Consider the following 57,671-nt stretch of genomic DNA (forward strand, 5'->3'; position numbering starts at 1 on the left):
CCTTTCATTGAAGACATATCATGATCCATACCTTTCATTGAAGACATATCATGGTCCATTCCCATATCTTCCATCGTCAGTAAAGCACGGGGACGAGGTGTCGGCATCGTAGTACTTTTTACAAGTGAAGTATTTTCATCATGTAATGTACCAATAGAAAAACCACTTCGATCAATAGATTCAGCTTCAATCTGATAATTTGCTTGTTTCGGTTCTACAATAACATCATAAGTCTCAGCTGTTCCTATCCGGAATTCATCCACTGGCACGGGTTTTACTGGTTGTCCATCTGCGCTGACTACTGTCATTTTCAGATTAGGAATTCTTACATCGAACAAAGACATTGCCGAGGCATTAATAAACCGAAGACGTACTTTTTCTCCAGCTTTAAAATTTCCAGTCCAATTTTGTTCTGGAGTCTTACCATTCATTAAAAACGTATAGTTTGTTACATCAGACATATCTGTCTTAAGCATTCGCATCTGATTCCACATGGAACGATCTTTCCATGTTGCCTTTAAACCGTCTCTTTTAATCTGCCTAAAAACATCAAAAACTGTTTCTCTTCGATTCTGGTAGTAATCAGCTTCTTTCTTGAGATTACTCATAATCTGACCACTAGTAGAGTTGTGAAAATCAGAGAGTAAGACTACGTAATCTCTATCAGCTTTTTCTCCGGCCGTTAAAGGTACTTTATTTTTGGGATAAATGACTAAAGGGCCATACAGACCATCTTGCTCTTGACCTTTACTATGCGAGTGATACCAATAGGTTCCATTCTGACGAACCTTGAATTTATATTCATAGGTTTTATTTGGTGCAATACCATCAAACTGGTTGAACCCAGGTACTCCATCCATGATGCCAGGTAAAATTAAACCATGCCAATGAATTGAAGAATCTTGGTTTTTCAACTTGTTGTGTACACGAATAACGGCATCATCGCCTTCCTCAAACTCAAGAAGAGGCGCAACAAACTTACCATTTACAGTAATTCGTTTTAGAGGCTTTCCTGTAATATTCACCGTCTGTTCAGCAATTGTTAAATCATATTCTTTAACCGCTGCCATAACCCAAGTCGACGAAAACAATCCGACTCCTATTAAAAGGACATGACTTAATTTTCTAGACATTTATTTTCACCTATCTATAGTTAATTGAGGGCTAAGCAGGTGGATAAAATACTTTTCCCTCAATATCTTATTTCGCGTATTAATTATTTATTTGGCATATTCATTTGAGAATGGTCCATCTCACCCATTTTAGAATGATCCATATTCATCATCTTAGAATGGTCCATATTCATCATCTTAGAATGGTCCATTTGGGACATATCAGACATTTGGCTGTGATCATGCTGACTATGATTCTGTTGATTTTCCTTATCTTCTTTCATATCACAAGGTTTTTTGCATTTCTCTTGCGCTTTTGAATTTACTTTAACTTCTGTACTTAAAGTATTTTTCTGTTGAGCATCAGCAGCCCAAGATTGGCTTCCAGCAATTAAAGTCCCAACACACATAAAAGCAGTTAAGCCACGACGGAATAGAGTTTTCATTGATTGCTCCAAAAATAAATTTTATATAACTAACTTATAGGTTGGAACCGGACATCTATGTGACTTGAAAATGACATTTTTGTAATCTACATCGCATCCTGTATTTATAACGTTATTATGGTCTTAATATGCGATACGGGGCTTAATAAATGAGAATCTTACTAGTTGAAGATGAACAAAAAACTGGTGATTATCTAAAGCAAGGTCTTTCTGAAGCAGGATATATTACAGACTGGGTTACAGATGGCTTATCAGGTAAACATCAAGCTCTTTCAGAAGAATACGATCTAATTATACTAGATGTAATGTTACCGAAGTTAGATGGCTGGAATATCATTAATGATATTCGCAAAAGTGGCAAAACTATGCCTATCCTTTTTCTCTCAGCTCGTGATCAAATTGAAGATAGAGTTAAAGGCCTGGAACTAGGAGCTGATGATTATCTCGTTAAGCCTTTTGCTTTTGCAGAACTTCTTGCCCGAATTAAAACCTTACTTCGTCGCGGTCAACAAAAGGAAGATAGCAATATTATTACAATTGCTGATCTTGAACTTGATCTTCGTAAACGTCGCGTCACACGTGCTGGACAAAGAATTGACCTTACAGCTAAAGAGTTCGCATTGATGGAATTATTTATGCGTAGACGTGGAGAGATTCTACCTCGTGCTCTTATTGCTTCTCAAATATGGGATATGAATTTTGATAGTGATACCAATGTTGTAGAAGTCGCTATTAAACGTCTAAGAAATAAAATAGATAGTAATTTCAGTCCTAAGTTGATCCAAAACATCCGCGGAATGGGGTATGTCTTAGAGGTAGAAGATGACTCATAAACTGTTTAATGCGATCAGTTTCCGTATTGCGATCATTTTTTCATTATCTACCATTATTATCTTAATGATTATGGGGCTGGTCATTCATCAGCTTGTTATGCATCATTTTGAAACTCAGGACCGCACTCAGCTAGAAGGGAAAATTCAGCTTTTAGAAAATTTACTGGAACAGAATCCGAAAAACACCGATGAACTAAAGATATATTTAAAAGATGCTTTAGTTGGTCATCATGATCTAATTGTCCAGATTGAACGCCCAACTGGCCAAATCATTTTTAGTTCAGCACCTGCCGTTATAAAGGCTCAAACATTAGTAAAGTCTAAACATATCCCTTGGATAGAGTGGGAAATTCAAAATAAAACATACCGTGGCTTAGTTTATAAAAAATCGTTTGATAAAAATATGAGTGTTCCAACTGCTCAAATTATTGTTGGAATCGATACCTCCGAACATCAACATTTTTTAAACGACTTTAGACGACAATTGTTATATATCGGAGTTGTGGGCACAATTTGTTTAATGTTTTTAGGTTGGTTTGCCGCATGGAGGGGCTTACGTCCAGTTCAGAAAATGGCAAAAGTTGCAGAAGGCATTTCAGCTCAGCATCTATCTGAACGATTAGCGGTCGATAATACACGCACTGAACTAAAATCATTAGCCATAGCCTTTAACGATATGTTAGATCGGCTAGAAACGGCTGTAGAAAAACTCTCAGATTTTTCATCTGATCTGGCCCATGAAATTAGAACACCTATTAATAATTTAATGACTCAAACTCAAGTATGTTTATCTCGTAGTCGGGATATTAATACTTATCAGGAAGTCCTCTTTTCTAATCTGGAAGAGTTTGAACGTTTGGCTCGAATGGTTTCAGATATGTTATTTCTTGCAAAGGCAGAGCATGGCCTACACTTACCAAACCTACAACAGGTCAGCCTAGTAAAAGAGATTTCTGCTTTATTTGACTTCTATGATGCTATCGCTGCTGAAAAGGGAATGTCCCTAGAACAAAGTGGACAAGGATACGTAAAAGGCGATCCCTCAATGTTACGTCGTGCACTGAGTAATTTACTATCAAATGCGATCAAATATGGTAAACCTGATTCAATAATTAAGATTAATTGCCGACAAAATATTGATACCACTATATTCACAATCGAAAATGAAAGCTCACCAATAACATCTGAACAGCTGAATCGATTATTTGACCGTTTTTACCGTACGGATGCATCCAGACAAAGAGTTGAGGAAGGCACAGGTTTAGGTCTAGCAATTACCAAGTCAATTCTTGATGTACATGGCGCAACGATTCAAGCAGACTATAACAACGGTCGGATAGTTTTTAAAATAACTTTTAAAAACTAATTTTTGTAAATAAAAGACAACTGACTACTCATTTCCAGTATCTAAAAAATTATGAGTAGTCAGAAAATGATCCTTTCTTAACTACGTAGCCTTAAAGCATTACCAATAACCGATGCTGAACTTAGGCTCATTGCTAAAGCTGCGATCATAGGAGAAAGTAGCCAACCAGTAAATGGATATAAAATACCCGCGGCTAAAGGGATGCCTAATGCATTATAAAGGAATGCAAACATCAGGTTTTGCTTCATATTTTTAATAGTGGCCTCTGACAGGGAGCGAGCGATCTCTATACCTCGTAAATCACCTTTGACTAAAGTGACTTGAGCACTATTCATAGCCACATCTGTTCCAGTCCCCATTGCAATACCAATATCCGCTTGAGCTAAAGCTGGGGCATCATTGATACCGTCACCTGCCATTGCAACCATTCTTCCTTCTTTTTGTAATTTATTAACCAGTTCCAGTTTATCTGCTGGTTTAACTTCTCCGTAAACTTCATCAATACCTAATTTAGCTCCAACTGATTTTGCAGTAGTTAAACCATCTCCTGTGGCCATTATAATTCTTAATCCAGAATTCTTCAGAGCATGCACAGCTTCAGGTGTACTGACTTTGATTGGATCTGAAACAGCCAATAGTCCTACGAGCGTCCCATCAACAGCCAAATGCATAACACTTGCGCCTTCTGCTCTTAATTGCTCAGCTTGAGGGATATATGTATCAACTGATATGCCGAGTTGTTCCATTAAAGCTGTATTGCCTAATGATAATTGTTGTCCATCTAACTCACCCTTAACACCAATTCCAGAACCTGACTCAAAAGATGTTGGTGTTGTTAGTACAAGATTTCTTTCACGGGCAGCCTGTACAATTGCATCCGCTAATGGATGTTCACTACCTTGATCCAAGCTGGCAGCTAATCTGAGAACTTCATTTTCTTCATATCCAGATAAAGCAATGACCTTATCAAATGAGGGGCGACCTTCTGTTAAGGTCCCTGTTTTATCAATAATTAATGTATCAATCTTACGTAAATTTTCTATTGCTGCAGCATCACGGAAGAGTACGCCATTGGATGCACCACGACCCGTTGCCACCATGATTGACATTGGTGTGGCTAATCCTAAAGCACACGGACAAGCAATAATTAAAACTGCGACAGCATTGATTAGTCCGTATACCCAACTCGGTTCTGGTCCAAATATTCCCCACCCAAAAAAGGTAAGGATAGATATACCGATCACCACCAGTACAAACCAGCCAGCTACCTGATCTGCCATTCTTTGCATAGGGGCTTTAGAACGCTGAGCTTGCGCTACCATTTGAACTATCTGTGAAAGTACTGTTGAAGAACCGACCTTTTCCGAACGTATCACTAATGAACCGTTCATATTCATTGTCGCACCGATTACTTGGTCACCTATACGTTTTGTTACTGGAACTGGCTCTCCCGTTAACATTGATTCATCAATAGAACTTGAACCTTCTGTAATTATTCCATCAACGGGGACCTTCTCACCTGGTCGTACTCTCAGTAAATCTCCAACATGTACATGGGAAAGTGGGATATCTTCCTCTGTGCCATCTTCATTAATTTTTCTTGCGGTTTTCGGTGCCAACCCAAGTAAAGATTTTATTGCTGACGAAGTTTGCGAACGTGCCTTTAACTCAAGAACTTGACCTAATAAGGTCAGTGAAATAATTGCGGCTGTTGCCTCAAAATATACAGCAACACGCCCCATAGAGATGAAAGACGCTGGGAAAACTTGTGGGGCTAGGGTTCCAACGACACTATAAATAAATGCAGCTCCAGTCCCAATTCCAATTAAAGTCCACATATTCGGACTACGATTTAAAATTGAATGCCAACATCTAACAAAAAATGGCCAACCTGCCCAAAAGACGATAGGTAAAGTAAGAACAAGTTCAATCCAGCTTTGTACCTTCATCTCAAACCAGTTCAACTGATGACCAAACATCGCCAAAAATATGATAATGAGGGTTAACGGTAAGGTGTACCAAAATCTTCTTTTGAAATCTTTAAGTTCAGGATTATCATCGGCTTCATCTAGATTGGGAAGTAATGGTTCTAGTGACATACCGCAAATCGGACAGTTACCAGGATGATTTTGTCGGATCTCCGGATGCATTGGGCAAGTATAAATTGATGAGGTATTTACACTATCTGAGTGTGTATCCATCTTATTTAGGGAGACATTTTCGGAAACAGATCTATCTTCTTTAGCAATGTAAAAAGTAGGATCATGCTTAAATTTTATCTGACATTTTTCACTACAAAAGTAAAAAGTCTTATTGCCAACTTGTTCATGAAATTTAGATTCTTCTGTTACAGCCATGCCGCAGACAGGATCCTTTAGTACGTTATTTATAGTTTTCTTTTCATGATGATGGTCCATATAGAAACCTCCTTCATATTTGATTTTAAAAAATTAATTACCTTCGTGCAGAAATACATTTCTGATTATTTGAGTATTTAATGAACATTATTCTTGATAAAGTCAGTGTAACACTTGTGAGTTTTTAATTCTAAAAATGACAAAAATGTAATTTTGGAGTCATCAAGACGTTGCTCTCTTTCTTAAATAATAAGCATACAAAGAGTGATGACCAACTCGATCAATTTAGGAATTTCACTGGGTCATTACTTAGCACGTACTAATTTTTAAAAGGTGATGAAATGAAAATTTTCCAAAATAAAGTGTCAGCTCTACGTAATGTACTAGTAGGTGCGACTATGGTTGTAGCTGCTTCAAGCGCATTTGCTCATGTCAAACTTGAAAGTGCCACTCCAGCTATTAATGCATCTGTAGCAAGTCAGCCAAAAAATATAACTTTAAATTTTGGTGAAGAAGTCATGTTAATGAATGTCAAATTACTTGATGCTCAACGTAAAGACATCCCTTTAACTTATCAGATAACTCATGATTTAAAAAAATCATTTGAAGTAGCAGTACCTAAACTTAAGAAAGGTAAATACACAGTGGTTTGGACCACAATGGGTACTGATGGCCATAACATGAATGGCGAATATAGCTTCACTATTAAATCAGCGAAATAACTATAGAGCATCAATAGTCTATATGCCAGCAGCTTGCTGGCATATTGCTATCGCAGGGAGGAAAAATATGAATCCTGAAACTTGGATATATGCAACGTGGCTGATTAAAGTCGTTTTATATTTAGGAATAGCATTTGTTGTTGGTGGTGCCTTTAGCTATTTTCTACTGGGACGTTATGTAGAAATCAGGGAAACTCTTCTAAAGTACATTACTATTGGTGCAGGATTAGGCTTTATTTCAAGCACTTTAGGCTTCTTTGTTCTTATAGGAAGTTTTGCCAATACAGGTCTTTCAGGAATGTGGGACAGTAACTACATTAATATCTTAATAAATACTCCCACTGGGCATATCCATATCATCCGCTCAGTTAGTTTTGCACTTTTATTGTTATTTATGATCGTAAAGCTTAGTAAAGGGACTATCCAAGTTTCCAAAGTAGAAGGAACAATTTTTACCATCCTACTTATCCCCATGGTTTTTAGTTTTTCACAATTAGGCCATGTCACAAACTTGCCCTTTTTCGCTCAATTCTTATTATCAATACATGTCCTTGTAATGTCCTTATGGATGGGATCACTTTTTCCTTTATGGAAAACAAGTAAAAAAATTACTGGTCTTCCATTAAAAGATCGCATGCACTTATTTGGGAGAATCGCAGCATTTGTTGTGGGAATACTACTCGCTTGTGGTGCTAGTATTGCTCTGTTACTCATTAAAGATTTCAATACTCTACTAAATACTCCTTATGGGCATGGTTTTATTATTAAGATCGCATTTGTTCTAAGCATTTTATTATTAGCTGCTTTCAACAAATGGTATTTTACCCCTCGCTTACAAGACCCGAAATTTGCCAGACAGTTGGGCTATGCCATTTTATTTGAAATGTCATTAGGCCTAATGATCCTTTTAACGACTGGATATATTACAACTGTAGTGGGAATTGATTAAATAGGTATATAGTAATTTAAAAAAGTAAAATGAAAAAAATTATCTGATTCTGCTTGATTTCATCATTGGTTCAATCCTTGATATTTTTTCTAACTCCATAAGCTTTACTATTGTAAGTAGAGTGTAGTGTAAGACTGTAGAGTCTCAGATCTTTTAAAATATAGGGGTAAAATTACTTACCCCATAATCTGCCCATGTTTTTATAAATTAATTACATGATTTTCTGTAATTCATGTATAAATAAACTTAAACAAATAATCATAACTTATACAACCATTCTTAGTGCCTGTTCCAGCCCGCGTTGTTTAAGGTTGGCTCCTACCCCAAACCATGCTGAATCTAATCGGTGATCTTTTGAGATCGCACGTCGCTCATGATCAACAAACTCGGTAATACTACAAAGCAGTCCATACGCCGTATCTTTAGCTGAAGCTAACTCGGCACCACGACCATGCCCGTTAAACATGGTCATGACCTTAGACATCGCACGTCCATTTGGCTCAGTTTTATTGTCGGTTTTGGATGAGTTGATTTGTTTAGGCGTAGCTACATTACGGTAGAACTGAATGATACTTTCATCTTGTTCAGCAATATTCAGGTTTGTATTATTGAACACTGCATCGAAGTAAGCTGCTGCTTCCTGCTGGGTGACTTTACGCTGGCTGAGCTGCTTCATTTCATACATGTGCTCGTCCCATGCATGAACCGAAATACCCAATTGCTGTTTAATCTTTTCAGCATCAAACTTGGTACTGTGTGGAACTTTCACCACACCTGCACTACTATTCTGCCCACGTAAGGCAATCGCTAAGGTGTTATTACACACCACACGTACACTTGTAAATTGCGCCGTGGTGGCTAATGTCCCATCACATGCTGTTGCCAGAAGGATATAACCATTACTCACATCCTTTCCTTTCAGTGCTGTTGATTGTCCAGTCGTAGCCAGTGCCCAGAACTTACGACCACCTTTCAATACCCCTGCTGTTTCCAGTTCAAAGCCTGATTGTTCTGTCAGGTCTTTATAGAAGTTTAATATCTCCATCGGTTGCACCTCCTGATAACGCTGACTTACCACTGATAGCGGCGCATGAGTATCTGAACGATAAAGGACTCTCTGATCTTCATACGGCATGATGATGTTTTGTCCACGTTCATTTTTTGTCATATAGCTGACATTGGATGATTCAATTCGCCAATCCATCCCTGCTTGTTGTGCCCATACTTCTAAAGGTTGATTTCTAGTGAGTTGATTGCCCAAACCATGCCAAGGGGTTTGACCTACAAAAGCCATTGTTTCAACTTGATGTGCCATGATGTTTTTCCTATTAAGTGATTTAAATAATTTGATTAAGAGTTTGGGATGAAGTTAAGAAAAGCTTGATTGCTGGATTTCAAAATGTTGCAGACACTGCTCACACTGATAATGCAAGGACACTGTATTGTCTTGATGCTGGACGTAGAGCAGAAACATGCCCCCTACAACTAAACCAACAAAGCCACCGACTAGTGGGTGAATAGGACTACGTTTTGACAATTGCATACAGGCTGCTGCCAGAGACATGGGGGAGAATGATGAAAGTTTTGCAAATACACCTTGATGGCTTTGTTCTGACTGCCGTAGTAATTTCAGATGTCTCGAATGGCAGTAAGGACATTGATGCATAGTCGTCTCCTCTCAATAAAAGGCATAAAAAAAACCACAAGCAAATGCTTGTGGTTTGATTGAGCTTTATGTCGTTTTAGATTAAGTCAAATTAACGAGTTACTTTTGGAGTCGCTAAACCTTTCTTGCTACAAGGTTGGATACTTTCAATATATTGACCATCTCCAGTGTCTTTAAAGAAACCATGTTTTGATTTGATTTCTAAACATTGCCCCTTCTTAAAAGGTTTAACTTGTGGAACGACTTTAGCTGGTATAGCGTAGCTATTTAAAATGACTTCGCCTTTAGTAGTTGGAAAAACCACCGATTCTTCGCCGTAATAGACATTGGCTTTAAGTGTAATCTGCTCAGTTTTAGCAAAAGCAATAGAACTGAGTGAAAGACTTAAAATTCCACATGCGATAAGTTTGATTGGGTTCATGGTATTTTCTCTGATTAAGTAAAGTAATAATTAAACGAATGCTACAGACCAGCTTTAATTAGTGACCAAAGCATGGCTGGTATCCTTCGTGAAGGACTTGATTGCTGTTCTTATCCCAACTCACCACATACCAAGTACATTGGTAACGGTCAGAGTCCCATGCAGTACGATAGGTCATGGTATTACCTTGCTGGCTCCATCCTTCAACTCGTTTACTCACCTGATCTGGACTTGAGCGGCCCCATACATTCATGAGATGTGACGCTAACATTTGATCAATATTCGGGATGGTTGACTTTAAATCAGCTGGAGCAGATTTGATTGGCTTTAATCCATAGCGAGAAGCATTGGAACTTAAGGTTTTCCCTTCATGGTACTCACCATCAACTTCTGAACTGAGATTACCTAGACTTGTATCTTGTGCTTTTGCCTGATCAACCGCGGCTATTGCCCCCGCAACAACCTCATCTTCAGCTTGTGAATGAGCAGATTCTGATTCCGGGTTTTCCACCATACTTTCAATTCCAGTGAAACCTGATTCAACGGGTTCCGATGCTGCTTGTGTTGTGGCAGATTGATTTTGTACCTTAGATTGTTCTAAAGCGAGTTGTGCTAACTGAAGTTCAGTTTGTCGTTTTTGATGTTGATTAAATAAAATACCGCCTGCAATTAACACCGCCATCATGACTACAGTTAACAACCAATATAACGGTGGTATCTTTTTAGTTGAGTTAGTGCTGTTCTTTATCATATTCATATCATTACCTTGAAATAGAGGATATACGGCGCTTTAGGGCTGCCTTCACTGGGGTAATATGTAAGTAAAAATTCTTTATTTTCAGTTATTGTCCAAATAGCTTTTTAATAAAGCTCTTGCTTCATTCAGTTGCTGTGCCTGACTTTCAATCAACTGACGAACAGATTCAGGTAAGTTCTGGTATTTATCGGGATGGAACTCAGCCATCTTTTTTCGGTAAGCAGATTGTAAGTTCTGCTCAGTCAGTGAATTAGGCTGAATATCAAGAAGTTTGCACGCTTGAAGTTGTCCACCGTTGAAAGTAGAAGTAGTAGACTGATTCATTTCATCAGCCAGACATTGATAGATAATTTTGACCAGATCAGGAAATACGGCTTTAGAAACATTGGATACACGACATAAATGGGTCATGAAGAGATCCGCCTGATTCTGCTCAACCTGACCCAGTGCCATGGCATAAACCAGTTGTTCGATCATCTCCGTACGAAGCTTGTAAGCCAGCACATCTTTCAGTTCTGCAAAGCGATGTAATAATTCTTCATATTCAAAGTTGGGATGTTCAGTCAGTAACCTTTTAATATAGTGCTGTGATGCTTCATCATTCAGCTTTACAAAATGTTTAGATATTGCATGACTAGATTCAGGATTCCACTTACCCATATTGAATGTGATGAAATAAGCAAACAGATCAATAATTACCTTCAGTTCTGCATCAATCTGTGGTGGAGCCCGATCGGTTTCTGTTTCACCCTGACAAACTTCATTTAGAAATGAAGCCAATGTTCGTACTGTGCCCTTATCCAGTTGGGTAAAGGTCAGGGTTTCTATACGATTCAGTACGATGCCATGATTAATGACGCCAATATCTGCCTCGACATGATGAATACTTTTAAAGAGATAAACCGCTTCATCTCCAAAGCTTTCTTTATAAAAGAGTCCTGTCGCCGTCACACAAAGTCCAGCTTTAGCACTGCCAAATACCGTATCGTCAATTAGCATAAGGATTTCATCTGGATGAATTCCTTGAGGGAGATAACTCATAGCCCCTTGCAATTTTTTATAAGGAATAGCGGGTGCAAAATAAATATTGTCACTCGCTCTTAACATCAACATCCAACGGCTTTTCTGGAGTGATTCTCTCGATATGATTGTCATGGCAACTTCCCCAATTTAGCGACTAAAACAACCAACGTAGAAAATCAGCAGGCCAAACAAGTGCCCGACCCAAAGAATATGAACCAGAATAAATAGGGTACTGCCAAATCAAATACAGCCAATAACCAATCACAATGGTGAAATAAAGGCCAATCAATGGATGTTTCATTGTAAATTCCTCATTTTTTTAGGTAAGCCTATCCAACCCACTGCTCTATGGCAGCAGGTGAGATCAAAAGACAAACTAAGATTTAATGTGAATACGAGCTCTAAAGTTTATGTGCACATTGCTGACCAGACTTAAAAGACACCTCTTCGAAATCCTCTGGCATCCTGACTTGCATCATGCCAATCGCCTCCAGCTTTTCTTCACCATAATGTTCTTCCATCCTGTCGTAGAAGCAGGAACAGAAACTGCGACTTCCTCCCGTATTCCTACAGCTTTGTTTCATACCCTTTTCGAAATCAGAAGAACAACCAGTAACCAACAAAATACTGACACCTACCAAACCCATCAAAATTTTATTTTTCATCATTTTATCCAGTGACGTCGTCATGGAGCTTAGGCTTTTTTAGGCAACACGAAGCCTTGCCATGGTGTAGCTCACATGACATTTTTTTAAGTAAATTTTTAGACGAAAAGATCTAAAGCTTGAGAAACTAGAAGTTCATCAAATCCTATTAAAACTAATCAGGCGTTATAAAAAGAATATGCATAGCCAACTCCTTTATATTGGGAGTTCTGCCAAAGCATTAGAGAATTATGGTGGCAGAACGAGAAAGGGTTGACAGACCGGATTGGATTGACACCAGCACACTCGAAAGTGTCCCTCTCCCGTCCTACCGCAACGGGAGGAGACGAGATGTACCCTCAAAATTATTCCTCAGAAGGAATAACTCTGATGCAACCCAATAAAACGGTCTGTCAAAACCGACTGGCAATGTGGCCAGCAAGCAAAGGATAATGTGCAATATTTAAGGTGTCAATGATCTATCGACTAAGTCGTAAAGTGATTGTTATTGTTTTTCATTAGATTAATTCTTTAAACTAACCATTAGGTAAATTTAAGGATGATTCAGTGTTTCGGTTAAAGTGTCTTAGTGGTCCACTGTATGGACAAGAATATTCTCATGCTCAGGATGAGTTTATTTTTAAAGACAAACAGACAGGAAAGCAGACGCGTTATCGAAAGCAGGCTTTAAACTTCACCCCACCCCAAGAGTTCTTTATAGCAGAGTCAATTTCTACAACCGTAGCCTACAATCTTGCATTGCAATTAATGAAACGCTATTGAGACCTTTTAGTAATACAAAGACATACTATTAACTAACCAATAATGAGTGATTTTCTAGCACTTGATTCAGTCCATAATAAATTTATAATCCAGTAGAATGCTTCACAGTACTACAAGTTTAGTCCAACAATTATAACTCTAAGCTACATTTTGATTTTGACTACTTTTCACCCAAAACATCGCAAGTCGGTACAGAATCATCATAAGTCGGTACATAAATGGAGTGCAGTTTAACACCTAACACCCCTCTACAAATGCTCATAATTCACTCTCAAGTTAAGCTAAATCATTTTTAAATTATAAGTAGTTACGACTTATAATATATGCACTTCTTTTAAAATGAATAAGTGAACTTGATTACATGGCAACTTCAGCTAAAAAAAAATGCTAAGGCTAAACAAGAAACCACATCTACGAGTAACATCAAAAAACTTATTGGCTTAATTGACCAACTTGAAGAACATATTATTAAAAGACATAAATTTCCCTATGGTTTGCCATCAGCCTATGCCGAACACTACAAAGCTTATTTACCCGAACAAATGGAACCTATCAGTGAAGAAATGACGGATAATGACCGAAAGTGGTTTTATGAACAGCTTGATCAAGGCTTATTAAAAGAATCGCCAGAACAAAAGGCTCTCCGTCAACAGGCATGGAGATTACCCCCACCATTACTTCGAGGTAAATCGGAAATTTACATCTACATTCCCGAAGAGGACCGACTTGCCCGACACTATGGCGAAATCGCGACTGAAATTCGTAAATTCAAAAACTTGGTATCAACTAAAACCAGAATATTCAAAAAAACAGCACAACAAGCTGAGAAACATTTTGAAGAAGCATTTCGTCTCTACTCCAAACATTATGATTGTTCTTTCTATATCTACACGCTACCAGAAGATATCTATAAACAGATTAGGCAATCTCAATTAGCCCGAAACAGCCATAAAAAATCCCAGAGGGTAAAAAAAACTTACCTCTCACTTGTTCAACGTTTTATTACCAGTAATCAAAAAACTTACTCAAGTATGGATACGGTTCTAGGAGCCATTGAGCAGCAAGCTATCTCAAAAATTCCAGAATACCTCACTCAAGAATACAATGCTGAAATAGAACATTGTTTACGAAAAAAAGAAGAAGCTGAATATTTTCTTTTTGCAGCTCGAAATGATCTATCTACAGCTGAAGTCAAAGAAATTGAAGAATATGGTAAAAAAACTGTAATCATACAAGCTCAGAACCGTGATCAACCCCTAACTTCTTTTGCAGGTCGCCCTATCGAACGTTATAAGGAAATAAGAGTATTTTATCAGAAAAAGATTTCTGCCTTAGAAACTCAAAAAAGTAAAATTAGAACCGACGATCAGAGAATGAAGTTACTGAATAGCGCTAAATCTTGGTTAAAGGAAAGCGAGCCAAGCCTATATGATGCGCTGAACATTTTTATAGAAAAGAAAGGTAGAAAACTTTAGAATTCCCCTCCCACCCCAATAAAAATCCGATCACTCACATAATTTATTTAGAGCCTGTTAGTTCTACACTGACATGCTCTTAAAAAAAATTAATAAATTTTTAAAAGAGTAATAATTACAATGAAATTTCTATATTTTAAAGATTTTAAATACATATATATCAGTAGCTTAAATAAATTCTTCGCAGATTTTTAGAGGGTGCTTAATTTTTTTCTAGAATTTCCCTTATGCAATCAAGCATACAAAACTTGCTACATAAGGAACCAATATGACCAACTCAAACCTAAGCCAGCAACACATCAAATTAATAAGTACATTCAATTGGAAGCTTAGCAATTTACGGGTGTGGGTCACCCGAAGAATAGCTCAACGAAGCCATTTAAATGCTGCATAACGCAGGACATCACAACTTTTAAAAAGTCCTCGTATTACCGTCATTTTTTGGTAGAGCATTCTCGAAGTAAAGTGCAATCGGCTTTTCGGTTTAAATACAATTGTAATAAGTAATATTAGATATATGTAATTAATCTACTAGATACTTATTGTCATAAGCAGTGTGCCTTAGCAAATACTGCTTATAGATTAGATTGATTTAATTGTGTATCCATTTGAGATGAATACACTCCAGATAGATTAGCCAATATCCACTCTACGCCTACCCTAATGGACATTTCTAAACGATGTCCATAGGGAGAGCATTTACCTCATGACGCCTGATACGTAATTAATTATTTGTATGTAGGTATACTATGAAATCTCTGAACAACACAGCTAAACCAATTCTTCCACCTATCGCACAGTTCTCAGTTGCAGATAGAGATGCATTCCTAGAACAGCTCAAGGAAGATTTTTCAACTCATGAGTACATGACAGAAAACGGTAAGATTAAAATATTCAAAACGAGTATAAACCCTGAAGTTGAAAAAATGCTCAGTCGTGTTGAGTTCATCAAGTATTTTGAGAAAGAGCGCCCAATCGCTACTCTTAAATCTGTTCAAAGTTTTAAGGGCAAAGAGCAACTACGTGTTGAATATGCGAAGGATATTCCACTTTTGCTTAAGTGCCAGCTTACAACAATCTTTGTGTCTGCTCACTCTGGCAATTACAAGATGGGCATAGAGTTACAGGCCTTTAAGGATTCATTCTTAGAACTTTCAAAGGAAGAACAATATACCCTTTATGAATTTTCTCTGATCAATCAGTGTTACACATCTGAACAGGCTCAGGCTTATGTTGCAGCTTTAATTAAATTTCAGAAGTTGTTTGCAATAAGAATGAGCAGTGCCTCAATTCGTAAACAACTTTCGAATCGTGCTAGTAATCGACGCCGTTCTAAAGAGCGTTGTGTTGAGCTTGTAGAGACTCTACTCAAGATCCATTCTCGAATCCTTGTTGTTCGAGTAGACCTAGGATTAATACGCGATCCAGCTAAGCTTCAACAGCTTGCTATCTCAACTGATTTTGCTCAGGCTGAACATGATAGTGAGTTTATGCAAGAGTCTTTTATTCGGTTCTATGATGCATCTAAGCATAATCAGCTTAAGCAAGCGCTCGGGTATATCCTGCGTATTGAACACACCCCAACCAAGGGATTCCATGGACATCTTTATTACTTCTTCAATGCCAATGACCATCGTGAGGACATCACGTGGGGGCAATATATTGCTGAGAAATGGAGGGTTGCTACAAACAATCTTGGGACTGCTTTTATCTGCAATATGAAGAAAGATGAGTACCGCTATCGTGCCTTAGGCATTTTGGAGTATACCGACCATGAAATGCTTAAGAATCTCAAGGCTACGTTTGACTACATATGCAAAAATGATCAGTACTTCGCCTTTACTAATGGAGAACAAATTCGGAGCTTCCGAACAAGCCAAATACCAAAAGTTCCTGCTACCAAACTTGGCCGTCCACGCAAGTTCGAGCAACTTAACCTACTAGACTCTGATCAGTCAGATGATGCTCAAGTAGGAGGACAGTAACATGACTAAGTACGCATCAGATGCTTTACTTGCAGCTACACATTCGTCATGCAGCATTCAACCTATTTGGGCTTACGATCTGATTGGTTCTGAGAAGTCAGCAAAAGCTCTTGGGAGATCAAAAACTACAAGCATGTTTGCAAAACAAAATTCTCAAAATAGTAATCAGGCATTATCTCTCAGTAAACCTGTTGAGTTGATTAGATCAGCATATCCATTAGTGACAGGCTCCCCTGTCACTAATGGGATGTTATCTGTTCGACTAAAGCCAGAGAACGAATTGTTTATTCAGTTTATTAAACATATGGGGCCTATGCTTAATGGGGGGATTTACTGCCACGATCAGTATTTTTCTAATCAAATTACGGGCTACCAATATATGCTCAACACTAGGCAGTTTAGTGAGGATTTAACAGCTTGGAATACAGAACAAAGTCGTGCTGAAGAGTTATTTGATTCGACAATGAAGGTTCTATTCAGAGACTACGCAGGCTTCGAAACACATGAGCTATATTTGCCAATGCTATTTACGCTTTCAGCGAATACTCCAATGTATTCGAAACAACAATATTTAGATCAGCAGAAAAAAGAGATGATCGCCATTTTCCTTAATGAAGGTGGAAATAATGAAATTATTGCCGTATTTTCGAAATGGGAACTTACACCCCAAGGACAATTAGCACTTAGGCTGGTGTTTTTACTGGAACGCCAGTTCATAGATGATCCTGTTGGTTCTTCTGATGAAAATGCTTTCATTGCCTTACGAGGTAATCTGGAAGGCCTATTTAATTGCAAAGCATATCCTGTATCTATGCCATTAAACGGGTTTATGCAAACTAATCATTTTTTTAAAAGTGATCCAAGGTGCAAAGATCTTATTAAGCTGCTCAAAACGTACCTGATAGGCAGTGATGCAGTCCTTCGAATTTGGGATACACAGTCCAATTTTGATGTGTTGTATTCAAAGTTTAAAACTAACTAGTTAAGAGGCTATTTCACAATGGGTGCATTCCAGTTAAACACCGCTGATTACCTATTTATGAAATATCGCTCTATGACTGTCGAATTAATGAGCATAGTACAAGACTACTATCCTCACTTAAGCAAGGCAGAGGCGCTGAGAAAGGCAAATAATCAAGAGTTTCCTTTCTCTGTCTTTAAAATAGATTCAAGCAAACGCGCACCATTTCTGGTGCACGTTAAAGACTTGGCTGATATCTTAGATAAGAAGTATTCTGAAGCTGCTAAAGACTTTGCTACGTTTCATCAATGAGGCGTAGCACCTCTTCCAATTGAATTACATTTCGCCTTGACTTCACAGAAACATACCGCTGTAAGCTCCCCCAAGAATCATGCAAACTTACTTTCTGAATTTCAGGAATAGTAAAACTTTGTTCTGCAAGTCTCGTACAACCTTCATGTCTCAAATCATGAAAATGTAAATCCTCTATTCCCAATATTTTACATGCTTCGCGAAACTCTTTTCCTATGCTTTTGGGATTCAAAGGTAATAAGAGTTGTTCATCATATCCTAATCGAAGCATACGACTCCGCACTTCATTATCTAATAAAAGTTCAATTATTGTTTTACAAGGTTCCAACACATCAAAAGACTTGTGATTACCTTTAGAACCGTTCGGATTTTTCAAATCATGAACTTTCCATGAAGAGTTGTAAGAATCATAATCTTGCAGCCATAAGCGTGTTAACTCTGCTTCACGTCTACATGAAAAAATTGCGAACCAAATAATTAAATGCATTGGATACTTAGTACCGTATTTATTTAACTTCCAACGCTCAGCAAAAAGTTTTGTTAAAGCAATTAACTCTTCCTTTGTAGGAAGCCTATCTCTCACTTTACTAGACGAGATTTGACGAGTTTTTCTAAGCTGTGCTGTAGCTTTATCGAAGTTACTTAAATCAACTTCCATACCCCACATAACAGATGCATGAGATAGAACACCTCTAATATGTAAAAGCTCATGCTGCTGTGTACTTGTTGCAATAGGTTCTAAACCAAGATTAGGCACGCCTCTTCGTCTTAGAGCCACATGCTCAGCCAAATGTATCGAATGTATTTTTGTGATAATATTGCGCGCAATTGGCAACTTCTTAATTAAGAGTAGAGAATAGCGTTTCGTCCTGCCGTACTCGCTCCCAACTTCATCCAAATATTTATCTATGGCATCTGACAAAGTTAGATCAATCAGTTGTTCTTTGCCAAGTAAAATGTCTGGATTTTCTTGAATCTCAACTTCTCTTTTTTTAAGCCAGTTTTCTGCCACTTTTTTTGAATAAAATGTTTTGCTTTCAGAATAAGCAGGATAACCTTTTTTGTTGATCCGGATAGCAGCTCGGTAACTAACACTTCCATCTGCACTTTTTCTGGCAGTAATTGACCCCATAATTTTACACCATGAACCATTTTTTTCATTATGGTGTAAATTCTGGTGTAAATGCAAACCGATTAACGCAGCTAAACATGAGTTCCCACAGATTCAAACAGGTTGCAAAACACTGATTAAAGGTATGATTTTTAATGACTATTAACAAAACCATTGAAACTATTAAATCTCCAAGAATCAGTGTAGCCCCAATGATGGACTGGACTACAAAGGATTATCGATTCTTTGCACGCTTGTTTAACCCAAATGTTGTGCTCTACACAGAAATGGTAACTACAGGTGCGATTCTTTTTGGCGATGCAAAACGTCATTTGGACTACAGCGCACAAGAACACCCTATCGTATTGCAACTTGGTGGCTCAAATCCGCAAGAGCTTGCGACCTGCACAAAAATGGCTGAAGACTGGGGTTACGATGAAGTCAACCTCAATGTAGGCTGCCCAAGTGATCGTGTACAGAACAATAAAATCGGTGCTTGCTTAATGGCAGAGCCAGACTTGGTTGCTGAATGCATTCATACCATGCAAAAGGCAGTAAAGATTCCTGTAACAGTCAAACACCGTATTGGTATCGATGACATGCAATCTTACGAAGAGATGCTTGATTTCGTAGATACTGTTGCGGCAACAGGTTGTACTTACTTCGTTGTGCATGCTCGTATCGCTATTTTGAAAGGTCTATCTCCGAAAGAAAACCGTGAAGTTCCACCTTTACGCTATGAAGATGTTTATCGTTTAAAACAAGAGCGTCCACATCTCACCATTGAAATTAACGGCGGAATTAAAACGTTTGCTGAAACTCAAACACATTTACAGCATGTTGATGGTGTCATGATTGGTCGTGAAGCCTACCACAATCCCTACTTACTTGCGGAAATGGGTCAGCTTTGGAATTTAGAGGCACCAAATCGATTCGATATTATGGAACAAATGCTGCCATATATTGAACAACGTATGGCTGAGGGTGCTCCGCTCTCAATCATTACCCGTCATATCTTAGGTTTATTCCAAAACTTGCCAGGTGCTCGAAAGTGGCGTCAGGCGCTAAGTGGCGGAAATGCAAAAACTTTAGGTGATGTAGAACAGGCTATTAGCAACATGCAAGCAGCTATAATTCGTACCGAGGAATATTTAAAAGAGCAGCAAGCTTAAGTTTGTGATCGCCTCTTAAATTGTAAGAAAATGTGGCATTTTAAATCAGAGACTTAGATTTTGAGTATATTCGCAAATGTTGAAGCAAAATATTCAAATTTAAGCTCTGATTAATTATTTTTTATAATGATATCAATAATTTAAATTTCACTATTTTTAATCACTCTTTTGGTGAGCATCTTTTTACTCCAAAGCAGACACCTCTGGAAAAAAGATATGTTATTACATAACATAAACAAAACTTTTAAGGTACGCCGATTAGTATCTCTGAACGCCACAGGTAGGTGGTGATTTTTTTAATATGGATATGAGTAGCACGGTAGAGATTTCACGATGATTATTTATGACGGACAAGTAGCTGATAATTACATGTATCAGGATTCAAATCAGGCAGCCATTGTTGTATCCCACAGCACCCCAAGCCTTCCTTATCCTTTCACCATGAAACCCAATAATCATCAAACAGAAACTTCCAATACTCCCGCTATAGATATTGATAAATTTGTAGAAAAATTAGAAAGTGTTACCTCTAGACGCAGTAAAGCTCGTTGCGCACGTAGTATCCGCCTTGCACTAGAATCTGCTGGTGCCAATGTCGAAAATCACCCTATTGCAGCTTCAGATTGGGGAGATACCTTAAAAAAGATTGGCTATAAAGAAATTAATCCAGCCTTTGATGAACCACAAGAAGGTGACATCTATATCATTCACAGAACCCGTAACCATGTTTATGGACATATTGCTGGATATACAGGAAGTGAATGGGTCTCTGATTTCAAACAAAATAGTTATGATGTCTATAAAGATGATAGCGTTACTTACACTTACTATAGATTAGCCACTTAATCATTTTTCTAAGATTGAAAGGTTTGATAAATGAGTTCAGCACAATGCTGAATCAATTCATCATGATCTTTTCTATAGACCAATAAAACTTCTGAAAGTGACAAATGATCTGCCAAAGGTAATAACTTTACTTGGTTAGGCAAAATTTGCTGAAATTCTTTAGGCACAATACTTACACCTAAATTTGCAGCCACAAGGTGTAACTGTGAAATCTTACGTGACTGGATTGGAGCTTTTTGTGGGGTAAATCCTGCGGCTAAACATAGATTTGAAACTAAATAGCTTAATCCACCTCTTTTAGAATGTGGTGTAGAAACAAAGTATTCTTCTTTTAAATCTTTAACTTCCAACTTCTCTTTATTTGCAAATTTAGCATGATCAATATGTACAGCCACCATTAAAGGTTCTTCATATAATTTAATAATATTGACGTCATCTAATGTTTGCCGAACTGGTGGTCTAATCAAACCAATATCAATTTTCCCATTTAGTAAAGCTAAAATCTGGTGCTCAGATGACAAGGTGTTTATCTCAAAATTTATATGTTTGACTAAGCTAATTTCTTTTAATATTTGAACCTTTTTATTATCCATGACAATACTGCTCGAGTGAGCAATTTTAATCTGGCGATTTTTTCCTTCTGCAATATTCCTAGAAACTCCAATGATCTCATTTAAATAATGCATATTATCTTTTATTTTTTTATAGAAGACCTCTCCCGCTGTCGTCAGTTTCACTTTCTTATCAGCACGATCAAATAACTGAAAATCAATTTCTTCTTCTAGCAATTTAATTTGCCGACTTAAAGCAGACTGAGCTATGAATAGCTTTTCAGAAGCCGCGGTAAAGCTTCCTTCTTCAACAATTTTTATAAAATATTGGAATTGTTTTAACGTGAGCATTTCTATCTCAAAATTAGATCATGAGGTCTATTTTCTATATTAGATTAGATAGATTGCCTTCGCTAGAATTTTATAAAGACCATTCACTTGATTGAATTATTCATGAAGTATTTAAAAGGTTTAGCCATCTTCACCGTTATTGTTCTAATTTTATGGTGCTTTAAATTTTATGATCAACAGCTCCCAACACAGCCCCATCACGACAACATAGAGTTATATGATTAACTTTACTCAAAAAACAAAAGGCATGTACTCACATAAGCGCATGCCTCTTCAATATTTAAATCACGCTTTCTTTAAATCGAGTTTCTTCAAAACTTCAGCCACAGCAATCATAGCAAAGCTTGACGTTACTACTACCGCTGAACCATAGCCACCACAGCGTAAGCCAGCCGATGGGCAAACATCTGCACTCGAAAATGGATTATCGATTGAATAAACACAAGTAATACCAAATTTCTCTTTCGGCTTTTTACAGATCCCACGAGCACGAAGTTGACTACGTAGCTTCGCTAACATTGGGTCTTGTTCTGTTTTTGATAAATCAGCCACACTGATTTTAAGCGGATCAAGCTTACCACCAGCTCCACCCGACACAATCAACGGAATTTTATTAAAACGGCAATGGAGCATTAAAGCCAACTTTGCTTTAACGTCATCAATACAGTCCAAGATAATATCGGGTACAGGGTTTAACAGCGCTGTGACATTCTCTGGTGTTAAGAAGTCATCAATAATATTTACTTTAATACGTGGGTTAATTTGGCGACAACGTTCCGCCATAATCTCAACTTTTTCACAACCTAGAGTTGATGTCATTGCAGGTAACTGACGGTTCACATTTGATGCTGCAACCACGTCCATATCGACTAACGTGATCTCGCCAACACCTGTACGTGCCAAAGCTTCTACCGCCCAACTACCGACACCACCAATACCAATCACCATCACATGACTTTTTTCATAGTGTTGGAACGATGAATCACCATAAACTTTGGCTACACCTGCAAAACGGCGGTCATATTCATCTTGTTGGAGATCGGTCATTGCTACTCTTTGGGGATATAAAACATGGGAGGTATTTTACCTCAATCAATTGGTATCGCATATCTTTTACGATATTATGAGTGGGAAAAGCTCCTTAGAACTTATTAATAATGAATCAAGAATTTAATCAAAAAATTATCTTATGTATTCCTGGTATTTGGGAAAATCATCAAGCTCTATTACATGCCCTACTTGTTAATAAAACTGGATATATTTATGCGGGCTCAATTATTAAATCTTTAACAAACGAATATTACGGTGAAGTTGAAGAATATGGAAATGATCCAAATGTCAGTGAGGTTTTTAGATCATTTAGTCTAGGTCGTTTTTCTGAAAGCGAATTAAAAAAAATTGAACAACATAATATGGTTATTTATGTTGTTTGTGATGGCGGATCAATAGAGTTAGCACAACAAGCTCTGTTAATAGGTCAGGCCCTCATGAAAGCAGGTGGCTTAGCAATTAAAGTTGAGACTTCGGGTCTTACACACCTTAAAAGCGATTGGCTTAGCTATAACGCTGAAAATATATTAGATCTATTTAAAGCCTTTATCCCTATTATTTCTGATGATAATTTACTCTACTCTTGTGGAATGCAGCAATTCGGTAAACCAGATGGATGTATAAACCTAAAGGTAGATCAAGCATCCTATATTTTGAATAACTTCTTGTTATATCTTCTTATAGAAAACCCAGAGTTATTAGAAAATCAAACTTTTTCGGCTGATGAAGAATCAGAACCACTAAAGCTTTCCCTAAAAGCATCTAGCGATTTTTTTGATGTAGATTCACTATATTTTAATCCATTCGATGTTTGGGTACTGACGTCATCATTTAGCTGGAAGAAATTATTTAAATTTAGTTAGATTTTCATAAAAAGAAACCCCATATTTTACGGGGTTTCTTTTTTAACTAACCAGCAATCAAATTCCGCAGTACATAATGCAAAATACCACCCGCTTTAAAGTACTCAACCTCATTTAACGTATCAATTCGACATAACACATTAAAGTGGCTGGCGACTCCATTTGGCCCTTTTACATCAACCTCAAGAATTTGATGAGGCTGAACGCCATCAGACAAACCTCGAATTGATATCACCTCATGACCAGTTAAGTTGAGAGATTGTCGAGTTTGCCCATCAACAAACTGTAATGGCAACACGCCCATACCCACCAAGTTTGAACGGTGAATACGTTCAAAGCTCTCAGCGATTACGGCTTTCACACCTAATAAATTTGTTCCTTTGGCAGCCCAGTCACGTGAAGAACCTGTTCCGTATTCTTTACCAGCAATAATCACAAGCGGTGTATGTTCTTGTTGATAGCGCATTGCGGCATCATAAATAGCGAGCTTTTCACCACTTGGCACATGAATGGTATTACCACCCTCCTCACCACCAAGCATCTCGTTTTTAATACGAATATTGGCAAAGGTCCCGCGCATCATGACTTCATGATTACCGCGTCGAGAACCATAGGAGTTAAAGTCTTTTGGCTCAACACCTTGCTCTTGTAAATATCGACCTGCCGGACTGTCTTTTTTGATATTACCTGCTGGTGAAATATGGTCAGTTGTTACCGAGTCACCAAGCACTGCCAAGATATTTGCCTGTTCAATATTTTTAATTGGTTTTGGCGGTTCACCAATGCCTTCAAAGAATGGCGGATGACGAATATAGGTCGAATCATCAGCCCATTCATAAGTTTTACTTTTTGGAATCTGAATTGATTGCCAGCTTTCATCACCATCAAATACCGCAGCATATTCTTTATGGAACATGTCTGTATTTACTTTCTGTAAAACGGCATCAATTTCTGCCTGACTTGGCCAGATATCTTTTAAATAAACAGGTTGCCCATCTTTACCTTGCCCAATAGGTTGCGTAGTCAAATCGGTACGAATATTACCAACTAAACCGTAAGCAACTACCAAAGGTGGCGAAGCAAGCCAGTTCGTTTTAACCAAGGGGTGTACGCGTCCTTCAAAGTTACGGTTACCAGAAAGTACTGATGCAACATTCAAATCATGACATTGAATTGCGTCTTCAACTGGTTCAGGTAAGGGACCTGAGTTACCAATACAGGTTGTACAACCATATCCCACCAAGTTATAGCCCAACTCATCTAAATACGGCGTAAGCCCAGCAGCTAGCAAATAGTCAGTCACGACTTTAGAGCCTGGTGCAAGAGAGCTTTTCACCCACGGTTTACGCTGCAAACCTTTTTCAATCGCTTTTTTAGCAAGCAGACCTGCTGCCAGCATTACACTTGGATTAGAAGTATTGGTACACGATGTAATAGCTGAAATAACAACATCACCATGATTTAATGGATAGGTTTGTCCTTCAATCACGCAAGAAGGACTTTCATGTTGAATATTTGCTTTCTTTGCCTCGACCGCAGTACCGCCACCGCCTTCATTTTCTAAACGTTCTTTGGCTTCCTTGGCTGGTTTTAAAGTTAACTCCATCAGCGCATTAAACGTTTTTGGTACTTCTGATAAAAGCACACGGTCTTGAGGGCGTTTTGGACCTGCCAGACTTGCCTGAACCGTACTCATATCAAGACTTAAAGTGTCTGTAAAAACAGGTTCATCACCTGCATTTCGCCATAAGCCCTGTGCTTTGCTATACGCTTCAACCAGTTCAATACGATCACTTTGACGACCGGTTAGTTTCAAATATCCCAATGTCACTTCATCAATTGGGAAGAAACCACAAGTCGCACCATACTCTGGTGCCATATTGGCAATAGTTGCACGGTCAGCAAGTGGTAAATCAGCTAAGCCGTCTCCATAGAACTCTACAAATTTACCCACGACACCTTTTTGACGAAGCATTTGAGTAATGGTCAGCACCAAGTCAGTTGCAGTAATTCCTTCTGGTAGTTTTCCTGTCAATTTAAAACCAATGACTTCAGGAATAAGCATAGAAATCGGTTGGCCCAGCATAGCTGCTTCAGCCTCAATCCCCCCTACACCCCAACCCAATACACCTAAACCATTAATCATGGTGGTATGTGAATCTGTACCCACTAAAGTATCTGGAAAAGCAAAAGTCTGACCGTTATCTTCACCTAGCCACACCGCTTGAGCCAAATACTCTAAATTGACCTGATGGCAAATACCTGTGCCCGGTGGCACTACACTAAAATTATTAAATGCAGATTGCCCCCAACGTAAAAATTGATATCGCTCACCATTACGTTGCATCTCGATTTGTACGTTTTCTTCAAAGGCCTGATCATCGGCAAAATAATCCACCATTACAGAGTGGTCAATCACCAAATCAACGGGAGATAAGGGGTTAATTTTTTCAGGGTCGCCGCCCGCTTGTGCCATCGCTGCTCGCATTGCAGCTAAATCAACCACTGCTGGCACACCCGTAAAATCTTGCATTAAAACCCGCGCAGGACGATATTGAATTTCCTGATCTGAGCTACGGGTTTTTAGCCATTCTGCTAAAGCATGGATATGTTCAGTTTTAACGCTGTGCTGATCTTCAAATCGTAATAAGTTTTCCAATAATACCTTTAAAGATTTCGGCAGTTTGGCAATATCCCCTAGCGTTTTCTCTGCTTGGGCTAAGCTAAAAATCTGATAATTGCTGGAACCTACTGTTAGCGTCTGTAAAGCATTAAAACTATTGATATTGCTATACTTAGCCATTGGGTTATCCTCCCATGTCTGGCAATGTTATTTTTCACGTTTTTACATGTTGTTTTCTTACTTTAAGCTTCTTTTTTAATCGCTGTGTTTTGTTTTAGTTAATATTTTTAATCTTTGATTTTTATTACGATAATTTCAATGCAGTAAGAGAGTTTTTCCACAGCACCTCAGCCAAATCTGACTCTGGCATATTTAAATTTTCAGCTAAACTTTGTAATACATAAGGCAAATTAACAGGGGTATTACGAGTACGTTGTTCGGTTGAGGTTTGGCAGCAAAGCGGTGTCATATCTGGACAATCTGTTTCAATCACCAAATGCTCTGCACCTATAGCCTGCACAACCGTATGAAGTTTTTTTGCGTTTGGGTTGGTGATCTGCCCCGTCACACCAATTTTAAAACCAAGCTTAATAAGGCCTTTTGCCTCTTCTATCCCACCACTAAATGCATGAGCAATTCCGCCCAATTTAAATTTTTGAGCTTTTAGTATAGCGAGCACATCACCATGCGCTTTTCGAATGTGAAGTAACACTGGTTTTTGGTATTGGGTTGCCAGCTCTAACTGGTGAGCAAAATATTGTTTTTGCTTATCATATATATCGGGCTGCTTATGTTCTTTTAAGAAAGTATCTAAGCCAATTTCGCCTACTGCCACACAGTCCTGTTGCTGCAAAATGTGTTCCAGATGAGAAAGATGCTCTGGCCTGTGCTGTTCAATATAAAACGGATGTAAACCTGGTGCTAAATATGAAGTTGGTACATTTTCCCAACTCTTTAGCTGATGATGAGTTTGCACCAATTCATCAAAGCGTGACTGCAGAAACCCAATTAAGACTAATGCATCTACGCCCACTTTTTTGGCATTAAGCGCTAACTGTTGCCGATCTTCATCAAAATCAGCAACATCAAAATGGGTATGAGTATCAAACAATTGCATTAGCCAGCACTTTTTGCAACTGGTGCCGAAGCTGGTTTAGCTTTAGGTTGTGGCAAATACTCTTGTTTCAACACTTCCTGTAATTGGTCATATGGAATGACTAATCGAGGTAATCCCACCACATATGGTCCAATTTCATATTCACCATATTGAAGAATTAAACCTTGCTCACCCAATAAGAAGTTATCAGATAGTTTAAACGGCCAAGCTTGCTCATATTCACCCACATTATCAGCCAGTTTAGAGTCTGTAACCCAAGTCTTAAAGGCTTCATGGGCTAACTTTTCTAATGCAGTTTTTTGCTGTGGGCGTAACAAATCTTCAAGCTTGATCTGCTTTTGTTCTTTTAAATCAAAATTATAATAATGCTGTGCAGCAGAACCGTGCGCACCACCTAAATAGCTACTACTATTCAGTACCACAGTTACAACTTTACCTTGAGCCTGCAAGATTTTAGGTTTCACCAAAAGATTAATTTGATGATTACTACTTAAAGCTTTTAATTCATTGTCCAAACCAATAAATGAATTGGCGTAACGTTGAACCTGCGCATCAAAACTATTTTTTTGCTCTGCACTCGCAACTGCTGAAGCTTCTGTTTTTTGATCTGATTGCTTCACTTTAGCATCTGGTTCAGCAATCTCTAAAATTTGACCTAGAGTCTTTAAGATTTGCTGATCTAGAATTTTGTCAATAAATGGAAAATTACTCTGCAAACGTTCAACTGTTAATTCGGGACAAGTTTTACCATCACAATCAGGTAAAGCAACCTTAGTAGGAACTGTTTCACCCTTCAAAGTCAGCTCTACTGGCTTTTGTTCCTCGACTGCTGGTTTCTGCTGTTCTTGAGAGTCCTTAGGATCAGCTTTAGGTTGGCATGCTACCAAAAATATAGCAGAAGCAAGCAAAGTTAATCGCAGTGAAGCTTTAGAAGATAACATCATATTTTGCCTTTTATTCTAAGGAGATTGCACAGTGCCTTTTCTAAGAAATTAGCGCATATAAATAGAGGTTGCAAATTCTGCTACCATCTTAAAACATTTGTTCATAAACCTCGGGTTGTAATATTTTTTTGGTTTGTTCTTTAGATAAATAAATATCGAGCTGTGGAGCTTCTTTAGTGATCTGGTTTGCCTGATAATGTAAGCCAACACCTTCACCATCAAAGAACCAATCTGCCTGCCCCCAATATAAAGTTTTGGGTGCTTCTTTCTTGATGTCAGCAGTCTGCTTTTTTAGCCAGTCTTGATAGGCCACCTGCACCATTTGATGTACAGCTGTTTGTTGATCTTTTTGTAAAACATCTAATAAAGCTAAGCTCTTATGCAGTTTTCGGTCAGCCACAAAAAAGTAATAACGGTCTTTAATCGTGAGCTCTTCTTGCTTGGTATCAAGCCCTAATTGCAATAAAACATATTGGTTACGCTGTGATGCAATACGCGTATGAAGATGTAATTCGTAAGCCCGATTCTTTGAATATTTATCTTGCCATTCATCAGACTTTTTAACATAGGCATTAATGGCTTGCTGCAAGGTTAAGTCTTTTTTCAAATCAATTTGGTCTTGGATCACTTTAGCCTGGCTTTTGGCAATCCATTCATTTAGCCATGCATCTTGGGTCTTTATCGTTTGAATATCGACATCAATACAGTTTTTCTTCTCACAAAATGGCAAAGCATAATCCGCTTTTACTTGTTGTAAGTTAAGAAATGGCAGTACTTCAGCCTTTTCTATATGTTGAGTTTGGGTAGATGCTAGTTTTGTTTGAGAAGATGATGAAGGCTGAGTTCTTTTCCAGACAAAAAGACAAATTGCCAAAATTAATATGAGTACTGCAACTACAAGCGCAATAACTGTCTTTCTATTCAAATTCATTTCATCATCCTTTCTTATTTTTCAAAACAAAACAGCTTCTATTCGAAGCTGTTTGTCACATTAAAATGATCAGTGTTCACGTGTGTTACGGAACTGAATATCAGGCCAACGCTCTTGCATAATCTGCAAGTTCACTCGGCTTGGCGCAAGATAGGTTAAGTGTCCGCCGCCATCGATAGAAAGTTGATCATGTGCTTTCTTCTTAAACTCATTCAGAGTTTTTTCGTCATCACAGTGAATCCAACGAACTGTGTTAACACTTACAGGCTCATAAACACAGTCAACCTTATATTCTTCTTTCAAACGATAAGCAACCACATCGAACTGAAGCACACCTACCGCACCCACAATCAGGTCATTGCTGATTTGTGGCATAAATACCTGAGTCGCCCCTTCTTCCGACAACTCTTTCAAACCTTTTTGCAATTGTTTTGACTTCAATGGATCTTTTAAACGCACACGACGGAACATCTCTGGCGCAAAGTGAGGAATACCTGTGAAATGCAAATTTTCACCACTGGTAAAAGTATCACCAATTTGAATTGTGCCATGGTTATGTAAACCAATAATATCGCCTGGCCATGCTTCTTCTAAATGTTCACGCTCACCAGCAAGGAATGTCAAAGCATCACTAATACGGACATCTTTACCAAGACGCACGTGGTTCATCTTTAAGCCTTTTTCATATTTACCAGAGCAAATACGCATGAAGGCAATACGGTCACGGTGTTTCGGATCCATGTTGGCTTGAATTTTAAATACAAAACCAGAGAAACCTTCCTCTTTCGCCTCAACCACACGCTCTTGTGTAGGATGCGCTTTAGGTTCAGGTGCCCAGCCCATAAAAGCATCTAATACATGGTCAACACCAAAGTTACCTAATGCCGTACCAAATAGAACCGGAGTTTGTTTACCTTGTAAAAATAATTCGCGGTCTAATGGCTCATTCGCCATTTGCACAAGTTCAAGCGACTCTTCAAAAGATGCCCAAGCCAACTCACCTACTTTTTCGCGAATATCCGCATGATCATATCCATCACGGACTTCAATATCTGTAATGGTTGAGCCAAAGCCCGCTTTGTAGACATACAATTTATTTTCAATAATGTTGTATACACCAGCAAAATCACGTCCCATCCCTAATGGCCATGTAATTGGTACACAACGGATATTGAGGACATTTTCAATTTCATCAAGTAACTCAAGCGGCTCCCGAATCTCACGGTCCATCTTGTTTACAAATGAAATAATAGGAGTGTCGCGCATACGACAAACTTCCATCAATTTGATGGTACGTTCTTCGACACCTTTTGCACCATCAATTACCATTAACGCAGAGTCAACAGCGGTTAGGGTACGATAAGTATCTTCCGAGAAGTCTTCATGCCCCGGTGTATCGAGTAAGTTAATCGTATGACCTTTATAAGGGAACTGCATAACAGACGTAGTAATCGAAATACCACGCTCTTTTTCCATTTCCATCCAGTCAGATGTAGCTGCGCGGTCAGATTTACGGCTTTTTACCATCCCTGCAACCTGAATTGCTTTACCCCATAACAGTAATTTTTCTGTCATGGTGGTTTTACCGGCATCGGGGTGGGAAATGATGGCAAATGTGCGGCGTTGAGCAACCTGTGCCGCTAACTCATCTTTAAAACTCATGAAATACACCTACTGCGGAGATTGCAGTGCCAAAGACCTAAAGTCGATCAAAATAAAAATTGGCGTAATTGTAGCAGATTTATAGAAGTGTTTAATGATTGTTGATAAGCCATGAGCTACTCATAAGCTTTTTAGATATATTTTGAGAATATAGCTTGGCATCTTAGAAATTTTATAACTAAAAAAGCCCATACAATCGTAGATGGGCTTTCTTCGGGCTTAGCAGAATATTTTATGCCAGTTTCTTTTCTTCAATAAACTGAACATCGGCAATTTGTGCATCCCAGAACTCATTCCATAACGCACAATATTCAATACATAACTTCGTTAAGCCTTCATAATCATCTTTGGTAATTGCTTGTGCTAACGTGAACCAAAGATCATCTTGATGGTCATCATCAGCAGCTTCAGACGTTTCATCAGTAGACACACCATGTACATGGTAATAGCCACCACCTTCAACATCGATATTCACAAATTTAGTCGCTTGACGTAATGGAGGACTAAAGAGAATAACCTCTTCCTCTGCAACAGCTAGTAACGCCACTACATTGATATAACTATCATAAGAAGATTCTAAAAATGATCTAACCTGATCTGAAATTTTTGATGGCTTAAAGTTACGACGATCAAGCTCTGTTAAACCATAATCATTAAGTAAATCTTCATATAATGGATAATGAGCATATTCAGGATTCCCCAAATAATAATTATCTTTATCCAAACCAGGACGAAAACCAAACTCATCAAGTATATTTAAACTTAATAATACTCTTGGAAACATTTTAGCTCCAGAATGGAGTTTAGGTTCCAGTTGTTTTGTCAGAAACTGAGCCTTTAATAAAGCATCTGTAAAAATTTGTACAATTGCATGCCGATATTCTAAATGAATATGGGTCAAACTCTTCTTATCGAGATATCCATTATTTAATACTTCAATTGCAGGATGTCTAGAAACTGGTAATTTTGCAATTTTACTTCTTAACTCTTTAAGAAATTGTAAATTCTCTTCCCACTGTTTTGCAGGAATGCTATTTCTCATCCCTTGCAATGCTTTTTGTCTTGGATTATTAAAGTCTTCAAATTTTTTTGACATAATCATTCTCAGTAAAAAGTTTTTCTTATAGTTAAGTTATAGGGCCTTATTTTTATTCCAATTTTGCATTCAATTGCTAAAATAAATTCCACAAACCAAAACTTAACAATTTTATATTATGTTTATTAACTCAACAAATCAACGAATTAATTAATAATATTTAAAAAAAGTAAATTACTGCCAATTAGAAGTAATTTTTATTGTTTTCAATAACAAATCAACCTATTGAATAAATATAATTTTTTAAATATCATTAAATAAGATTTATTTAAGCTTTCATACTTTACAATAGCAAAGTTAATCAAAAATATTTTATGACGAGAAAACCGATGTCAAAAAGAGAAACAATTATAACAACAGCCACTATCCTCTTTAACCAAAAAAGCTATACCTCTATTGGGGTTGATCGTATTATTGCTGAAGCAAACGTGGCAAAAATGACTTTTTATAAATATTTTTCCTCGAAAGAAGCCTTAATTGAAGAATGTCTTCATCGGAGAAATTTAGAAGTCCAAACTTCTTTATTTAATAAAGTTAATGATATTGATGATCCATTAATTAAACTTAAAAGTATTTTCAACTGGTATATCGACTGGATCAATACAGAGGATTTTAATGGTTGCTTATTTAAGAAAGCCACGATTGAAGTCATGCAATTGTATCCATCTATTAAATATCAAATTAATAAATATCGAGACTGGATTTACAAATTAGTTTTTTCAACCTTTTCAGAACTAGAAGTTGAGAATAAACAAATCCTTACAGGACTCTTTCTTAATATTATCGATGGTATCATTATTGATGGCACTATAAATAAATCAAAAATCAACTCAGAAAAAACATGGTCTTATATAAATAAAATCATTAATTTCGAGAAGGTTCGAGAGTGTGCAACCATTTAATATATAAATTAATTAACTCTTTATACTTTAATAAAAATAAACAATAATCTTAATTTTGGTGGAGAATAAACTCCCACTCCACCAAGTTAAACCCAATTCACTCATTTTCTACAATCCTATAAATTTAATGATCTTATTCTTTAAAAAAGTATTTCACTTTAATTTTAATTAGCACTCTCTATTTTTAGTCTAATTATTTTATAAACTTAATAAAATCAATAAGAAAATTTTATAATATTTTTCTAGCTCCAGTTACTTATTCATTAAAGCAATTCTCAATAATGATATATTTTATTTAAATATACTAATAAATTATTATATAAATTCTATTAACAAACACTTTCAATAGCACACTACAACTTGCTAGGCTTCGGGTTAAAGCTTTTCAATTTCAAAAATTATCAACTATACAATCCTATTTAAATGAGCATAGAAGAAGAAACTCTCTTAAACTATATATTATCTTTTATTTGTAACTGAATATGCACGTATCTTCTTTAAGCGTATCATTTTAAAAGAATAGACCTAGCTTGATCAGTCACTGCTTAGCATGAAAGTTTGAAAATTAACAAAATAAATTAAAGGAAATTAATATATAAAAGGTTAAACGAAATTAGCACCTTGAGACTCAATAAGTTGATCAACCTGAACAGGCATTCCCAATAGATAACCCTGAAATTGCTGACATCCTAAACGGGTCAAAATCTCAACCTGCTGCTGAGTTTCCACCCCTTCTGCCGTTACCGTTAAACCTAGCTTTTTAGCTAAATGAATAATACTTTCCAGGATAACTTCTTCTTTTGAACCTGGTTTTAAATCAACAATAAAGCCACGGTCAATTTTCAATTCGTCTACAGGCAAATCTTTTAAATATAAGAAGCTCGAATGCCCTGTTCCAAAATCATCAATAGCAACACGAATTCCCATATCACGTAACCGCTCACAAGCTCGGATACTCAAGTCGATATGACGCATTGCCGTAGATTCTGTAATTTCAACAATTAAGTGATGAGGTTGAATTTGATATTTTTTTAACAATGCTTCGAGCGTACTAAATAATTTTTTATTTTCAAACTGTAATGCCGACAGGTTCACTGCAACTGGATAAAACGGTGTATTACTGCGTTCCCACGCTTGAATTTGTAGGCAAGCTTGCTCCAGTGCCCAATACCCCATTGGAATGATTAAACCCGTTTTTTCCGCACCTTCAATGAACATATGCGGAGTAAGTATTCCTAAGGCTGGGTGATTCCAACGGATTAAGGCTTCAACTCCACAGACTTCAAGATTCGTATTAAATTTTGGTTGGTAATATAAGATGAACTGTTTTTCTTCTACGGCTTTATAAAGATCATTGATCAGTTTTGACTGACTTCTTGTTTCTTGCTGATGGGTTGAGTAACTAAAGATTGTATATGTATTTCGACCTTGTTCTTTAGACATGAGCATGGCAGCATCAGCATTCATGAGTAAGTCCTGAACATTTTGTCCATGCTCGGGAAAGAGTGCCACACCCAAACTTGCAGAAATATTAATTTCCTTGCCAGAGATTTGATAGCTTTCCTGAATCAGCTGTAAAACCTTCTCAGCCAAAATCACCGCTTCATCTGCATTTGTATTTTCTGCAATAAGCAAAAATTCATCGCCACCGATTCTAAGCAATTTACATTTTTCATTGAGTTGCCAATGTAAACGGTTTGCCATTTGAATAAGTAATTGATCACCCACATGATGCCCAAACGCATCATTCACCGATTTAAAACGGTCTAAATCGATATATAAAAAAGCAATTTTCTGATCTTTATATCGATGATCTGAGAGCAATACTTCTGCATAATCAACCAAGTAAAGACGATTGGGTAGTTTGGTTAAATTATCCAGTATAGATAAGTTAGCTAATTCTTTATTCGCCTTACGTAACTCTAAATTCTGTTGGGTGAGCCGTTGCTCTAACATCGCGACAATAAAACTTGCCACAAGCACCAGACACGTGACTAAAATAATCGTAAATAATAATAAGTCATGTTCTGCCTGATATTGGCTAATAAATTTATCAGTGATATTCGTCGCAATGAGCGCCGTATAGTGCATTCCCATAATACTTAAGGTCATCATAACCGAAAATGCGATTTTTAAAGTTAGGCGGTAACGTTCATTATCTTTTAATTTATAGGCTAATAAAAACGCCAGCCCTGAGCCACTCATCGCAATTAATATAGAAAATAATAGCAAGAAAGAGGTGTAATCTTTTTTATAGATATTAATACTCCAGCCCAACATATTTATGTAATATGAAGCTGAAATTCCAATTCCCATAATAATAGAGCTTAAAATAAGCCGGAATAAAGGGAGTGTAAAACGCGAAGTCAACCACAAGGCAATGCACGATAGCAAAGCACTAATAGCAAATGAAACAGTAATCAAAGGAATATTCGAGTTAACTGTTTCAGACAGATGATAAGCTTGTATACCAATAATATGAACAATACTAATTGCTGATGCGAGCAATAAGCCATTGATGAATAGAATTAAGGACTCAAATTTTTTATAGACTTGTTTGAATATTAATTGCTCCATGGAAATCACAAGATAGCAAATGAAGCCAGCTGCAAAAAAAGAGCCGACGATCAATGTGCTATCGTAATCAACATGACCCATAGTGGACTTCCATGATTATTCAATACTTTTTTTTATTTTGTTCAACTCATTGCCCAAAATACAATTAAAAATTAAACATGTTAAAAAAATTTTAGTAAATTTGACGTTTTTAGTCAGTTATAAACAATAACATTATCTATATTTTGGTCAAGTATTTTTTACTTTATAAATCAATAGAGTAACTAAAAATTAAGCAGCCAATTATATGAAAAATATAGAATTTCTTTAATCTGGTCAAGTTGACCTAATCGCACTTTTTCACATTCAAATAAAAACAGTATAAAAAAGAACCCTGCTACTAAGCAGGGTTCTTTTGAAGCTTTAGAAAAAGAAAATTAGTTCTTTTCTTTGTCTACGATTTTGTTTGCTTGAATCCAAGGTATGAACGAGGACTAGCAGAGCACCGCTCTGCCCGAGTGCAAGAGCGAAGTCTTACTTCGCTAACGCACGTGTCAAGCTAAAGAAAAAACTTAGTTTTTCTCTTTGTCTACGATTTTGTTCGCTTGAATCCAAGGCATCATCGCACGTAACTTATTACCAGTTACTTCAATACCATGTGCAGCATTTTGACGACGACGAGCAGTCATAGATGGGTAGTTTAATGCACCCTCTTGAATGAACATCTTCGCGTATTCACCAGATTGAATACGTTTCAACGCATTACGCATTGCTTCACGAGACTGTTCGTTAATTACTTCAGTACCAGTTACATATTCACCATACTCAGCATTGTTAGATACTGAGTAGTTCATGTCAGCGATACCGCCTTCAAACATCAAGTCAACAATCAATTTAAGTTCGTGTAAACATTCGAAGTAAGCCATTTCTGGAGCATAACCAGCTTCAACTAAAGTTTCGAAGCCCATTTTCACGAGTTCAACTGCACCACCACAAAGAACTGCTTGCTCACCGAATAAGTCAGTTTCAGTTTCTTCACGGAATGAAGTTTCGATAATACCAGTACGGCCGCCACCTACGCCTGAAGCATAAGAAAGAGCAACGTTACGTGCATTACCAGAAGCATCTTGGTGAATTGCGATTAGGTCAGGAACACCTGAACCACGTTGGTATTCAGAGCGAACTGTGTGACCAGGTGCTTTAGGAGCAACCATGATTACATCTAAATCTTTACGTGGGACAACTTGGTTATAAAGAATTGAGAAACCATGAGCAAATGCAAGAGTTGCACCTTCTTTGATGTTCGGCTCAATCACGTCACGGTAAAGTTGTGATTGGAATTCATCTGGAGTCAAAATCATTACGAGGTCAGCTTGCTTAACAGCAGCAGGCACTTCTGCAACTTTAAGACCAGCATTTTCAGCTTTCTTCCAAGAAGCTGAACCAGCACGTAAACCTACAGTTACGTCTACGCCTGAGTCTTTAAGGTTAAGTGCATGAGCATGACCTTGAGAACCGTAACCAACAATTGCTACTTTCTTGCCTTGGATGATTGATAAGTCACAGTCTTTATCGTAAAAAATTTGCATTTGTGTTCTCCGCTAAAATACTTTTTAAAAAATTAAATGGCTAATACTTTTTCGCCACGGGCGATACCAGATACACCTGAACGAACGACTTCTAGAATAGTGTTTTCTGCAAGCGCATCGATAAAACCATCTAATTTTTCAGTTGTCCCTGCTATTTGAATGGTATAGGTAGTTGGTGTCACGTCGACAATTTGCGCACGGAAAATATCCGCTGTTCGCTTAATTTCAGCACGTGAAGCACCCAACGCTTTTACTTTAATCAACATCAGTTCACGCTCAATGTGTGAACCTTCTGATAAATCTACTACTTTTACAACTTCAACAAGCTTGTTGAGCTGCTTTGTAATTTGTTCAATCTTATGATCATCACCATAAGTGGTTAACGTCAAACGCGATAAAGTTGGGTCTTCGGTCGGGGCTACATTCAACGTCTCAATGTTATAGTTACGTTGACTGAATAAACCTACCAAACGAGAAAGCGCACCAGCTTCGTTTTCAACGAGTACAGAAATAATATGTCTCATTATGTACGCTCCCCTTTCCCTAACCACATATCCTTCATTGACTGACCTGCGATCAGCATTGGATAAACATGTTCTGTACGATCAACCATGACATTAATGAATACACATTTATCATTAATCGCCATTGCTTCAGCAAGCTTTGACTCTAGTTCATCAGCATGATCAATCTGAATACCCACATGACCATAAGCTTCCATCAATTTGCCAAAATCAGGTAATGATTCAACGTATGAGCTTGAATGACGACCTTCATAGTTCATATCTTGCCATTGTTTAACCATACCTAAAGCACGGTTATTCAAGCACAAGATCTTCACATTCATACCGTATTGCTTACAAGTTGAAAGCTCTTGAATACACATCTGAATTGAAGCTTCACCGGTAATACAAACTACCTGTTGATCTGGGAAAGCTAACTTAGCTGCCATTGCATAAGGTAAACCTACGCCCATGGTGCCTAATCCGCCTGAGTTAATCCATTGACGTGGACGTTTGTACTTGTAATACAACGCGCCAAACATTTGGTGTTGACCCACATCCGAAGTAATAATGGCATCGCCATTAGTCGCTTTATATAAAGCTTCAACAACTTGCTGTGGCTTCATCGTGCCATCAGCAGGTGTTTCATACTTCAAGCCATGAACTTTACGCCATTCATTAATTTGATCCCACCATGCAGCAATTGCTTCTGGGTTAGGCTTAGACACATTCAATTGTTTCAATTGCGTCAACATTTCCTGAAGTACAGGCTCAACCGCCCCTACAATCGGAATGTGCGCCATGATCGTTTTTGAAATGCTCGCCGGATCAATATCAACATGAATAACTTTTGCATTCACACAGAATTTTGCAGGGTTATTGGTTACTCGGTCATCAAAGCGCGCACCAATTGCAAGAATGACGTCAGCATTATGCATCGCCATATTTGCTTCATAAGTACCGTGCATTCCCAACATGCCCACGAACTGTGGATCATTACCAGGGAAACCACCAAGACCCATAAGTGTATTTGTCACTGGATAGCCCAACAAATGAGCCAACTCAGTCAATAATGCTGATGCATTACCTTGAACAACACCACCACCTGTATAAATTACAGGGCGTTTTGCACTTAAAAGCTCATCAATCGCTTTACGAATTTGACCAGAATGACCACGTGAAGGTGGCTGATAAGAACGCATCTTCACTTTTTCAGGATATTCGTATGCAAATTTTTCTGCAGGATTTGTCGCATCTTTAGGAATATCGACTACAACAGGGCCAGGGCGACCACTTGAAGCGATATAAAATGCTTTTTTGATAATTGCAGGAATTTCGCTTGCGTGACGAACTTGGAAGCTATGTTTCACGATCGGACGTGAAATACCCACCATGTCAGTTTCTTGGAAAGCGTCTTCACCAATAAGATGTGATGCAACCTGGCCAGACAAAATCACCATTGGGATTGAGTCCATATAAGCTGTTGCAATTGGAGTCACAGTATTAGTTGCGCCAGGTCCAGAAGTGACCAGTACTACGCCAGTCTTACCTGTAGCACGCGAGTAAGCATCTGCCATATGACCAGCAGCTTGTTCATGACGTACGAGGTAATGATTAATTTTGTCTTGTTGAAATAGCGCATCATAAATATGTAATACAGCGCCGCCTGGATAACCAAAAACATGTTCAACGCCTTCGTCCGCAAGAGCACGAACGAGCATTTCACCACCAGATAAAAGTTCCAACGTGATTCACCCTAAAATCTTTATCACTATTTATGGAAGGCACAAATAGTGTTTCATTCATTGAATTGTCTGCACTGTTATAGCACACATATTGTCTAGTTTTCGTTGCAATAGAAAAATTTCTGTTTTTCAGCCGTATAAGCTTTTTTAACATTAATAAAGCATGTCTGGATATACATACTTTAAGTAAAATCAATCTCTCGGCTAGAGAGAATGTCTATTACAAAACATGACGGTTATTCGAAGGGTGATCAAATAATCGCATATAAAACTAAAGGAAGCATTTTTGTTGTTTAATTCACTAAAGTCAAGATTAAAGAAAAGGTTTTTCCATAAAAAGTTTTAGCTGCTTCTTTTTTAATCTAAATTTAAATCTTAAATTTGGTAGTTCTACCCTCTATTTATTAAAAATAATTATTCTTTTTATATAAAACCATGCATTGTAAATTGCTTATTTATGAACTTTATTTAAATATAGCCAGCTTTCTTTGGGGAATATTTGATATGAATTTATCTTATTTAAAAACAAGCTTATATACAGCTGTTGCAACAGCGATTTTAGTTTACTCAAGCCAAAGTCAGGCACAGCAATATTACAAATGGATGGATAAAAATGGCTCCACCCACTACACCACGACTCCACCACCTAAGAGTGCAAAACATTTGAACAAAGTTTCAACTTACGGCAGCCAATCATCCGTAAAAAATTCGACACCTTCCCCAGAACAACAATCTCAAGATAAAACAGATAAAGTAGTGCAAGAGGCAACTAACGTCGCACAGGAAAAAAATGCACCCGCAGTAGCTGTTCCACCTATAGCATCTACCCCATCCGCTACAACAGCGCGATAAGTAAAATGAGAGTGGTGAATATTTTCATCACTCTTCTATTATTTAAAATAAAGAAGAATAGATTGAGAAATGTTTATTGCTCATATTAAAAGATAAAATCCTGATCTAAAAACTGACATTTCCTGTTATTTTGCGCTATGCTGTGCAGCAATCTTTCATTTCAATTTTCGTTGTATAGCTTACGTCTATGACTATTTCTCACATTGACCCCGAATATCAAGCAAACACGATTGAACCATCAGTTCAACAAGATTGGGAAAATCGTAAAGTCTTTAAAGTTGCCGACACTGTCGAAGGTAAACATCGCTACATCCTGTCAATGTTTCCTTACCCAAGCGGCAAGCTGCATATGGGGCATGTGCGTAACTATACAATTGGCGATGTAATTAGCCGTTTTTACCGTTTAAAAGGTGAAACTGTATTACAACCTATGGGTTGGGATGCATTCGGTTTACCTGCTGAAAACGCAGCAATTGCCCATAAAGTTGCTCCGGCAAAATGGACATTTGAAAACATCGCTTACATGCGTGATCAATTAAAAAAATTAGGCCTGTCTGTAGACTGGGATCGTGAATTCGCGACTTGTACACCAGAGTATTATCACTGGGAACAATGGTTATTTGTTCAACTTTATAAAAAAGGCCTGATCTACCGTAAACTTTCAACAGTAAACTGGGATCCGGTTGACCAAACAGTTTTAGCAAACGAGCAAGTTGAAAATGGTCGTGGCTGGCGCTCAGGTGCATTGGTTGAGAAACGTGATATTCCAATGTACTACTTCCGTATTACGGACTATGCACAAGAATTATTAGACGATCTTGACACTTTACAAGATGGCTGGCCTCAACAAGTGTTGACCATGCAACGTAACTGGATTGGTCGCTCTACTGGTATGGAAATTACTTTCCCATCTGCCAATACTGAAATCTATGCTGATGGTTTAACTGTTTATACAACACGTGCCGACACGCTAATGGGTGTGACATATGTTGCTGTTGCAGCAGAACACCCTCTCGCGCTTAAAGCTGCTGAAAACAACCTAGAATTGGCTGCATTCATTGAAGAGTGCCGCATGGGTTCAGTTGCAGAAGCGGACTTGGCAACAGCCGAGAAAAAAGGCATGGCAACAGGCTTGTTTGTAAAACATCCTGTAACTGGTGAAGAGCTTCCTGTCTGGATCGCAAACTACGTATTAATGTCTTATGGTTCTGGCGCAGTAATGGCTGTACCAGCGCATGACGAACGTGATTTTGAATTTGCTAACAAGTTTAACTTGTCAATTAAGCAAGTAATCGATGCGAAAGGCGTTGACGATGCAGATTACTCTGCAACTGAGTGGCAAGAATGGTACGGTTCTAAAGAGGGTAAACTTGTTAACTCTGGTGAGTTTGACGGTTTAGAATTCCAAGCTGCGTTTGACGCATTCCTTGCAAAATTAGAACCACAAGCTTTAGCAAACTCTAAAGTTCAATTCCGTTTACGCGACTGGGGTGTTTCTCGTCAACGTTACTGGGGTTGTCCAATTCCAATGATTAACTGTGATACTTGTGGTCAAGTCACAGTTCCAGAAGACCAGCTTCCAGTTGTATTACCAACAGACGTTGTTCCAGATGGTTCAGGTAACCCGCTTAACAAAATGCCTGAATTCTATGAAACTAAATGTCCTTGTTGTGGTGGCGATGCTCGTCGTGAAACAGATACTTTAGATACCTTCGTAGAGTCATCTTGGTACTATGCACGCTATGCATCTCCAGACTTTACTGGTGGTATGGTTAAACCTGAAGCAGCTCAAAACTGGCTTCCTGTAAACCAATACATTGGTGGTGTTGAACACGCAATTCTTCATTTACTTTATGCACGTTTCTTCCACAAATTAATGCGTGATGAAGGCGTTGTACAAGGTAATGAGCCATTTACCAACTTGTTAACTCAAGGCATGGTACTTGCAGATACGTTCTATCGTGAAGCAGAAAATGGTAAGAAAACTTGGTTCAACCCAGCTGATATTGAATTAGAACGTGATGAGAAAGGTCGTATTCTTTCTGCAAAATATTCAGGTGACGGCCAAGAAGTTGTGATCGGCGGACAAGAAAAAATGTCTAAGTCGAAAAATAACGGTATTGACCCACAAGCGATTATTGATCAATACGGCGCAGATACAGCTCGTGTATTCATGATGTTTGCTGCTCCACCAGATCAATCTTTAGAATGGTCTGATGCAGGTGTTGAAGGTGCAAACCGTTTCTTGAAACGTGTATGGCGCCTTGTAGCTGGCTTCCTTGAAAAAGGCAACTCAGCTTCTACAATCGATACAGCTAATTTATCTAAAGATGCTCAAGACTTACGTCGTAAAACACACGAAACTATTCAAAAAGTAAGTGATGATATTGAACGTCGTCATGCATTCAATACTGCGATTGCTGCTTTAATGGAGTTGTTAAACGCGAGCAACAAGTTTGAAGCAAAAGATGACAATGACATTGCTGTAGAACGTGAAGCAATCACAACACTGTTAACTTTACTTGAACCATTTGCACCGCATTTAAGCCAAACTTTATTGGCCCAATTTGGTACAGATGTTACAGCAGCAACATTCCCTGAAGTTGATGCTTCTGCGTTAACGCGTAATACGCAAACGATTGTTGTACAGGTTAACGGTAAACTTCGCGGTAAACTTGAAGTTTCTGTTGATATTTCTAAGGAAGATCTATTAGCTCAAGCTAAAGCTCTACCAGAAGTTCAACAATTCTTAACCGGACCAACAAAAAAAGAAATTGTGGTTCCAAATAAATTAGTTAACCTCGTGGTTTAATTAAAGTTATTAATGAGAGGATCAAGCATGCACTTAGCCAAACGTTTAGCCGCTGTTGTTTTAACCTTAGGCCTTAGTGCAGGCTTAGTCGGGTGTGGATTTCATTTAAAAGGAACCAACCCGACTGCGACTCCGCTTGTTTATAAAAAGTTAAGCCTTGAGTTACCGGCTAAAACTGATGATTTGGAAACGCAGTTAAAAGTGTATTTAGCTGCAAATGGTGTTCAACTCAGCAATGATAATGATGCCTATGTACTTCGTGTTTTAGAGTACACACCACGTCGTCAGCTTTTAAATGGAAAACTAACTGAAGTATTATTACGTTTGACCGTAACCTTCCAGATTGAAGATCGTCAGGGTAATAAAATTACTGAGCCACGCTCATTAACCGCATCTCGTAGTTATCAATATGACTTGGCAACAGTCAACACTGAAAATCAGCAAGAAAGTTACTTACAACGTATTGTAATTGATGATATTGCACAGCAAATTACTCGTCAGATTTCAGCAAATCGCTTACCAAAAGCTCAGCCTTAATCTGTATTTTTACTAGCAATGAAAATTGATTATTTACAAGCCTTAAAACGTACTCCGGAAGCTCGGGGTGCGTGGATTTTGCATGGGCAAGAGCCTTTATTAGAACAAAATTTATTAGATGCCTTTCGAAAAAGCTGGCAACAACAAGAAGTTGAAAGACAGCGCTATGATATTAGTAGTGTAAGTGACTGGAAAAATGTCTTTAACGCACTTAATAGCTTGTCTTTATTTTCTCAGCAGCTTGCTATTGAAGTACACGGCAATATAAAACCTGATGCGAATGGCTTAAAACAGCTCAAAAGCTATATACAACATAATGAACATAACCTGCTATTAATTGTTTTACCCAAACAAGATAGTAGCAGCTTAAAATCTGCTTTTTTCCAAGTTGTTGAAGCAAATGGGGTTGTAGTTGCCCTCACGGCAAATTACCCACAAGATCGCCAAAGAATTTTATCTGCTGAAGCAGAGAAACTTGAAATTCAGCTCGACAATGATGCTTGGCAGTGGCTAATGCAACATCATGAGCACAATTTGCTTGCAGCTAAAAATAGCTTAATGCGTGTAAGAGATACATTTCCAGACCAACAACTCATTCAAATTGAACAATTATATGCGTGTCTACAAGATCAATCACGCTATACCACCTATGATTTAAGTGATGCATTATTAGAAGGCAACCTAGGCCAATCTATTAAGATTTTTCAATATTTAATTGCAGCAGGCGAACCCGACAGTCTGATTTTATGGACTTTAAGTAAAGAAATGCGCTTGTTGATGCAATTGTTTGAACAACCCCATAATGCCTTACAGCTCGGTATATGGAAAACAAAAGTTAGCTTATATCAACAAGCATTAAGAAGACTAAATCCACAACAGTTCCTAGGCTGGTCTACCCTTCTATTGCAAATCGATGCGGCAATTAAAGGAATGTCGAACGAAAATGCAGAACATTTAATGCAGCAAGCGATTGCTGAGTTATGTGGAAAAACATTATTTATACAGTAATTCGCCTGAATCATTTTTCTTCATTCCTGAAATATCATAAAAATTCACGTTTTATCCTCATTTCGCTTTTATACTAAATTAAATTTTAAACTTTTCGACCTCTCGCCATGCCAAAAATAAAGCCAATCAAACTTGTTATTATCATCGTCTGTATAGTAATTATTGCTCTATTAGCCTGGAAGTTTTTCAAGCCAAAACAGCAGCAGCCACAATATATTACTGCTGAGGTAACACGCGGGGATATTGAAAATAATGTACTCGCAACGGGTACACTTGATGCAACGAAACTGATTAGTGTCGGTGCACAGGTATCTGGTCAGGTTAAAAAGATGTATGTGCAACTTGGCGATCAGGTTAAGCAAGGCCAACTCATTGCACAGATTGATTCAACGACCCAAGAAAATAGTTTAAAAACCTCTGATGCAAATATTAAAAATTTAGAAGCGCAGCGCCTTCAGCAAGTTGCTTCTTTGAATGAAAAACAACTTGAATACCGCCGTCAGCAACAAATGTATGCACAAGATGCAACACCACGTGCGGATTTAGAATCGGCTGAGGCAAGCTATAAAACAGCTCAAGCACAAATCAAAGCATTAGATGCACAAATCGAATCTGCAAAAGTCACAAAATCTACGGCGCAAACCAATATTGGTTATACACGTATTGTTGCTCCAACAGATGGTACAGTTGTCGCGATTGTGACTGAAGAAGGTCAGACAGTAAACGCCAATCAAAGTGCGCCAACAATTGTCAAAATTGCAAAACTACAAAACATGACGATTAAGGCCCAAGTCAGTGAAGCTGACATTATGAAAGTTGAGAAAGGACAACAAGTTTATTTCACTACCTTAGGTGAAGACACTAAACGTTACGCGACTTTACGCCAGATTGAACCTGCTCCAGATTCTATTTCTAGCGAATCAACAAGTACGACAAGCTCAACAACGAGTTCAGCTGTTTACTATAATGCCTTATTCGATGTGCCAAATACCGATGGAAAATTACGTATTGATATGACTGCACAAGTTTATATCGTATTAAACTCAGCTAAAAATGCCCTACTCGTTCCATCATCAGCACTGAGCTCTAAACAATTTTCAGGTCAAAGAAAATCAGGCCAATCATCTGATAAAGCAAGCTCGACACCTGAAGCTGCTAAAAAATCTCAAGGAAATGGAGCTCGTCTGGAACGTCTTAACCTGACTGCTGAGCAAAAACAGTTAATTGAACAAGGTAAATTAACCTTAAGTGTTGTACGTGTATTACAAGCTGATGGCACAACTAAACCAACTCAAATTTTGGTTGGCATTAACAACCGTGTAAATGCACAAGTTCTTGCGGGCTTAAAACAAGGTGATCAAGTTGTCATTGCCGATAGCGCAGATACTTCTGCTGCATCCGCTAATAGTAGTAATAACCGTCGCCGTAGTGGCCCAATGGGAATGTAAGCATGACAAAACAAGCTTTGCTTGAAGTCAGCAATCTAGTCCGGGAATTCCCTGCTGGCGAAAGCACGATACAAATTTTAAAAGGCATTGACCTTACCATTTACGAAGGCGAACTGGTTGCCATTGTCGGCCAGTCTGGTTCTGGTAAATCGACCCTCATGAATATTTTGGGTTGTTTGGACCGACCTACGAGCGGTAGTTATAAAGTTAATGGGCAAGAAACAGGTAAACTTGAACCTGATCAACTCGCTCGACTACGCCGTGAATATTTTGGTTTTATTTTCCAGCGCTACCATTTACTCGGTGACTTATCTGCTGAGGGTAACGTTGAAGTTCCTGCTGTTTATGCAGGGGTTACCCCTTCTGAACGTAAACAACGCGCCACAGCTTTACTGACCGAATTAGGCTTAGGTACTAAAACACTCAATAGGCCAAGCCAACTTTCTGGTGGTCAGCAGCAACGTGTTTCTATTGCCCGTGCACTCATGAATGGCGGTGACGTCATTCTGGCAGATGAACCAACAGGGGCACTCGATTCTCATAGTGGTGTTGAGGTGATGCGTATTTTGCGTGAACTCAATGCCGCAGGTCATACTATTATTTTAGTCACTCATGATATGCAAGTTGCAAAAAATGCGACGCGTATTATCGAGATTAGTGACGGAGAAATTATTAGTGACCGTCCTAACGTTCCAGATCAAGCAGCCGAACCGATCAAATCTGATCCAGATGCCGCTCCAGCTCTGCAAGGCAAACAGAAGAAAGGCAAAAGTATTTCTGCATGGCGTTCTACTTTAGATCGTTTATCAGAAGCTTTTCAAATGGCTTTACTGTCGATGAATGCTCACCGCATGCGTACTTTTTTAACCATGCTTGGGATTATTATTGGTATTGCATCTGTTGTTACAGTGGTCGCGCTAGGTAAAGGTTCTCAACAACAAATTTTAAGTAATATTAGTAGTCTGGGAACAAATACGATTACGGTGTTTCAGGGCCGTGGTTTTGGTGACAACTCCAAAACTGCAAACTTTAAAACTTTGGTTCCTGCCGATGCGGATGCGTTAATGACTCAACCTTATGTCAGCGCAGTCAGTCCAATCGTCAGTACATCCAAAACCATGCGTTACCAGCAGAATGAAGCAAACGCGACCATTAATGGTGTGAGTAACGATTATTTTGATGTTAAAGGTTTGGTCTTTAAAGATGGACAAACTTTTGACCAACGTAGTGTGCGCGATCGTTCACAAGATGTTGTCATTGATACTAATACGCAAAAACAATTCTTTGGAGATGGTAGCAATCCAATTGGCCAAGTCGTACTGCTCGGCAGTGTACCAGCACGTATTATCGGGATTGTAGAACCGCAGACAAGCGGCATGGGTTCAGATGATACTTTAAATGTATATATGCCTTATACAACCGTAATGAGCCGTATGTTAGGTCAATCTAATGTACGTAATATTGTGGTTCGTATTAATGACAAATATTCAACTGCTGCCGCAGAAAATGCGATTGTAAATTTATTGACCCAGCGCCACGGTGCACAAGATATTTTCACCATGAACAGTGACAGTATCCGTCAAACCATTGAGAAAACAACCAGCACAATGACGCTTCTGGTTTCAGCAATTGCCGTAATTTCACTAGTGGTTGGTGGTATCGGGGTAATGAACATTATGTTGGTTTCAGTGACTGAACGTACTCAGGAAATTGGCGTACGTATGGCCGTAGGTGCTCGTCAAAGTGATATTTTGCAGCAATTCCTGATTGAAGCAATTTTGGTGTGTTTAATTGGTGGTGTGCTTGGCGTCTTACTATCGCTTGGCCTTGGACAACTTATTAATAAATTTGCTGGCGGTAACTTTAGCGTGGCTTATTCAAGCACTTCTATTATTGCAGCATTTGTCTGTTCAACACTGATTGGTGTCGTATTCGGCTTCTTGCCTGCTAAGAATGCCGCGAAACTTGACCCTGTTGCCGCACTATCTCGAGAATAAGGAAAATTGCATGTCTTTCTCTATGACTAAACTCAGCACAGCACTTCTTCTTACAGGTTCTCTTGTAGGATGTGCAGCTGTAGTAAAAACACCTTATGAAACGCCTGCGGTACAAGTTCCGGGTAGTTTTCAATATGACACAGCAAAAGCAAAAAACATGTCTGCCGATCAATACTCTGATCGTTGGTGGACGCTTTTCAATGATGCACAGCTTAATCAGCTGGTAAGCAATGTATTAGAACGTAACAGTGATTTAGCAGTTGCAGGTATTGCCTTAAAACAAGCTCGTCTACAAGCTGATTTAACCGCTAACAAGCAAGGCTTGCGAACTAGCTCTAGTGTTTCTACAGGGCATTCTTTCGATTTAAATTCGGGAGATGATAGCTCTAAAGGCCTATCAATGAGTGCAGGTATAAGCTATGAGCTTGATTTGTTTGGCAAGCTTGCACGCCAAACTGAGGCAAGTAAATGGGAAGCCTTAGCGACTGAACAAGACTTACAAGCCACTGGGCAAAGTTTAATTGCAACCACTGCCAAACTCTATTGGCAACTCGGTTATTTAAATGAGCGCTACTCAACTGCCCAGCAAAGTCTCGCAACCTCTCAAAAGCTTTATGACTTGGTACAAATTCAATATAAAGCTGGTGCTGTTTCAGGTGTAGATCTGACTCAAGCAGAACAATCGGTACAAAGCCAGAAAGCGAGTTTAAGCCAAATTGAACAACAATTGGTTGAAACACGCACGGCTATTGCTGTGCTATTACATGAGCCGCTGCAACAATTAAACATTCAAGAACCAAAGCGTTTACCACGCACTGCTCTACCTACAATTGGTGCTGGTTTACCTGCCGATATTTTATCGCGTCGCCCTGATTTGCAAGCAAGTGAACTCCGCTTAAGAAAAGCATTAGCAACTAAAGATGCTACTAAGGCGAGCTACTATCCATCGATTAGTTTAACCAGTAGTTTGGGTTCAAGCAGCACATCGTTGACAGAACTGTTACGTAACCCTGCCCTCACGCTTGGGGCAAGTTTAAGCTTACCGTTTTTGCAATATAACGATATGAAGAAAGATATCGCGATTAGCAATCTTGATTATGAAAAAGCAATTATCCAATATCGTCAAACGCTTTATCAGGCTTTTGCTGATGTAGAAAACGCTTTATCGAGTCGTACAGAACTCGACAAACAAGTAGCGTTACAAGAACGTAATGTTGAACTTGCAGAAAAAACTGAACGTTTAACCGAAGTCCGTTACCGTTATGGTGCTGTCGCATTAAAAACACTTCTTGATGCTCAGCAAACCACACGTACTGCACGTTTAAGCCTCGTTGAAACCAAGCGAAGTCAATACAATGCTTATGTCACCCTCATGCAAGCTTTAGGTGGTTCACCTGTAAAAGAACTGCCGAAACAATAACCCTAGCGGTATTGTTTGGCATATTTATTCTTTCACCAGATCTGGATTATTCTGGATCTGGTGAATACGCTTAATCTTATCCTGATCATCAAAAACAACTTCATAGAGAAGTTTCTGACCATTGAAATACATCTCGGTTGGAAAGCCTATCACTTCCCGTAGACCAATGGTGGCAATATCCACAGTCGTGTGCCATAGCGTACGGCTGATTCTGGCTGCTTTTGAGTAGTCTTGCTAGAAGGTATAAATCTCTTTACGTTCGCCATTCACGGTTTCTGAAGTGAGAGGTGCGTCCAATTCTGAAATCACATAATTTCGATGTTTTCCCACCTCTAAAACTGCTATATTCTTTTTATACGGTGGGTTACTTGTCATTTCCGTGGCGCAACCTTGAAGTGAAAGAAGAGTGACTAATCCTAAAATAACAACTATTTTCTTCACGTTCCCCCCGAAAGCTAAAAAATAATATGTTTATCGTCATTCTCTTTAGAATTTTCGATTCAACAAAAAAACCAGCATTAATTAGCATATAAATTATTCGATGATAAATGATTAAGTATATTTTTCGATATATTTTCAATGTACAACTAATTGCTGAATTGAGTAGAGCATCAAAAATTTATACAGCAATATTGCAAATCGTTTTTATATTGACGCTACTATTTCTGTTTTATATTCTGAGAAAAATAAACTATAAAATACAATTTTTTATATAATATGTCTGCCGTATAATTATAGTTAGCCACCATATACCTACGACTGTACATGTTCCTAAACAAATACAAATATAGATAGAGAAGTTCTTTCATGTTTCCACAATCGCTAAAAATTATGTCATGTGGACTTATAACCACAGCAGTAACTGTTTTACTTAGCGCTATACTAGGGTTTAAATTCTTTACAATCAGCATTGGTATTTTCCTACCAATTGGTGCCGTCATTACTGGAATAATAGCCGCATCTGGCTTTTATTTTGGTAGTATCTACTTCAATAAAAGACCAGAAGTAACTTTACTTCTTCAAATGGTTATTTTTACTGCGATTGCACAAATATCAATCTACTTTTTAGAATACACTCTTGCCATCTTTGAGAACGGCGAAAAAGTAAGTGATTTTATACCATTCAAACATTATATGAGCTTCATTCTAACAAACTCGACTTATAGTCTTGGAACCGGTGCAAGAGAAACCGACCTTGGAACAATGGGAGATTTTGGTTATTTAATAGCAGTAATTCAATTTATTGGTTTTATGCTAGGAGGAGCATGCATTTATCTTATTCTTAGAGCAAAGAGCTTCTGCGAAGAATGCAATAAATATTACAAAAAGGTAGCCACTATAAATAAATATTTTAAAACCCATGAGGAACTGATCAATTATCAAAATAGTCTCGCCACTAGTCCCATTGGCTCTGCGGAATACTTTGCGGCAATAAGCTACGATTGCCAACTAAATGCAAGATCGAAGTACCTTTTCCACCATGAATCCATATTACATGCATGTCCACAATGCAAAAATCAAATTCTCGAAGAGAAAACATATCAAATGGATAAAAAAAACATACCCGTTGCTATTGATGGCTTATCTAGGAAAGTACAAGTTCAAAAAAACATTCCTCTTATAGATTTATTCATAAAATATAAGAAAAATTAATGCCCTCTTTGCTACCAATCAATATAGCAATTAACAAGCCATTCAAAATGAATATCTTAAATTCTAACGTTATAATTTTTAAAACCGTTATCCTCTTAAAAAACAAAGCCGCTATAAAAGCGGCTTTGTTATATAAATTAGATAAATCTAATTATTCATCATCCATCATAGATTGGCTCATACCTACAGTATTGAAACCAGCATCTACATATAGAATTTCACCAGTAATACCTGAAGCCCAAGGTGAGCATAGGAATAATGCTGCGTTACCTACTTCTTCAATGGTTACGTTACGTTTTAATGGCGCAACTTTTTCATTGGCATCTAACATTTTACGGAAAGACTTAATACCAGAAGCAGCCAAAGTACGGATTGGACCCGCAGAAATCGCATTTACACGAATACCGTCAACACCCAAGCTTGATGCTAAGTAGCGAACGCCAGCTTCTAAAGAAGCTTTTGCCATACCCATAACGTTATAGTTAGGCATAACGCGCTCAGAACCTTGGTAAGTCAAAGTCAATAAACAACCTTGGCGAGCTTGTAATAAAGGTTTTGCAGCACGAGCCATTGCAATAAAGCTGTATGCACTGATGTCATGAGCAACTTTAAAACCATCACGGTCAGTCACGTCAGTGAAATCACCGTCAAGTGTATGTGCAGGTGCAAAGCCAATTGAGTGTACAACACCGTCTACACCATCCCAATGTTTTGCAAGTTCTGCAAATGCATTATCAATTTCAGCATCAACAGCAACATCACATGGAAACACAAGCTTAGAACCGAATTGCTCAGCAAATTCATCCACACGCTTTTTTAATTTTTCGTTTGGATAAGTAAACGCAAGCTCTGCACCTTCACGGTGTAATGCTTGTGCAATACCAAAAGCAATTGATAATTTACTAGCAACGCCTGCAATCAAAAAGCGCTTACCTGCTAAAAGTCCTTGTGTCATGCCGATCTCACTCAAAACAATTTCAAGCATAATGCCAATATTCAGCGGTTTTCGAAATTGCATAATGCATCTTTTTTCAAAAATCGCACGAAAAAAAAATCGCTCCTGATAAGGAGCGACTTCTCGATGAATTTAATCTTAGTCGTCAGACAATAAGCCAAGTAAGCGTAAGAAAGAAATATACATCCACACTAAAGTTGCAAGTAATGCGATACCACACAACCATTCCATGAATTTTGGTGCACGATATGCTGCATTAGTTTCGATTAAATCAAAATCTAAAATCAGGTTAAGTGAAGCAATCACTGCAACAAATGCAGCAAAGCCAATGCCTAACCAGTTACTTTCAAAAATATAAGGAACACTTGAACCAAATGCTAAACGCATGACCATCTGCACGATAAATACAATAAAGATCGCCAAAGATGCAGAAATTACAACTGACTTGAACTTTTCAGTTGCGCGAATAATTTGGAATTTATATAGACCAAACATCACCAAAGTCGTAACGAAAGTGGCTAATAAAGCCTGAAGAGGAACACCTGGGTATTTCAACTGGAAAGTAAAAGAAATACCACCTAAAAAGGCCCCTTCAAATAAGGCATACGGAATTGCCAATGTTGGTGCGGTCGTTGGTTTAAACGTTGTAATTAAAGCTAAAACCAAGCCACCAATTGCACCCACAATTGAAGCCGCGTAAGCAATGCCAACATTTGCAGTAAAGGCTGCATAGAAAAATAAAGCGACACCCACCGCAGCAGCAATAACTGTCAACATTACAGATTTTTGAATCGCACCTTGCACAGTCATCGGTTGACTATAGTCACTGACCGTTTCAACACGGGTCAGTATCGGGTTATTACTTTGCATAAATGCTCTCTTTTTATAATAAAAATTTAAAACATCATTTTAAGCAAAATGAATATGAAAGCCAAATCAGGCGATCGGCATTATTGTAACAATCCCCTTTAAATAATAAAAAAGAAGGCAATAGCCTCCCTTTCATATCAATCGGGCAAAGTCATTAATCTTTACCGTCAGTGTTCATGATAAAGAAATATTCACGGTAATATTTCAACTCAGAAATCGAGTCACGAATATCATCCATTGCCAAATGCGATGCATTCTTTTTCAGACCGCTCATGATTTCAGGGCGCCAGCGTTTTGAGAGTTCTTTTACCGTAGATACATCAAGATTACGATAGTGAAAATACTGCTCTAGTTCAGGCATAAGACGGTGTAAGAAACGGCGATCCTGACAGATCGAGTTACCACACATCGGTGAAACTTTTGGATTAACCCATTTTTTTAGGAATTCTAAAGTTTGTAACTCAGCATCACGAGCTGTTAATTTGCTGCGACGAACTCGTTCAACTAATCCAGACTGCCCATGTTGGCGGGTATTCCACTCATCCATTGCATTTAAAATACGGTCAGGCTGGTGAACGGCTAAAACCGGACCTTCGGCAAGTACATTTAAATGATCATCTGTAATAATTGTTGCGATTTCAATAATTTGGTCATTATCGGTATCTAATCCGGTCATTTCCAGATCAATCCAAATTAATCGTGTATTTAAAGTACTGCTCATGTATGTACGTTCTAAAATGCCGTAAAAACATCAATAGTAGCAAATTTCTTGCATCTGCGCTGTAATTCTATAGCCGCTTCATGCTATTTTTGCCATCTTCAAACAGTGGTTTTTTTGGGATATGAATGGCTTTAATTCGTAAGCGTCGTTTAACTGAACAACAGCAACGTCGTATTGAAAAACAGCACAAAACTCGCCAAGAAGAGGCCGATACTTCACAAGATCTGGACGGACTAGTGGTACAACATTATGGCCGCCAACTTGAAGTACAGGCACTCTCTGTACCTGAGCATCACCCAGAAAAACCTCAAGTTGCTGAAGGAGAGCCAGATCCTTTCTGGAAACCTATCGAGCTCAAAAGCGTATGGCGCTGTCATACTCGAACAAACTTAGAATTACTTGTGACTGGTGACCGAGTTAAATGGCAAGCTGACCCAAATACGGGTTTAGGTATTATTACAGCCATTCACCCTCGTACCTCTTTACTTACCCGTCCAGACCGTTATCACAAAGTTAAACCTGTGGCAGCAAATATCAGTTTGATTGTGATTGTATTTTCACCGCTTCCTGAACCTGCGCCAACGCTAATCGATCGATATTTAGTTGCTTGTGCAGATGCAAACATTCCTGCTCTTTTAGTCCTCAATAAGTCTGATTTACTCACTGAAAATGACCCAATTCTCACGCTATTAGAAGAATATAAAACTTTGGGTTATGAGGTGATGATTTGTCAGTCTAAAAAGGGTGATATCTCTGCTTTATCTGAACGTTTAGATGGCGAAACAGTCGCTTTCGTTGGCCAATCGGGTGTAGGAAAAAGTTCTTTAATTAATGTGCTCATTCCAGAAGCAGAGCAAAAAACAAATATTATTTCTGAAAACTCTGCACTTGGTCAGCACACAACAACCTCTACACGTTTAATGAATTTCGGTAAAAATGGCGCGTTAATCGACTCACCGGGAATTCGTGAATTTGGGCTTTGGCATCTTGATTTAGAAAAAATTCGTATGGGCTTTCCAGAAATTGAAGCACATTTGGGTTCTTGCCAATTCCGTAACTGTACCCATACTCATGAAAAGAACTGTGGGTTAAAACACGCTGTAGAATCTGGTGAAATTTTACCACGGCGCCTAGATAGCTTTTTGCGTTTAAATGATGAGATTCAAGAAGCACAGCAAAAAAACTAATTTTCTGTCCGCTTTGCCCTTGAAGTGGTGATTTTGATCACCATCTATATACGCTATACTCTAGGTCAATTTTGTTTTTAATTTTTTTAGGTGACTTGTGGAACGCTGGTTAGAGTTTATGGGGAATCACCCCATTTTGTTTGGTACGCTCGGAGTCTTGGTCGTGTTGTTCTTCATTTTTGAAGGTCAACGTAACGGTCGTAAAATTTCACCACAGTCGCTTGGTATTTTAGTGAAAGCGAAAAATGCCATACTCATCGACTTGCGCGATAGTAAAGACTTCCGTGAAGGTCATATTAGTGGTAGCCGCAATATTCCTTTCAGCCAAATTGCAAGTCATGCTGATGAATTAAAAGCAAGTGACCGTCCATTAGTATTTATTTGTAATCTAGGACAAGTTGCTGGTAGTGCTTTGCAAAAAGTTGCTCACCATGACAGCTATCGTCTTGATGGTGGTATTAGCAACTGGAAAGCACAGGGCTTACCTCTTGTTAAAAGCAAACCAAAAGCTTAAGGAGAATTATTATGGCTGCAAATGTCATTGTTTACTCAACTTCTGTATGTCCGTATTGCGTTCGTGCTAAACAGTTACTTGAGCGTAAAGGTGTTGCTTATAAAGAAGTAAATCTTTCTGTTGAAGCACCGGAAGTACGTGTTGAATTAATGCAACGCACTAATCATCGTACTGTCCCACAAATTTTTATTAACGATCAGTTTATTGGTGGTTTTGACCAACTTTATGCCTTAGAGCGTGAAGGTAAACTTGACGAATTATTGGCTTAACATCGCATCCATATTAAGGAAAAAACAATGAGCGAAGAACAACAAGTTCAACCACAATTAGCTTTAGAGCGTATTTATACAAAAGATATTTCTTTTGAGGTTCCTGGGGCACAGGTTTTTACTAAACAATGGCAACCTGAACTCAATATCAATCTTTCTTCTGCTGCAGAAAAAATTGATCCAACTCATTTTGAAGTTTCTTTAAAAGTTGTGGTACAAGCCGATAACGACAACGAAACAGCCTTCATTGTAGATATCACTCAATCAGGTATTTTCTTGATTGATAACATCGAAGAAGATCGCTTGCCGTATATTTTAGGCGCTTATTGCCCAAATATTTTGTTCCCGTTCTTACGTGAAGCGGTAAATGATTTAGTGACTAAAGGTAGCTTCCCACAGTTACTTCTTACACCAATCAACTTTGATGCAGAGTTCGAAGCTAATATGCAACGTGCTCAAGCTGTTGAAGGTCAAGCTTAATTTTATAGCTTGCTCTAAACTAAAAAAACCGCGTAATTCGCGGTTTTTTTATGTCTGCTATTCGCTATTAAGTATCAAGTGAATGAAGCTGAATTGTAGGAAATTGAAAACCACGGCAAGATAATTCTGAACGCCATGCCACTGTTAAAATCATATCACCCACAACGAAGTTTTGATAAGCAAATGTCCCGATAAGTGGATGAGAACATATTCCGCCACGGTCTGTAGGATGTGCTTGGGTGTTTAAAGTATTTAAATCTAAACGTATACCAAGGCCTGATGCTTTTAGAACGGCTTCTTTAGTCGTCCAGACTTTAAACCAATATTCTCTGTCTTGTTCTAGACTTTGCCATGTTGCATATTCATCGGGATGAAATGCATGCTGCGCTAGAGCTTCCAAACGTACTTTACGGTCTAACTCTTCAACGTCTATACCGATATCTTTAACATGCGGACTCATCGCTAAAGCGTAGTATTGTTGGCTATGAGAATGATTAAAATCTAAATTCTGACTCAATAAATATGGCTTGCCATGCTCATGCTTTGCAAACTCCAAATCTGTTATTGTAATTTGTAACTTCTGTGCTATGAGCTCGTTTCTAATATTATGTATTTGCTGTTTTTTATAATGATTAAATGTACGGAAGTCTGGAAAATCTTGTTTAGATTTTAAAAGAAGCTGGGACAATGTCTGTGTGTAGACTTCAATATTACGTTTAGACATTGTCCCGACCTTATTTAAAATTAATTAGAACTTAACCACGTCGCCTTTTAAGGTAACACCCGCCATCATGGCACCTTTATAGCAATCGTAAGTTGTCGTACTTGTAGTTTCATTGGCTTTAAAATAGCTCACAATATTAGTAACAGCATTTGCACCTTGTGCTTTAGCATTATTTTGCATTTGGATCAGTGCTGAACGTAAAACCCAGTCACAAGACGTTGCTGCTGACTTACCAAAACCATTAGTTTTTTTATTGGTTACCGCATCTTTTTGAATGATTTTACCGCCAGACTTTGTACCCTTTAAATAAAACTTTACTGAACCATCTAAAGTCCCATCTGCAACTGCACGGTCTACAGCTTCTTTAAAATTTAACTGATGTACTTCATCTCCAGCCTGAACAGTAGCAGTAAAACCCGCACTTAGCATTGCTACAAATAAAAGTTTTTTATTTAACATTGTTGTGTTCCTTATTGTTTAACACGTTTAAAAATAAGCGAAGTATTAATTCCGCCAAAAGCAAAGTTATTGCTCATAATAATGTCAGCATCCAAATTTCTCGGCTGCTGAACGATATAATCCAGTTCGCCACATAGTGGGTCGATTTCATCTAGGTTTAAAGTTGGAATAAAGCGGCCACGATTCATCATTTCAATGCTCAGCCAAGCTTCAATAGCTCCGCACGCCCCCAGCGTATGTCCAAAGTAGCTTTTTAAAGAACTGATCGGTTTACGTCCTAAAACTGTTGCTGTCGCCTGACTTTCAGCTACATCACCCTGATCTGTTGAGGTGCCATGAGC

55 protein-coding genes and 1 pseudogene (1 of these 56 only partly in view) are annotated in these 57,671 nt (G+C 38.1%); 26 read left to right on the forward strand and 30 right to left on the reverse strand.

Annotated elements, in window-relative coordinates:
- The coding region (locus F968_RS20695; protein WP_004794617.1) for a multicopper oxidase domain-containing protein at nt 1-1,133 on the reverse strand (1,133 nt) is incomplete at its 3' end.
- An 83-nt stretch (nt 1,134-1,216) separates the two neighbouring features.
- Nucleotides 1,217-1,558: a hypothetical protein gene (locus F968_RS15910; RefSeq protein ID WP_000853608.1), complete on the reverse strand. Its 342-nt coding sequence runs from the start codon at nt 1,556-1,558 to the stop codon at nt 1,217-1,219.
- Nucleotides 1,559-1,707: 149 nt separating this feature from the next.
- On the opposite strand from F968_RS15910, the gene F968_RS15915 reads away from it, so the two are divergent.
- Both F968_RS15915 and F968_RS15920 read left to right on the forward strand, forming a co-directional pair.
- Nucleotides 1,708-2,391, forward strand: a complete 684-nt coding sequence (locus F968_RS15915) for a heavy metal response regulator transcription factor (protein WP_001221580.1) — start codon at nt 1,708-1,710, stop codon at nt 2,389-2,391.
- On the forward strand, nt 2,381-3,757 hold the full coding sequence (locus F968_RS15920; RefSeq protein WP_000149039.1) for a heavy metal sensor histidine kinase: 1,377 nt from the start codon (nt 2,381-2,383) through the stop codon (nt 3,755-3,757). Before F968_RS15915 ends, F968_RS15920 begins: the two co-directional genes overlap by 11 nt.
- Nucleotides 3,758-3,834: 77 nt before the next feature.
- Here the strand turns inward: F968_RS15920 and F968_RS15925 are convergent, their stop codons facing one another.
- Entirely contained in the window at nt 3,835-6,174 is a 2,340-nt protein-coding gene (locus F968_RS15925) for a heavy metal translocating P-type ATPase (protein WP_000349577.1), read from the reverse strand.
- A gap of 281 nt (nt 6,175-6,455) precedes the next feature.
- On the opposite strand from F968_RS15925, the gene F968_RS15930 reads away from it, so the two are divergent.
- Both F968_RS15930 and F968_RS15935 read left to right on the forward strand, forming a co-directional pair.
- Nucleotides 6,456-6,836 carry a copper resistance CopC family protein gene (locus tag F968_RS15930; protein ID WP_000689221.1) on the forward strand — a complete coding sequence of 127 codons (381 nt, stop codon included), beginning with the start codon at nt 6,456-6,458 and terminating at the stop codon, nt 6,834-6,836.
- A 67-nt stretch (nt 6,837-6,903) separates the two neighbouring features.
- Nucleotides 6,904-7,785 carry a copper resistance D family protein gene (locus tag F968_RS15935; protein WP_002035490.1) on the forward strand — a complete coding sequence of 294 codons (882 nt, stop codon included), beginning with the start codon at nt 6,904-6,906 and terminating at the stop codon, nt 7,783-7,785.
- 265 nt (nt 7,786-8,050) lie between these two features.
- On the opposite strand, the gene F968_RS15940 is transcribed toward F968_RS15935, so the two are convergent.
- The 7 genes from F968_RS15940 to F968_RS15965 form a co-directional block, all read right to left on the reverse strand.
- Nucleotides 8,051-9,100 carry a DUF932 domain-containing protein gene (locus tag F968_RS15940; RefSeq protein ID WP_000951143.1) on the reverse strand — a complete coding sequence of 350 codons (1,050 nt, stop codon included), beginning with the start codon at nt 9,098-9,100 and terminating at the stop codon, nt 8,051-8,053.
- Between the two features lie 54 nt (nt 9,101-9,154).
- Nucleotides 9,155-9,451, reverse strand: a complete 297-nt coding sequence (locus tag F968_RS15945; protein WP_000553831.1) for a hypothetical protein — start codon at nt 9,449-9,451, stop codon at nt 9,155-9,157.
- Nucleotides 9,452-9,542: 91 nt separating this feature from the next.
- Nucleotides 9,543-9,872 (reverse strand): hypothetical protein, encoded by a 330-nt coding sequence (locus F968_RS15950; protein ID WP_001068164.1) that lies wholly within the window; start codon nt 9,870-9,872, stop codon nt 9,543-9,545.
- Nucleotides 9,873-9,930: 58 nt separating this feature from the next.
- A complete protein-coding gene (locus F968_RS15955) occupies nt 9,931-10,629 on the reverse strand; it encodes a hypothetical protein (protein ID WP_001985473.1) in 699 nt (232 codons plus the stop codon).
- A gap of 81 nt (nt 10,630-10,710) precedes the next feature.
- Entirely contained in the window at nt 10,711-11,736 is a 1,026-nt protein-coding gene (locus F968_RS15960; protein ID WP_000942646.1) for a J domain-containing protein, read from the reverse strand.
- A 70-nt stretch (nt 11,737-11,806) separates the two neighbouring features.
- Nucleotides 11,807-11,953, reverse strand: a complete 147-nt coding sequence (locus tag F968_RS20420; protein WP_000682545.1) for a hypothetical protein — start codon at nt 11,951-11,953, stop codon at nt 11,807-11,809.
- Nucleotides 11,954-12,053: 100 nt separating this feature from the next.
- Nucleotides 12,054-12,317: a hypothetical protein gene (locus F968_RS15965; protein ID WP_000790976.1), complete on the reverse strand. Its 264-nt coding sequence runs from the start codon at nt 12,315-12,317 to the stop codon at nt 12,054-12,056.
- Nucleotides 12,318-12,863: 546 nt separating this feature from the next.
- Between F968_RS15965 and F968_RS15970 the strand changes: the two genes are divergently transcribed.
- The 5 genes from F968_RS15970 (at nt 12,864) to F968_RS15990 (ending at nt 17,812) form a co-directional block, all read left to right on the forward strand.
- A complete protein-coding gene (locus F968_RS15970) occupies nt 12,864-13,079 on the forward strand; it encodes a hypothetical protein (protein WP_004794622.1) in 216 nt (71 codons plus the stop codon).
- A 347-nt stretch (nt 13,080-13,426) separates the two neighbouring features.
- Nucleotides 13,427-14,554: a hypothetical protein gene (locus F968_RS15975; RefSeq protein ID WP_004794625.1), complete on the forward strand. Its 1,128-nt coding sequence runs from the start codon at nt 13,427-13,429 to the stop codon at nt 14,552-14,554.
- A gap of 749 nt (nt 14,555-15,303) precedes the next feature.
- Complete coding sequence (locus F968_RS15980; RefSeq protein WP_000838814.1) at nt 15,304-16,539, forward strand: YagK/YfjJ domain-containing protein; 1,236 nt, start codon at nt 15,304-15,306, stop codon at nt 16,537-16,539.
- 1 nt (nt 16,540) lies between these two features.
- The gene (locus F968_RS15985) at nt 16,541-17,521 is read left to right on the forward strand and encodes a hypothetical protein (RefSeq protein ID WP_000170392.1); all 981 of its coding nucleotides are present in this window, start codon (nt 16,541-16,543) and stop codon (nt 17,519-17,521) included.
- A gap of 18 nt (nt 17,522-17,539) precedes the next feature.
- The gene (locus tag F968_RS15990; protein ID WP_000500676.1) at nt 17,540-17,812 is read left to right on the forward strand and encodes a pyocin activator PrtN family protein; all 273 of its coding nucleotides are present in this window, start codon (nt 17,540-17,542) and stop codon (nt 17,810-17,812) included.
- On the opposite strand, the gene F968_RS15995 is transcribed toward F968_RS15990, so the two are convergent.
- A complete protein-coding gene (locus F968_RS15995; RefSeq protein WP_000534873.1) occupies nt 17,796-18,944 on the reverse strand; it encodes a tyrosine-type recombinase/integrase in 1,149 nt (382 codons plus the stop codon). The two genes, F968_RS15990 and F968_RS15995, sit on opposite strands and share 17 nt — an antisense overlap.
- Before the next feature lie 134 nt (nt 18,945-19,078).
- Here F968_RS15995 and dusA point away from each other — a divergent pair, with 134 nt between their 5' ends.
- Nucleotides 19,079-20,095, forward strand: coding sequence for a tRNA dihydrouridine(20/20a) synthase DusA (gene dusA, locus F968_RS16000; protein WP_004794629.1), 1,017 nt, complete (start codon nt 19,079-19,081; stop codon nt 20,093-20,095).
- Nucleotides 20,096-20,428: 333 nt separating this feature from the next.
- Nucleotides 20,429-20,941 (forward strand): hypothetical protein, encoded by a 513-nt coding sequence (locus tag F968_RS16005; RefSeq protein WP_004794631.1) that lies wholly within the window; start codon nt 20,429-20,431, stop codon nt 20,939-20,941.
- Between the two features lie 8 nt (nt 20,942-20,949).
- Here the strand turns inward: F968_RS16005 and F968_RS16010 are convergent, their stop codons facing one another.
- Complete coding sequence (locus F968_RS16010; protein WP_081399567.1) at nt 20,950-21,849, reverse strand: LysR family transcriptional regulator; 900 nt, start codon at nt 21,847-21,849, stop codon at nt 20,950-20,952.
- A gap of 96 nt (nt 21,850-21,945) precedes the next feature.
- Here F968_RS16010 and F968_RS20000 point away from each other — a divergent pair, with 96 nt between their 5' ends.
- On the forward strand, nt 21,946-22,068 hold the full coding sequence (locus F968_RS20000; RefSeq protein WP_081399568.1) for a hypothetical protein: 123 nt from the start codon (nt 21,946-21,948) through the stop codon (nt 22,066-22,068).
- A gap of 60 nt (nt 22,069-22,128) precedes the next feature.
- On the opposite strand, the gene F968_RS16015 is transcribed toward F968_RS20000, so the two are convergent.
- On the reverse strand, nt 22,129-22,890 hold the full coding sequence (locus F968_RS16015; RefSeq protein WP_004794638.1) for a tRNA threonylcarbamoyladenosine dehydratase: 762 nt from the start codon (nt 22,888-22,890) through the stop codon (nt 22,129-22,131).
- 110 nt (nt 22,891-23,000) lie between these two features.
- Between F968_RS16015 and F968_RS16020 the strand changes: the two genes are divergently transcribed.
- Nucleotides 23,001-23,756 (forward strand): DUF4261 domain-containing protein, encoded by a 756-nt coding sequence (locus tag F968_RS16020; protein ID WP_004794639.1) that lies wholly within the window; start codon nt 23,001-23,003, stop codon nt 23,754-23,756.
- A gap of 46 nt (nt 23,757-23,802) precedes the next feature.
- On the opposite strand, the gene acnA is transcribed toward F968_RS16020, so the two are convergent.
- The 6 genes from acnA to F968_RS16050 all read right to left on the reverse strand — a co-directional run bounded on the left by acnA (nt 23,803) and on the right by F968_RS16050 (nt 32,129).
- Nucleotides 23,803-26,559, reverse strand: a complete 2,757-nt coding sequence (gene acnA, locus F968_RS16025; protein ID WP_004794641.1) for an aconitate hydratase AcnA — start codon at nt 26,557-26,559, stop codon at nt 23,803-23,805.
- Nucleotides 26,560-26,683: 124 nt separating this feature from the next.
- On the reverse strand, nt 26,684-27,496 hold the full coding sequence (locus tag F968_RS16030) for a TatD family hydrolase (protein WP_004794642.1): 813 nt from the start codon (nt 27,494-27,496) through the stop codon (nt 26,684-26,686).
- On the reverse strand, nt 27,496-28,437 hold the full coding sequence (locus F968_RS16035) for an RsiV family protein (RefSeq protein WP_081399569.1): 942 nt from the start codon (nt 28,435-28,437) through the stop codon (nt 27,496-27,498). The genes F968_RS16030 and F968_RS16035 overlap by 1 nt, the downstream gene beginning before the upstream one ends.
- Before the next feature lie 91 nt (nt 28,438-28,528).
- Nucleotides 28,529-29,371, reverse strand: coding sequence for a hypothetical protein (locus F968_RS16040; protein WP_004794647.1), 843 nt, complete (start codon nt 29,369-29,371; stop codon nt 28,529-28,531).
- Between the two features lie 69 nt (nt 29,372-29,440).
- Entirely contained in the window at nt 29,441-31,033 is a 1,593-nt protein-coding gene (locus tag F968_RS16045) for a peptide chain release factor 3 (protein WP_004794650.1), read from the reverse strand.
- 232 nt (nt 31,034-31,265) lie between these two features.
- The gene (locus F968_RS16050; protein ID WP_004794651.1) at nt 31,266-32,129 is read right to left on the reverse strand and encodes a hypothetical protein; all 864 of its coding nucleotides are present in this window, start codon (nt 32,127-32,129) and stop codon (nt 31,266-31,268) included.
- 329 nt (nt 32,130-32,458) lie between these two features.
- On the opposite strand from F968_RS16050, the gene F968_RS16055 reads away from it, so the two are divergent.
- The gene (locus tag F968_RS16055; RefSeq protein ID WP_004794653.1) at nt 32,459-33,031 is read left to right on the forward strand and encodes a TetR/AcrR family transcriptional regulator; all 573 of its coding nucleotides are present in this window, start codon (nt 32,459-32,461) and stop codon (nt 33,029-33,031) included.
- Between the two features lie 603 nt (nt 33,032-33,634).
- On the opposite strand, the gene F968_RS16060 is transcribed toward F968_RS16055, so the two are convergent.
- The 4 genes from F968_RS16060 to F968_RS16075 all read right to left on the reverse strand — a co-directional run bounded on the left by F968_RS16060 (nt 33,635) and on the right by F968_RS16075 (nt 39,424).
- Complete coding sequence (locus tag F968_RS16060; protein ID WP_004794654.1) at nt 33,635-35,689, reverse strand: bifunctional diguanylate cyclase/phosphodiesterase; 2,055 nt, start codon at nt 35,687-35,689, stop codon at nt 33,635-33,637.
- Between the two features lie 470 nt (nt 35,690-36,159).
- Complete coding sequence (ilvC, locus tag F968_RS16065) at nt 36,160-37,176, reverse strand: ketol-acid reductoisomerase (RefSeq protein WP_004794656.1); 1,017 nt, start codon at nt 37,174-37,176, stop codon at nt 36,160-36,162.
- Nucleotides 37,177-37,208: 32 nt separating this feature from the next.
- Nucleotides 37,209-37,700, reverse strand: coding sequence for an acetolactate synthase small subunit (gene ilvN, locus F968_RS16070; protein ID WP_001215920.1), 492 nt, complete (start codon nt 37,698-37,700; stop codon nt 37,209-37,211).
- Complete coding sequence (locus F968_RS16075) at nt 37,700-39,424, reverse strand: acetolactate synthase 3 large subunit (RefSeq protein WP_004794658.1); 1,725 nt, start codon at nt 39,422-39,424, stop codon at nt 37,700-37,702. The genes ilvN and F968_RS16075 overlap by 1 nt, the downstream gene beginning before the upstream one ends.
- Nucleotides 39,425-39,928: 504 nt before the next feature.
- Between F968_RS16075 and F968_RS16080 the strand changes: the two genes are divergently transcribed.
- The 7 genes from F968_RS16080 (at nt 39,929) to F968_RS16110 (ending at nt 49,498) form a co-directional block, all read left to right on the forward strand.
- Nucleotides 39,929-40,276 carry a DUF4124 domain-containing protein gene (locus F968_RS16080; protein WP_004794661.1) on the forward strand — a complete coding sequence of 116 codons (348 nt, stop codon included), beginning with the start codon at nt 39,929-39,931 and terminating at the stop codon, nt 40,274-40,276.
- A 187-nt stretch (nt 40,277-40,463) separates the two neighbouring features.
- Entirely contained in the window at nt 40,464-43,088 is a 2,625-nt protein-coding gene (leuS, locus tag F968_RS16085; RefSeq protein ID WP_004794662.1) for a leucine--tRNA ligase, read from the forward strand.
- A 27-nt stretch (nt 43,089-43,115) separates the two neighbouring features.
- Nucleotides 43,116-43,625 (forward strand): LPS-assembly lipoprotein LptE, encoded by a 510-nt coding sequence (lptE, locus tag F968_RS16090; RefSeq protein ID WP_004794663.1) that lies wholly within the window; start codon nt 43,116-43,118, stop codon nt 43,623-43,625.
- An 18-nt stretch (nt 43,626-43,643) separates the two neighbouring features.
- Nucleotides 43,644-44,633, forward strand: coding sequence for a DNA polymerase III subunit delta (gene holA / locus F968_RS16095; protein ID WP_004794664.1), 990 nt, complete (start codon nt 43,644-43,646; stop codon nt 44,631-44,633).
- Nucleotides 44,634-44,740: 107 nt separating this feature from the next.
- Entirely contained in the window at nt 44,741-46,081 is a 1,341-nt protein-coding gene (locus F968_RS16100; protein WP_004794665.1) for a MacA family efflux pump subunit, read from the forward strand.
- 2 nt (nt 46,082-46,083) lie between these two features.
- Nucleotides 46,084-48,078, forward strand: coding sequence for a MacB family efflux pump subunit (locus F968_RS16105; RefSeq protein ID WP_004794666.1), 1,995 nt, complete (start codon nt 46,084-46,086; stop codon nt 48,076-48,078).
- Nucleotides 48,079-48,100: 22 nt separating this feature from the next.
- Nucleotides 48,101-49,498: an efflux transporter outer membrane subunit gene (locus F968_RS16110; RefSeq protein ID WP_081399700.1), complete on the forward strand. Its 1,398-nt coding sequence runs from the start codon at nt 48,101-48,103 to the stop codon at nt 49,496-49,498.
- A 24-nt stretch (nt 49,499-49,522) separates the two neighbouring features.
- On the opposite strand, the pseudogene F968_RS16115 reads toward F968_RS16110, so the two are convergent.
- A pseudogene (locus F968_RS16115) lies at nt 49,523-49,939 on the reverse strand (hypothetical protein).
- A 366-nt stretch (nt 49,940-50,305) separates the two neighbouring features.
- Between F968_RS16115 and F968_RS16120 the strand changes: the two are divergent.
- On the forward strand, nt 50,306-51,151 hold the full coding sequence (locus tag F968_RS16120) for a hypothetical protein (RefSeq protein ID WP_004794668.1): 846 nt from the start codon (nt 50,306-50,308) through the stop codon (nt 51,149-51,151).
- Between the two features lie 151 nt (nt 51,152-51,302).
- On the opposite strand, the gene F968_RS16125 is transcribed toward F968_RS16120, so the two are convergent.
- The 3 genes from F968_RS16125 to orn form a co-directional block, all read right to left on the reverse strand.
- Entirely contained in the window at nt 51,303-52,106 is an 804-nt protein-coding gene (locus tag F968_RS16125; protein WP_023274323.1) for an enoyl-ACP reductase FabI, read from the reverse strand.
- A gap of 138 nt (nt 52,107-52,244) precedes the next feature.
- Nucleotides 52,245-52,976 carry a Bax inhibitor-1/YccA family protein gene (locus F968_RS16130; RefSeq protein ID WP_004794670.1) on the reverse strand — a complete coding sequence of 244 codons (732 nt, stop codon included), beginning with the start codon at nt 52,974-52,976 and terminating at the stop codon, nt 52,245-52,247.
- 154 nt (nt 52,977-53,130) lie between these two features.
- The gene (orn, locus tag F968_RS16135) at nt 53,131-53,697 is read right to left on the reverse strand and encodes an oligoribonuclease (protein ID WP_004794671.1); all 567 of its coding nucleotides are present in this window, start codon (nt 53,695-53,697) and stop codon (nt 53,131-53,133) included.
- Between the two features lie 125 nt (nt 53,698-53,822).
- On the opposite strand from orn, the gene rsgA reads away from it, so the two are divergent.
- From rsgA to secB, 4 genes are all read left to right on the forward strand, one after another.
- On the forward strand, nt 53,823-54,884 hold the full coding sequence (rsgA, locus tag F968_RS16140) for a small ribosomal subunit biogenesis GTPase RsgA (RefSeq protein WP_004794672.1): 1,062 nt from the start codon (nt 53,823-53,825) through the stop codon (nt 54,882-54,884).
- Between the two features lie 97 nt (nt 54,885-54,981).
- Complete coding sequence (locus F968_RS16145; protein WP_004794673.1) at nt 54,982-55,398, forward strand: rhodanese-like domain-containing protein; 417 nt, start codon at nt 54,982-54,984, stop codon at nt 55,396-55,398.
- An 11-nt stretch (nt 55,399-55,409) separates the two neighbouring features.
- Nucleotides 55,410-55,667 carry a glutaredoxin 3 gene (gene grxC / locus F968_RS16150; protein WP_002114715.1) on the forward strand — a complete coding sequence of 86 codons (258 nt, stop codon included), beginning with the start codon at nt 55,410-55,412 and terminating at the stop codon, nt 55,665-55,667.
- Nucleotides 55,668-55,694: 27 nt separating this feature from the next.
- On the forward strand, nt 55,695-56,147 hold the full coding sequence (gene secB / locus F968_RS16155; RefSeq protein WP_003654925.1) for a protein-export chaperone SecB: 453 nt from the start codon (nt 55,695-55,697) through the stop codon (nt 56,145-56,147).
- A 67-nt stretch (nt 56,148-56,214) separates the two neighbouring features.
- On the opposite strand, the gene F968_RS16160 is transcribed toward secB, so the two are convergent.
- The 3 genes in view from F968_RS16160 to F968_RS16170 are tightly spaced (at most 24 nt apart) and all read right to left on the reverse strand, a layout consistent with a single transcriptional unit that may run on beyond the window.
- The gene (locus F968_RS16160) at nt 56,215-56,871 is read right to left on the reverse strand and encodes a 4'-phosphopantetheinyl transferase family protein (protein WP_004794674.1); all 657 of its coding nucleotides are present in this window, start codon (nt 56,869-56,871) and stop codon (nt 56,215-56,217) included.
- A 24-nt stretch (nt 56,872-56,895) separates the two neighbouring features.
- Complete coding sequence (locus tag F968_RS16165) at nt 56,896-57,330, reverse strand: hypothetical protein (RefSeq protein ID WP_004794675.1); 435 nt, start codon at nt 57,328-57,330, stop codon at nt 56,896-56,898.
- A gap of 11 nt (nt 57,331-57,341) precedes the next feature.
- Nucleotides 57,342-57,671: the 3' portion of a beta-ketoacyl-ACP synthase gene (locus tag F968_RS16170; protein ID WP_004794676.1), read on the reverse strand. 897 nt of this gene lie beyond the right edge of the window; the window shows 330 of its 1,227 coding nt (coding positions 898-1,227); its start codon lies off the right edge, out of view; its stop codon occupies nt 57,342-57,344.

It is taken from the genome of Acinetobacter sp. NIPH 817 (assembly GCF_000368405.1).
GTDB lineage: Bacteria > Pseudomonadota > Gammaproteobacteria > Pseudomonadales > Moraxellaceae > Acinetobacter.

What these genes read in the sequence shown, in the direction of transcription:
- F968_RS15910 (WP_000853608.1), bottom strand. Translation starts at nt 1,558, where the DNA reads ATGAAAACTCTATTCCGTCGTGGCTTAACTGCTTTTATGTGTGTTGGG.
- F968_RS15915 (WP_001221580.1), top strand. Translation starts at nt 1,708, where the DNA reads ATGAGAATCTTACTAGTTGAAGATGAACAAAAAACTGGTGATTATCTA.
- F968_RS15920 (WP_000149039.1), top strand. Translation starts at nt 2,381, where the DNA reads ATGACTCATAAACTGTTTAATGCGATCAGTTTCCGTATTGCGATCATT.
- F968_RS15925 (WP_000349577.1), bottom strand. Translation starts at nt 6,174, where the DNA reads ATGGACCATCATCATGAAAAGAAAACTATAAATAACGTACTAAAGGAT.
- F968_RS15930 (WP_000689221.1), top strand. Translation starts at nt 6,456, where the DNA reads ATGAAAATTTTCCAAAATAAAGTGTCAGCTCTACGTAATGTACTAGTA.
- F968_RS15935 (WP_002035490.1), top strand. Translation starts at nt 6,904, where the DNA reads ATGAATCCTGAAACTTGGATATATGCAACGTGGCTGATTAAAGTCGTT.
- F968_RS15940 (WP_000951143.1), bottom strand. Translation starts at nt 9,100, where the DNA reads ATGGCACATCAAGTTGAAACAATGGCTTTTGTAGGTCAAACCCCTTGG.
- F968_RS15945 (WP_000553831.1), bottom strand. Translation starts at nt 9,451, where the DNA reads ATGCATCAATGTCCTTACTGCCATTCGAGACATCTGAAATTACTACGG.
- F968_RS15950 (WP_001068164.1), bottom strand. Translation starts at nt 9,872, where the DNA reads ATGAACCCAATCAAACTTATCGCATGTGGAATTTTAAGTCTTTCACTC.
- F968_RS15955 (WP_001985473.1), bottom strand. Translation starts at nt 10,629, where the DNA reads ATGAATATGATAAAGAACAGCACTAACTCAACTAAAAAGATACCACCG.
- F968_RS15960 (WP_000942646.1), bottom strand. Translation starts at nt 11,736, where the DNA reads ATGTTAAGAGCGAGTGACAATATTTATTTTGCACCCGCTATTCCTTAT.
- F968_RS20420 (WP_000682545.1), bottom strand. Translation starts at nt 11,953, where the DNA reads ATGAAACATCCATTGATTGGCCTTTATTTCACCATTGTGATTGGTTAT.
- F968_RS15965 (WP_000790976.1), bottom strand. Translation starts at nt 12,317, where the DNA reads ATGAAAAATAAAATTTTGATGGGTTTGGTAGGTGTCAGTATTTTGTTG.
- F968_RS15980 (WP_000838814.1), top strand. Translation starts at nt 15,304, where the DNA reads ATGAAATCTCTGAACAACACAGCTAAACCAATTCTTCCACCTATCGCA.
- F968_RS15985 (WP_000170392.1), top strand. Translation starts at nt 16,541, where the DNA reads ATGACTAAGTACGCATCAGATGCTTTACTTGCAGCTACACATTCGTCA.
- F968_RS15990 (WP_000500676.1), top strand. Translation starts at nt 17,540, where the DNA reads ATGGGTGCATTCCAGTTAAACACCGCTGATTACCTATTTATGAAATAT.
- F968_RS15995 (WP_000534873.1), bottom strand. Translation starts at nt 18,944, where the DNA reads ATGGGGTCAATTACTGCCAGAAAAAGTGCAGATGGAAGTGTTAGTTAC.
- dusA (WP_004794629.1), top strand. Translation starts at nt 19,079, where the DNA reads ATGACTATTAACAAAACCATTGAAACTATTAAATCTCCAAGAATCAGT.
- F968_RS16005 (WP_004794631.1), top strand. Translation starts at nt 20,429, where the DNA reads ATGATTATTTATGACGGACAAGTAGCTGATAATTACATGTATCAGGAT.
- F968_RS20000 (WP_081399568.1), top strand. Translation starts at nt 21,946, where the DNA reads ATGAAGTATTTAAAAGGTTTAGCCATCTTCACCGTTATTGTTCTAATT.
- F968_RS16015 (WP_004794638.1), bottom strand. Translation starts at nt 22,890, where the DNA reads ATGACCGATCTCCAACAAGATGAATATGACCGCCGTTTTGCAGGTGTA.
- F968_RS16020 (WP_004794639.1), top strand. Translation starts at nt 23,001, where the DNA reads ATGAATCAAGAATTTAATCAAAAAATTATCTTATGTATTCCTGGTATT.
- acnA (WP_004794641.1), bottom strand. Translation starts at nt 26,559, where the DNA reads ATGGCTAAGTATAGCAATATCAATAGTTTTAATGCTTTACAGACGCTA.
- F968_RS16030 (WP_004794642.1), bottom strand. Translation starts at nt 27,496, where the DNA reads ATGCAATTGTTTGATACTCATACCCATTTTGATGTTGCTGATTTTGAT.
- F968_RS16035 (WP_081399569.1), bottom strand. Translation starts at nt 28,437, where the DNA reads ATGTTATCTTCTAAAGCTTCACTGCGATTAACTTTGCTTGCTTCTGCT.
- F968_RS16040 (WP_004794647.1), bottom strand. Translation starts at nt 29,371, where the DNA reads ATGAATTTGAATAGAAAGACAGTTATTGCGCTTGTAGTTGCAGTACTC.
- F968_RS16045 (WP_004794650.1), bottom strand. Translation starts at nt 31,033, where the DNA reads ATGAGTTTTAAAGATGAGTTAGCGGCACAGGTTGCTCAACGCCGCACA.
- F968_RS16050 (WP_004794651.1), bottom strand. Translation starts at nt 32,129, where the DNA reads ATGTCAAAAAAATTTGAAGACTTTAATAATCCAAGACAAAAAGCATTG.
- F968_RS16055 (WP_004794653.1), top strand. Translation starts at nt 32,459, where the DNA reads ATGTCAAAAAGAGAAACAATTATAACAACAGCCACTATCCTCTTTAAC.
- F968_RS16060 (WP_004794654.1), bottom strand. Translation starts at nt 35,689, where the DNA reads ATGGGTCATGTTGATTACGATAGCACATTGATCGTCGGCTCTTTTTTT.
- ilvC (WP_004794656.1), bottom strand. Translation starts at nt 37,176, where the DNA reads ATGCAAATTTTTTACGATAAAGACTGTGACTTATCAATCATCCAAGGC.
- ilvN (WP_001215920.1), bottom strand. Translation starts at nt 37,700, where the DNA reads ATGAGACATATTATTTCTGTACTCGTTGAAAACGAAGCTGGTGCGCTT.
- F968_RS16080 (WP_004794661.1), top strand. Translation starts at nt 39,929, where the DNA reads ATGAATTTATCTTATTTAAAAACAAGCTTATATACAGCTGTTGCAACA.
- leuS (WP_004794662.1), top strand. Translation starts at nt 40,464, where the DNA reads ATGACTATTTCTCACATTGACCCCGAATATCAAGCAAACACGATTGAA.
- lptE (WP_004794663.1), top strand. Translation starts at nt 43,116, where the DNA reads ATGCACTTAGCCAAACGTTTAGCCGCTGTTGTTTTAACCTTAGGCCTT.
- holA (WP_004794664.1), top strand. Translation starts at nt 43,644, where the DNA reads ATGAAAATTGATTATTTACAAGCCTTAAAACGTACTCCGGAAGCTCGG.
- F968_RS16100 (WP_004794665.1), top strand. Translation starts at nt 44,741, where the DNA reads ATGCCAAAAATAAAGCCAATCAAACTTGTTATTATCATCGTCTGTATA.
- F968_RS16105 (WP_004794666.1), top strand. Translation starts at nt 46,084, where the DNA reads ATGACAAAACAAGCTTTGCTTGAAGTCAGCAATCTAGTCCGGGAATTC.
- F968_RS16110 (WP_081399700.1), top strand. Translation starts at nt 48,101, where the DNA reads ATGACTAAACTCAGCACAGCACTTCTTCTTACAGGTTCTCTTGTAGGA.
- F968_RS16120 (WP_004794668.1), top strand. Translation starts at nt 50,306, where the DNA reads ATGTTTCCACAATCGCTAAAAATTATGTCATGTGGACTTATAACCACA.
- F968_RS16125 (WP_023274323.1), bottom strand. Translation starts at nt 52,106, where the DNA reads ATGACACAAGGACTTTTAGCAGGTAAGCGCTTTTTGATTGCAGGCGTT.
- F968_RS16130 (WP_004794670.1), bottom strand. Translation starts at nt 52,976, where the DNA reads ATGCAAAGTAATAACCCGATACTGACCCGTGTTGAAACGGTCAGTGAC.
- orn (WP_004794671.1), bottom strand. Translation starts at nt 53,697, where the DNA reads ATGAGCAGTACTTTAAATACACGATTAATTTGGATTGATCTGGAAATG.
- rsgA (WP_004794672.1), top strand. Translation starts at nt 53,823, where the DNA reads ATGGCTTTAATTCGTAAGCGTCGTTTAACTGAACAACAGCAACGTCGT.
- grxC (WP_002114715.1), top strand. Translation starts at nt 55,410, where the DNA reads ATGGCTGCAAATGTCATTGTTTACTCAACTTCTGTATGTCCGTATTGC.
- secB (WP_003654925.1), top strand. Translation starts at nt 55,695, where the DNA reads ATGAGCGAAGAACAACAAGTTCAACCACAATTAGCTTTAGAGCGTATT.
- F968_RS16160 (WP_004794674.1), bottom strand. Translation starts at nt 56,871, where the DNA reads ATGTCTAAACGTAATATTGAAGTCTACACACAGACATTGTCCCAGCTT.
- F968_RS16165 (WP_004794675.1), bottom strand. Translation starts at nt 57,330, where the DNA reads ATGTTAAATAAAAAACTTTTATTTGTAGCAATGCTAAGTGCGGGTTTT.